Origin of the sequence: Mycolicibacter sinensis, assembly GCF_001667375.1 — a bacterium.
GTDB classification, from domain to species: Bacteria; Actinomycetota; Actinomycetes; order Mycobacteriales; family Mycobacteriaceae; genus Mycobacterium; species Mycobacterium sinense_A.
This window is the reverse complement of record NZ_LZIN01000033.1, coordinates 169,610-225,583: the sequence shown is the minus strand read 5'-3', so window position 1 is coordinate 225,583 and position 55,974 is coordinate 169,610. Positions and strand designations below refer to the sequence as shown.

General features: G+C 67.4%; 54 protein-coding genes (1 of these 54 running past the window's edge). 15 read left to right on the top strand and 39 right to left on the bottom strand.

Translation table 11 applies throughout. The annotated features are described in order from the left end of the window. Window positions 1-189 precede the first annotated feature (189 nt). Together A5771_RS06645 and A5771_RS06640 are read right to left on the bottom strand one after the other, a co-directional pair. The gene (locus A5771_RS06645) at window positions 190-1,380 is read right to left on the bottom strand and encodes an amidohydrolase family protein (protein ID WP_064854396.1); all 1,191 of its coding nucleotides are present in this window, start codon (window positions 1,378-1,380) and stop codon (window positions 190-192) included. Between the two features lie 35 nt (window positions 1,381-1,415). Beyond that, window positions 1,416-3,029 (bottom strand): AMP-binding protein, encoded by a 1,614-nt coding sequence (locus A5771_RS06640; RefSeq protein ID WP_064854395.1) that lies wholly within the window; start codon window positions 3,027-3,029, stop codon window positions 1,416-1,418. Between the two features lie 57 nt (window positions 3,030-3,086). Between A5771_RS06640 and A5771_RS06635 the strand changes: the two genes are divergently transcribed. Continuing rightward, window positions 3,087-3,809 (top strand): enoyl-CoA hydratase/isomerase family protein, encoded by a 723-nt coding sequence (locus A5771_RS06635; protein ID WP_064854394.1) that lies wholly within the window; start codon window positions 3,087-3,089, stop codon window positions 3,807-3,809. On the opposite strand, the gene A5771_RS06630 is transcribed toward A5771_RS06635, so the two are convergent. Then, window positions 3,806-4,450, bottom strand: a complete 645-nt coding sequence (locus A5771_RS06630) for a TetR/AcrR family transcriptional regulator (protein WP_064854393.1) — start codon at window positions 4,448-4,450, stop codon at window positions 3,806-3,808. The two genes, A5771_RS06635 and A5771_RS06630, sit on opposite strands and share 4 nt — an antisense overlap. A gap of 140 nt (window positions 4,451-4,590) precedes the next feature. On the opposite strand from A5771_RS06630, the gene A5771_RS06625 reads away from it, so the two are divergent. From A5771_RS06625 to A5771_RS06610, 4 genes are read left to right on the top strand one after another with little or no spacing between them, the layout of a single operon-like run. Continuing rightward, entirely contained in the window at window positions 4,591-5,889 is a 1,299-nt protein-coding gene (locus tag A5771_RS06625; RefSeq protein WP_064854392.1) for a cytochrome P450, read from the top strand. A 33-nt stretch (window positions 5,890-5,922) separates the two neighbouring features. Continuing rightward, window positions 5,923-7,128 carry a cytochrome P450 gene (locus A5771_RS06620; protein ID WP_064854391.1) on the top strand — a complete coding sequence of 402 codons (1,206 nt, stop codon included), beginning with the start codon at window positions 5,923-5,925 and terminating at the stop codon, window positions 7,126-7,128. Window positions 7,129-7,177: 49 nt separating this feature from the next. Next, window positions 7,178-8,017 (top strand): mycofactocin-coupled SDR family oxidoreductase, encoded by an 840-nt coding sequence (locus A5771_RS06615; protein WP_064854390.1) that lies wholly within the window; start codon window positions 7,178-7,180, stop codon window positions 8,015-8,017. A 47-nt stretch (window positions 8,018-8,064) separates the two neighbouring features. After that, entirely contained in the window at window positions 8,065-9,081 is a 1,017-nt protein-coding gene (locus tag A5771_RS06610) for a phosphotransferase (protein ID WP_082947080.1), read from the top strand. A 20-nt stretch (window positions 9,082-9,101) separates the two neighbouring features. Here A5771_RS06610 and A5771_RS06605 read toward each other — a convergent pair whose 3' ends face one another. From A5771_RS06605 to A5771_RS06545, 13 genes are all read right to left on the bottom strand, one after another. Beyond that, a complete protein-coding gene (locus A5771_RS06605; protein WP_064854388.1) occupies window positions 9,102-11,498 on the bottom strand; it encodes a CaiB/BaiF CoA-transferase family protein in 2,397 nt (798 codons plus the stop codon). Between the two features lie 4 nt (window positions 11,499-11,502). Further along, window positions 11,503-12,477, bottom strand: a complete 975-nt coding sequence (locus A5771_RS06600) for an enoyl-CoA hydratase/isomerase family protein (protein ID WP_064854387.1) — start codon at window positions 12,475-12,477, stop codon at window positions 11,503-11,505. A gap of 8 nt (window positions 12,478-12,485) precedes the next feature. Further along, window positions 12,486-13,604, bottom strand: coding sequence for a M24 family metallopeptidase (locus tag A5771_RS06595; protein ID WP_064854423.1), 1,119 nt, complete (start codon window positions 13,602-13,604; stop codon window positions 12,486-12,488). 5 nt (window positions 13,605-13,609) lie between these two features. After that, a complete protein-coding gene (locus tag A5771_RS06590) occupies window positions 13,610-14,803 on the bottom strand; it encodes a M24 family metallopeptidase (RefSeq protein ID WP_234782971.1) in 1,194 nt (397 codons plus the stop codon). A gap of 47 nt (window positions 14,804-14,850) precedes the next feature. Further along, window positions 14,851-16,032, bottom strand: a complete 1,182-nt coding sequence (locus A5771_RS06585; RefSeq protein ID WP_064854385.1) for an amidohydrolase family protein — start codon at window positions 16,030-16,032, stop codon at window positions 14,851-14,853. A 24-nt stretch (window positions 16,033-16,056) separates the two neighbouring features. Then, window positions 16,057-17,247, bottom strand: coding sequence for a cytochrome P450 (locus A5771_RS06580; protein ID WP_109401050.1), 1,191 nt, complete (start codon window positions 17,245-17,247; stop codon window positions 16,057-16,059). Window positions 17,248-17,300: 53 nt separating this feature from the next. Continuing rightward, window positions 17,301-17,498, bottom strand: coding sequence for a ferredoxin (locus tag A5771_RS06575; protein ID WP_064854422.1), 198 nt, complete (start codon window positions 17,496-17,498; stop codon window positions 17,301-17,303). After that, window positions 17,495-18,151: a TetR/AcrR family transcriptional regulator gene (locus tag A5771_RS06570; protein ID WP_064854383.1), complete on the bottom strand. Its 657-nt coding sequence runs from the start codon at window positions 18,149-18,151 to the stop codon at window positions 17,495-17,497. The genes A5771_RS06575 and A5771_RS06570 overlap by 4 nt, the downstream gene beginning before the upstream one ends. A 45-nt stretch (window positions 18,152-18,196) precedes the next feature. Then, the gene (locus A5771_RS06565; RefSeq protein WP_064854382.1) at window positions 18,197-19,015 is read right to left on the bottom strand and encodes an SDR family NAD(P)-dependent oxidoreductase; all 819 of its coding nucleotides are present in this window, start codon (window positions 19,013-19,015) and stop codon (window positions 18,197-18,199) included. A gap of 106 nt (window positions 19,016-19,121) precedes the next feature. Then, complete coding sequence (locus tag A5771_RS06560) at window positions 19,122-20,405, bottom strand: cytochrome P450 (RefSeq protein WP_064854381.1); 1,284 nt, start codon at window positions 20,403-20,405, stop codon at window positions 19,122-19,124. Further along, on the bottom strand, window positions 20,402-20,866 hold the full coding sequence (locus tag A5771_RS06555; protein ID WP_064854380.1) for a hypothetical protein: 465 nt from the start codon (window positions 20,864-20,866) through the stop codon (window positions 20,402-20,404). The genes A5771_RS06560 and A5771_RS06555 overlap by 4 nt, the downstream gene beginning before the upstream one ends. Window positions 20,867-20,895: 29 nt before the next feature. Beyond that, the gene (locus A5771_RS06550) at window positions 20,896-21,417 is read right to left on the bottom strand and encodes a hypothetical protein (RefSeq protein WP_064854421.1); all 522 of its coding nucleotides are present in this window, start codon (window positions 21,415-21,417) and stop codon (window positions 20,896-20,898) included. 5 nt (window positions 21,418-21,422) lie between these two features. Then, a complete protein-coding gene (locus A5771_RS06545; protein ID WP_064854379.1) occupies window positions 21,423-22,799 on the bottom strand; it encodes an aromatic ring-hydroxylating oxygenase subunit alpha in 1,377 nt (458 codons plus the stop codon). A gap of 124 nt (window positions 22,800-22,923) precedes the next feature. On the opposite strand from A5771_RS06545, the gene A5771_RS06540 reads away from it, so the two are divergent. Next, on the top strand, window positions 22,924-23,535 hold the full coding sequence (locus A5771_RS06540) for a TetR/AcrR family transcriptional regulator (protein ID WP_064854378.1): 612 nt from the start codon (window positions 22,924-22,926) through the stop codon (window positions 23,533-23,535). A gap of 12 nt (window positions 23,536-23,547) precedes the next feature. On the opposite strand, the gene A5771_RS06535 is transcribed toward A5771_RS06540, so the two are convergent. Continuing rightward, window positions 23,548-24,468, bottom strand: coding sequence for a TIGR03619 family F420-dependent LLM class oxidoreductase (locus tag A5771_RS06535; protein WP_064854377.1), 921 nt, complete (start codon window positions 24,466-24,468; stop codon window positions 23,548-23,550). Between the two features lie 54 nt (window positions 24,469-24,522). Between A5771_RS06535 and A5771_RS06530 the strand changes: the two genes are divergently transcribed. The 3 genes from A5771_RS06530 to A5771_RS06520 are packed head-to-tail and all read left to right on the top strand — an operon-like array spanning window position 24,523 to window position 27,080. Next, window positions 24,523-25,137 carry a TetR/AcrR family transcriptional regulator gene (locus A5771_RS06530; RefSeq protein ID WP_064854376.1) on the top strand — a complete coding sequence of 205 codons (615 nt, stop codon included), beginning with the start codon at window positions 24,523-24,525 and terminating at the stop codon, window positions 25,135-25,137. Window positions 25,138-25,173: 36 nt separating this feature from the next. Then, entirely contained in the window at window positions 25,174-26,658 is a 1,485-nt protein-coding gene (locus A5771_RS06525) for an aldehyde dehydrogenase family protein (RefSeq protein WP_064854375.1), read from the top strand. Next, window positions 26,655-27,080, top strand: coding sequence for a nuclear transport factor 2 family protein (locus A5771_RS06520; protein ID WP_064854374.1), 426 nt, complete (start codon window positions 26,655-26,657; stop codon window positions 27,078-27,080). The genes A5771_RS06525 and A5771_RS06520 overlap by 4 nt, the downstream gene beginning before the upstream one ends. A gap of 1 nt (window position 27,081) precedes the next feature. Here A5771_RS06520 and A5771_RS06515 read toward each other — a convergent pair whose 3' ends face one another. The 9 genes from A5771_RS06515 to A5771_RS06475 are packed head-to-tail and all read right to left on the bottom strand — an operon-like array spanning window position 27,082 to window position 36,984. Then, entirely contained in the window at window positions 27,082-27,903 is an 822-nt protein-coding gene (locus tag A5771_RS06515; RefSeq protein WP_064854373.1) for an alpha/beta fold hydrolase, read from the bottom strand. A gap of 11 nt (window positions 27,904-27,914) precedes the next feature. Beyond that, entirely contained in the window at window positions 27,915-28,673 is a 759-nt protein-coding gene (locus tag A5771_RS06510; protein ID WP_064854372.1) for an alpha/beta fold hydrolase, read from the bottom strand. 18 nt (window positions 28,674-28,691) lie between these two features. Then, window positions 28,692-29,681 carry a cyclase family protein gene (locus tag A5771_RS06505; protein ID WP_064854371.1) on the bottom strand — a complete coding sequence of 330 codons (990 nt, stop codon included), beginning with the start codon at window positions 29,679-29,681 and terminating at the stop codon, window positions 28,692-28,694. After that, a complete protein-coding gene (locus tag A5771_RS06500) occupies window positions 29,669-30,499 on the bottom strand; it encodes a coniferyl-alcohol dehydrogenase (protein WP_064854370.1) in 831 nt (276 codons plus the stop codon). The genes A5771_RS06505 and A5771_RS06500 overlap by 13 nt, the downstream gene beginning before the upstream one ends. Then, entirely contained in the window at window positions 30,496-31,806 is a 1,311-nt protein-coding gene (locus A5771_RS06495; protein WP_064854369.1) for an LLM class flavin-dependent oxidoreductase, read from the bottom strand. Before A5771_RS06495 ends, A5771_RS06500 begins: the two co-directional genes overlap by 4 nt. Next, on the bottom strand, window positions 31,803-33,545 hold the full coding sequence (locus A5771_RS06490) for an FAD-binding protein (protein WP_064854368.1): 1,743 nt from the start codon (window positions 33,543-33,545) through the stop codon (window positions 31,803-31,805). Before A5771_RS06490 ends, A5771_RS06495 begins: the two co-directional genes overlap by 4 nt. Further along, window positions 33,542-34,471, bottom strand: a complete 930-nt coding sequence (locus tag A5771_RS06485) for a 3-carboxyethylcatechol 2,3-dioxygenase (RefSeq protein WP_064854367.1) — start codon at window positions 34,469-34,471, stop codon at window positions 33,542-33,544. The genes A5771_RS06490 and A5771_RS06485 overlap by 4 nt, the downstream gene beginning before the upstream one ends. Further along, entirely contained in the window at window positions 34,428-36,119 is a 1,692-nt protein-coding gene (locus A5771_RS06480) for a bifunctional 3-(3-hydroxy-phenyl)propionate/3-hydroxycinnamic acid hydroxylase (RefSeq protein ID WP_064854366.1), read from the bottom strand. The genes A5771_RS06485 and A5771_RS06480 overlap by 44 nt, the downstream gene beginning before the upstream one ends. A 1-nt stretch (window position 36,120) precedes the next feature. Beyond that, the gene (locus tag A5771_RS06475; RefSeq protein ID WP_064854365.1) at window positions 36,121-36,984 is read right to left on the bottom strand and encodes an alpha/beta fold hydrolase; all 864 of its coding nucleotides are present in this window, start codon (window positions 36,982-36,984) and stop codon (window positions 36,121-36,123) included. A gap of 139 nt (window positions 36,985-37,123) precedes the next feature. Here A5771_RS06475 and A5771_RS06470 point away from each other — a divergent pair, with 139 nt between their 5' ends. From A5771_RS06470 to A5771_RS06450, 5 genes are all read left to right on the top strand, one after another. Next, entirely contained in the window at window positions 37,124-37,825 is a 702-nt protein-coding gene (locus A5771_RS06470) for an IclR family transcriptional regulator (protein ID WP_165606177.1), read from the top strand. A 29-nt stretch (window positions 37,826-37,854) separates the two neighbouring features. Continuing rightward, the gene (locus A5771_RS06465) at window positions 37,855-39,471 is read left to right on the top strand and encodes an FAD-dependent oxidoreductase (protein WP_064854363.1); all 1,617 of its coding nucleotides are present in this window, start codon (window positions 37,855-37,857) and stop codon (window positions 39,469-39,471) included. Window positions 39,472-39,577: 106 nt separating this feature from the next. Beyond that, on the top strand, window positions 39,578-40,012 hold the full coding sequence (locus A5771_RS06460) for a hypothetical protein (RefSeq protein WP_428844389.1): 435 nt from the start codon (window positions 39,578-39,580) through the stop codon (window positions 40,010-40,012). A 51-nt stretch (window positions 40,013-40,063) separates the two neighbouring features. Beyond that, complete coding sequence (locus A5771_RS06455) at window positions 40,064-40,852, top strand: VirB8/TrbF family protein (RefSeq protein WP_064854362.1); 789 nt, start codon at window positions 40,064-40,066, stop codon at window positions 40,850-40,852. Continuing rightward, window positions 40,849-41,451 carry a hypothetical protein gene (locus A5771_RS06450; RefSeq protein WP_064854361.1) on the top strand — a complete coding sequence of 201 codons (603 nt, stop codon included), beginning with the start codon at window positions 40,849-40,851 and terminating at the stop codon, window positions 41,449-41,451. Before A5771_RS06455 ends, A5771_RS06450 begins: the two co-directional genes overlap by 4 nt. 16 nt (window positions 41,452-41,467) lie before the next feature. On the opposite strand, the gene A5771_RS06445 is transcribed toward A5771_RS06450, so the two are convergent. From A5771_RS06445 to A5771_RS06385, 13 genes are read right to left on the bottom strand one after another with little or no spacing between them, the layout of a single operon-like run. After that, window positions 41,468-41,926 carry a hypothetical protein gene (locus A5771_RS06445; RefSeq protein ID WP_064854360.1) on the bottom strand — a complete coding sequence of 153 codons (459 nt, stop codon included), beginning with the start codon at window positions 41,924-41,926 and terminating at the stop codon, window positions 41,468-41,470. 38 nt (window positions 41,927-41,964) lie between these two features. Further along, on the bottom strand, window positions 41,965-42,384 hold the full coding sequence (locus tag A5771_RS06440) for a hypothetical protein (RefSeq protein ID WP_234782967.1): 420 nt from the start codon (window positions 42,382-42,384) through the stop codon (window positions 41,965-41,967). A 15-nt stretch (window positions 42,385-42,399) separates the two neighbouring features. Then, window positions 42,400-42,906, bottom strand: a complete 507-nt coding sequence (locus A5771_RS06435; protein WP_064854359.1) for a hypothetical protein — start codon at window positions 42,904-42,906, stop codon at window positions 42,400-42,402. Between the two features lie 17 nt (window positions 42,907-42,923). Then, window positions 42,924-44,474 carry an MCE family protein gene (locus A5771_RS06430; protein WP_064854358.1) on the bottom strand — a complete coding sequence of 517 codons (1,551 nt, stop codon included), beginning with the start codon at window positions 44,472-44,474 and terminating at the stop codon, window positions 42,924-42,926. Then, the gene (locus tag A5771_RS06425) at window positions 44,475-45,638 is read right to left on the bottom strand and encodes an MCE family protein (protein ID WP_064854357.1); all 1,164 of its coding nucleotides are present in this window, start codon (window positions 45,636-45,638) and stop codon (window positions 44,475-44,477) included. Next, window positions 45,635-47,083: an MCE family protein gene (locus A5771_RS06420; RefSeq protein WP_064854356.1), complete on the bottom strand. Its 1,449-nt coding sequence runs from the start codon at window positions 47,081-47,083 to the stop codon at window positions 45,635-45,637. Before A5771_RS06420 ends, A5771_RS06425 begins: the two co-directional genes overlap by 4 nt. Further along, window positions 47,080-48,174 carry an MCE family protein gene (locus A5771_RS06415; protein WP_064854355.1) on the bottom strand — a complete coding sequence of 365 codons (1,095 nt, stop codon included), beginning with the start codon at window positions 48,172-48,174 and terminating at the stop codon, window positions 47,080-47,082. The genes A5771_RS06420 and A5771_RS06415 overlap by 4 nt, the downstream gene beginning before the upstream one ends. Window positions 48,175-48,220: 46 nt before the next feature. Beyond that, entirely contained in the window at window positions 48,221-49,249 is a 1,029-nt protein-coding gene (locus A5771_RS06410) for an MCE family protein (protein WP_064854354.1), read from the bottom strand. Next, a complete protein-coding gene (locus tag A5771_RS06405) occupies window positions 49,246-50,547 on the bottom strand; it encodes an MCE family protein (RefSeq protein WP_234782966.1) in 1,302 nt (433 codons plus the stop codon). The genes A5771_RS06410 and A5771_RS06405 overlap by 4 nt, the downstream gene beginning before the upstream one ends. A 21-nt stretch (window positions 50,548-50,568) precedes the next feature. Continuing rightward, window positions 50,569-51,741 (bottom strand): thiolase C-terminal domain-containing protein, encoded by a 1,173-nt coding sequence (locus A5771_RS06400; protein WP_064854353.1) that lies wholly within the window; start codon window positions 51,739-51,741, stop codon window positions 50,569-50,571. Continuing rightward, the gene (locus A5771_RS06395) at window positions 51,729-52,931 is read right to left on the bottom strand and encodes a Zn-ribbon domain-containing OB-fold protein (protein ID WP_064854352.1); all 1,203 of its coding nucleotides are present in this window, start codon (window positions 52,929-52,931) and stop codon (window positions 51,729-51,731) included. The genes A5771_RS06400 and A5771_RS06395 overlap by 13 nt, the downstream gene beginning before the upstream one ends. 16 nt (window positions 52,932-52,947) lie before the next feature. Then, window positions 52,948-54,153, bottom strand: coding sequence for a CaiB/BaiF CoA transferase family protein (locus A5771_RS06390; RefSeq protein ID WP_064854351.1), 1,206 nt, complete (start codon window positions 54,151-54,153; stop codon window positions 52,948-52,950). Continuing rightward, entirely contained in the window at window positions 54,150-55,658 is a 1,509-nt protein-coding gene (locus A5771_RS06385; protein ID WP_064854350.1) for an aldehyde dehydrogenase family protein, read from the bottom strand. The genes A5771_RS06390 and A5771_RS06385 overlap by 4 nt, the downstream gene beginning before the upstream one ends. 236 nt (window positions 55,659-55,894) lie before the next feature. Between A5771_RS06385 and A5771_RS06380 the strand changes: the two genes are divergently transcribed. After that, a protein-coding gene (locus tag A5771_RS06380) for an SDR family NAD(P)-dependent oxidoreductase (RefSeq protein WP_064854417.1) crosses the window boundary here: on the top strand, window positions 55,895-55,974 show its 5' end (the start). Its footprint extends 625 nt past the window's final position; only the first 80 of its 705 coding nucleotides appear in the window; its start codon is at window positions 55,895-55,897; the stop codon falls past the right edge of the window.

Here is a 55,974-nt window from a genome sequence, read left to right as displayed (position 1 = left end):
CCCCCCCCCCCCCCCCCCCCCCCCCCCCCCCCCCGCCCCGCCCCCCCCCCCCCCCCCCCGCCCCGCCCCCCCCCCCCCCCCCCCCCCCCCCCGCCCCCCCCCGCCCCCCCCGCCCCCCCCCCCCCCCCCCCCCCCCCCCCCCCCCGACGCTCAAGACCATCTCGGGAATGGTCTGCCAGCGGGGCACCTCTAAACGGTGACGAGGCGACCGAGGTTACCGCCCATGATCTTGGCCTGGTCCTCGACGGAAAGGTGCGACAGCGCCGTCACGTAGTGGGTCGGCTCGGCCAGGCCCTCCGGGTGCGGCCAGTCGGAGCCGTAGAGCACCTGGTCCACACCGATCAGGTTGATCAGGTCGTCGATGCCCTCTTCGTAGAACGGGCTGACGTAGATGCGGTTCTTGATCTCTTCCATCGGGTTGCCCAGGAAGGCTTCGGGAGCCTTCTTGTACACCTCGGTCATGGACTCCATCAGCGGGAACATCCACTTGGAGCCGGCCTCGACGATGCCCACCTTGAGCTTCGGGTGGCGGAACAGCGCACCGTGGATCACCCAGGACGCCACCGCATCCTGGATCGGGCGCCACTCGTTGAGGATCTGCATGGCGTTGGTCTGGAACGGCAGCATCTCCTGGGCGGCGCCGTCCCACTCGGAGGTGTAGCGGGAGTAGCCGCTGTCCGACGAGTGCATCCCGACGAAGACGTCGTATTCGACGCACTTCTCCCAGAACGGGTCGAACTCGGGCAGCGCGAAGGACCGCGGCCCGCGGAAGCCGGGCACCGGCGCCGGGCGGATCAGGATGGCGCGAGCGCCACGCTTGACGGCCCAATCCAGTTCTTCGATGGCCTTCTCGACGATCGGCAGGGTGATCACCGGCGTGGTGAAGATCCGGCCCTTGTAGTTGAAGCCCCAGACCTCGTCGAGCCACTGGTTGAGCGAGTGGATGATGACGTGGATCGCGACCGGGTCGTCGCGCAGCCGTTCCTCGATCAGGCTGGCCAGGGTCGGGAACATCAGCGAGCGGTCGACGCCGAGTTCGTCCATCAGTTCCAGACGCGGCCCCGGCTCGAAGAACGCCGGAATCGACTTCATCGGCTCACCGAACAGCTCCCGCTTGCTCTTGCCGTCGGGGTTGCCGTACTTGAAGTACTCCTCCCAGGCGCCCGGCTTGGCCACCACGGAGAACGTCGGGTTGGGAATGTACTCGCTGATCTGACCGCGGATGGCGATCTTGGTACGCCCGTTGATCTCGACGTACTGGACGATGTCCTTGTACTCCTTGGGCAAGTACTTGGTCATCGCCTCCGGCGGCTCGTAGAGGTGGTTGTCGGCGTCGAACAGCGGGAAAGGAATCTCGACGCGGTGTGACAGTTGACCCATGAAATGCTCCTTTTCGGCTCGTGAGAATCATATTCTCACAAAGGTGTCGGTGCAACCTCGCCGGCGAGCTGCTGGCGCACCACGTACTTCTGCACCTTGCCGCTGGCGGTACGCGGGAAGTCGTCGACCTCGTGCAGCTGCTCCGGCCACTTTTGGCGAGCCACGCCGAGGCGCTCGAAATGGGCCTGCAGTTCCGGCATCGTCGGTAACGCGGACCCGGGCTTGAGGCGCACGACCGCCGCCGCCCGCTCCCCCAGGCGGGCGTCGGGCACCGCGACCACCACCGCCTCGGTGACGGCGGGCAGCGCCAACAAGACCTCTTCGACCTCGACGGCGCTGATGTTCTCGCCGCCGCGGATGATGACATCGGCCTTGCGGTCGGTGATGGTCAGATAGCCGTCGGCATCGAGCACCCCGACGTCCCCAGTGTGGTACCAGCCGTCGGCGTCGAAGGCCGCCTCGGTCAGGGCGTCGTCGGTATAGCCGAGGCACAGGTCGGGCCCGCGGCTCAGGATCTCCCCGTCGGGAGCCAGCCTGATCTCTACGCCGGGCCGCGCATTGCCGTCGGTGAACAGTCGCTTGTCCTCGGCAGCGCTGGGGGTGGAGCCGGTGATCGACGGGTGTTCGGTGCTGCCGTAAGACCGGTACACGAAGATGCCCAGATCCGCCAGCCGGCGGGTGACCGCCGCGGGCACCGTCGACCCACCCAGGCCGACGTGGCGGATGTGCCGTAGGTGTTCGGGAGCGAAATCCGGATGGTCGAGCAGGCTGGTGACGAAATACGGTGGGCCGCCGCCGATCGACACGCCCTGCTCGGCCATCAACGCCAGCGCCTTCGCGGGATCCCAGACGTCGGCGAGGTCGATCGGCGTGCCCTCCAGCACCGGGATCAAAAACGCCCCGATCATCCCGATGAAGTGCCCGACCGGGGTTGCGGTCAGTTGCCGGCCGCGGTCCTTGGGGTAGTTGGCGAGCAGCTGGCGCGTCTCGAAGCACAGCGTCTGGTGACTGTGGATGACGCCCTTGGGGTTTCGCGTGGTTCCGGACGTGAAGGCGATCAGCGCCGGCGCGCCGGGGTCGGTGGCCAGTGTGCCGGGCATCGGCTCGACGTCCAGCAGGTCCTCGAAGTGCTGTGCGGCACCACTCCCGCCCACCACGCTCGCACCGCTCCCGCCCACCACGCTCGCACCGCTCCCGCCCACCACCCCGACGATCGGGACATCCGCCACAAGTTCGGGCACAAACGTCATCCGCCCGAACTTCTCGGCGGTGATGAATACCCGCGGCTTGCTGGCGGACAGGATGTAGCCCAGCTCCTTGGCCCCGTAGAAGTGCACGACCGGCACCACCACCGCCCCCAGGAACGCCGCGGCCCAGAAGGTTGCGGCGGCCTCCATCCAGTTGGGCAGTTGAAACGCCACCACGTCGCCGGGTCCGACACCGCGGGCGGAGAGCCCGGCCGCGAGCCGGCGCGCGGTCTGCTCGACATCGCCGAAGCTGCCCCGCCATGGGCGGACCTCGGAGTGCACCTCGAAGCGGCAGTCCGCCGCCTCGGACAAGCACTGCGTGAGCAGGTCACCGAGGGTCTCGTGGGTCCACCACCCGTTGGCTTCGTAGTGCCGCGCCAGGTCGTCCGGAATCTTTCGCATGACGCCCGTGATGTTATTCTCCTAATCCGAGAATGCCAATATCTTCATTGGAGAGTCATGGTTGATGTCGAGTTGGATGAAGGATTGGCGGTCATCACGATCGATCGTCCCCAAGCGCGCAACGCGATCGCCCCGGAGACGATGGATCAGCTCGATCGCGCGCTGGACGCGGTCGCCGCGGCCCGGGCAGTGGTCATCACCGGCGGTGGCGATCGGGCCTTCGTCTCCGGCGGAGATCTCAAGCAACTCGCCGCCATCCGCACCGAGTCCGACGCGCAAGCCATGGCGTGGCGGATGCGGTTGTTGTGCGACCGGATCGCCGCCTTTCCGGCGCCGGTGATCGCCGCGCTCAACGGGCACGCGCTCGGAGGCGGCGCTGAGGTGGCCGTTGCCGCCGACATCCGCATCGCCGCCGCCGACGTCAAGATCGCCTTCAACCAGGTGTCGCTGGCGATCATGCCGGCCTGGGGCGGCGCCGAGCGACTGGCCGCCCTGGTCGGACACAGTCAGGCGCTGCTGCTGGCCGGCACCGGAACCATGCTGGACGCCCCGGCCGCCGAACGGATCGGCCTGGTCAACCGGGTGGTGCCCCGCGAGTCGTTCGAGGCCGAATGGCGTGGCCTGGCACGGTCGTTGGCCAACCCGTCAGCCGCCGAGATCAAGCGTGTGCTCGCCGGCGCGTCGGCCGACGAAGCGGTGGCGGCGTTCGCTCGGCTGTGGGTCTCCGACGAGCATTGGGCGGCAGCGGATCGCTTGCAGCAGGGCCGGGCGCAACGCTAATGCGCCGCGTGTCCCGAGGTCAGTGCGGCGCCGGGGGCAGGTTCCCCCGGCTCGCCCTCGAGTCGGCGCAGCCAGCGCTCGACGAACTCGACGGTCTCGGCGTGGCCGAGGGTCATGCCCAGCGCCTCTTGTTCGATGATCAGCATCCGCGACGCGCTGGTCATCAGCACCATCAACACCGTCGCCGGAAACTCTTGCGCGTCGATGCCGTAGCGCGCCAGCAGTCCGGCCACCGCCTCGATCTGTTCGGCGCGAAGCCGTTCGGCATAGGTCGCGATCTCCGTCCGCAACGCCTCCCGCTGGTTGGCCAGCGCCATGAACTGCATCGTCAGCGCGGTCCATGCCGGGTCGGTGTTGAAGCGCCACAGCGCCCACAACGGCTGCGGCGAGGCGAGCACCTCGGCCTGTTCGGCCAAACCCTGGTCCCCGCGCCGGCGGAACATCGCCAGGAACAGCTCGTCCATGGTGCGGAAGTAATAGTGCACGAGTTGGTGCTTGAGGCCGGCCTGCTCGGCTACCCGGCGCGAGCTCACCGCACCGTGACCGGCGGTCAGCAGCAGCTGTTCTGCGGCATCGAGCAGCAACGTCCGGTTCTTGGCGTCCGGGGCCCCAATTCTGCGCTGCCCCTTAGGTTCGGGCATATCGTCCGCTTTGCATCGTCGTCGTCCACCTTTACATGTCCGGCGGCCATCGTAATGCCGCCTCAACCCTTGACCCCCGGTGCCACCCATGCTAAGCAGATGCTCAGCACCTGTCAGCCCATTCTGCAGAGAGGTCCACGTTGACCGACTTCGACACCATCGACTTCTTCACCGATCAGTCCCTGGTACCCGATCCGCACCCGTACTTCGACTACTTGCGCGCCCAGGGCCCGGTCGCCCCGCTGAACGTCTACGGCGTGTTCGCCGTGACGGGTCACGAAGAAGCGAACGAGATCTACCGCGACTCCGACACCTACTCCAATCTCGTCGCGGTCGGTGGGCCCTTCCCGCCGCTGCCGTTCACCCCTGAGGGCGACGACATCAGCGAGCAGATCGAGGCGCACCGCCACCTGATGCCGATGACCGAGCACATGGTCACCATGGACCCGCCGATGCACACCAAGGCCCGGTCACTGCTGAGCCGGCTGCTCACCCCCAAGCGGCTCAAGGAGAACCAGGACTTCATGTGGCAGCTGGCCGACCGGCAGCTGGACTACTTCATCGACAGCGGCAAGTGCGAGTTCCTCTCCGAGTACGCCCGGCCGTTCGCGCTGCTGGTGATCGCCGACCTGCTCGGTGTGCCCGAGGAGGACCGCCCGACGTTCCAGGAGGTGCTGGGCGCACCGCAGCCGGGCGCTCGGATCGGCTCGCTCGATCACGAAGAACTGGCCCACGACCCGCTGGCCTGGTTGGACGGCAAATTCAGCAGCTACCTCAGTGAGCGGCGCGAGAATCCGCGCGCCGACGTGCTGACCGACCTGGCCACCGCCACCTACGAGGACGGGTCGATTCCCGAGATCGGCGACGTGGTCAAAAGCGCCACGTTCCTCTTCGGAGCCGGGCAGGAGACCACCACCAAACTGCTCAGTGCCGCACTGCGTTTCCTTGCCGAGGACCCGAGCCTCGTCGCGCAGCTGCGCGAGGACCGCAGCAAGATCCCGAACTTCCTCGAGGAGACGCTGCGGATGGAGAGCCCAGTGAAGACCGACCCACGGCTGGTGCGCAAGACCACCACGCTCGGCGGGGTCGAACTGAAAGCCGGCACCGTGGTTGTGATGTTCCCCGGCGCGGTCAACCGCGACCCTCGCAAATTCGACGACCCACACGAGTTCCGCATCGACCGGCCCAACGTGCGCGAGCATCTGGCCTTCGCTCGCGGCACGCACACCTGCCCCGGCTCACCGTTGGCGCGCGCCGAGAGCCGGATCTCGCTGGAACGCATCCTGGATCGCATGACCGACATCCGGCTCGACGAGTCGCAGCATGGCCAAGCAGGCGAGCGACGGTTCACCTTCGAACCGACGTTCATCCTGCGCGGCCTGACCGAGCTGCACCTGGAATTCACCCCGGTGGCGGCTCCCGTCCCCGCCGGCCTGTAGATCGCAGCTCTGCCGAAGGGACGGACACACACCATGACGGTCACCACCACCAGCGCAGCGCGCTACGACCCGTACGACATCGAACTCAACAACGATCCGTACCCGATGTTTCGCCGGCTGCGCGAAGAGTCGCCGCTGTACTACAACGAAGAGCACGACTTCTACGCGCTGAGCCGGTTCGACGACGTGCACGCCGCGTTCGCCGACTACCAGACATTCAGCTCGGCCAGGGGCGCCGTTCTCGAGATCATCAAGTCCGGCATGGAGATTCCGCCGGGGATCCTGATCTTCGAGGATCCGCCGATCCACGACATCCACCGCAACCTGATGGCCGGGATGTTCAGCCCACGCCGGATGAACGCGCTGGAAGCGCAGATCCGGGAGTACTGCGCGCGCTGCCTGGACCCGCTGGTGGGCACCGGGCGGTTCGACTTCGTCAACGACCTCGGCGCCCAGATGCCGATGCGGGTGATCGGGATGCTGCTGGGTATTCCCGAAGATCAGCAGGAGCATGTCACCGAACACGGTGACGCCACCATTCGCACCGAGCCGGGCCAGAAGATGACCGACAACCCGGACGGGCCGATCGCCACCGGTGACGTGTTCGCCGACATCATCGACTGGCGGGCCAAGAACCCCTCGGACGACTTGATCACCGAGCTGATGAACGCCGAGTTCGAGGACGAAACCGGCACCCGACGCCGGATGGGACGCGAAGAACTGCACCTGTTTCTGACCGTGCTGGCCACCGCCGGCAGTGAGACCACCACCCGGTTGATCGGGTGGAGCGGCAAGGTGCTGGCCGAACACCCCGACCAGCGGGCGGAAATGGCGGCCAACCCGGCACTGATCCCGCGGGCGGTCGAGGAGCTGGTCCGGTTCGAGCCGCCGGCGCCGCACGCGGCCCGCTACGTCACCCGGGATGTGGAGTACTACGGCCAGAGCGTGCCCGAAGGCTCGGCGATGCTGTTGCTGATTGGCGCCGCCAACCGTGATCACCGCCGGTTCCCGCCGGACGGCGACGTGTTCGACATCCACCGGGAACGGCGCCCGCACCTGGGTTTCGGCCACGGCACGCATTTCTGCGTGGGCAACGCGCTGGCCCGGTTGGAGTCGAGGATCGCCATCGAGGAGATCCTCAAGCGCTTCCCCGAGTGGGAGGTCGACCTGTCCGCGACGCAGCTCTCCCCGACATCGACGGTGCGGGGCTGGGTCTCCATGCCGGCGATAATCCCCTGATTCCACTGTCCCCCAGGCTTTTCCCCTAACTGACAGAATTGAGGTTTCCATGACTGGACGTGTTGAAGGCAAGGTCGCGTTCATCACCGGCGCGGCGCACGGGCAGGGCCGCAGCCACGCGGTCCGGTTGGCCGAGGAGGGCGCCGACATCATCGCGATCGACGTCTGCAAGCCGATCGTCGAGAACTCGCCCATTCCACCGGCCACCCCGGAGGAACTGGCCGAGACCGCCGAGCTGGTCAAGGCCCGCAACCGCCGGATCTTCACCGCGGAAGTCGATGTGCGCGACTATGACGCACTCAAGGCTGCAGTGGACGCCGGCGTGGAGGAGCTGGGCCGCCTGGACATCATCGTTGCCAACGCCGGCATCGGCAACGGCGGCGACACCCTGGACCAGTGCAGCGAACACGACTGGCAGGAGATGATCGACATCAACCTGTCGGGCGTGTGGAAGACGGTCAAGGCCGGTGTGCCGCACCTGATCTCCGGTGGCAATGGCGGGTCGATCATTCTGACCAGCTCGGTCGGCGGGTTGAAGGCCTACCCGCACTGCGGCAACTACGTCGCCGCCAAGCACGGCGTGGTGGGCATCATGCGCTCGTTCGCCGTCGAGTTGGGCCAGCACATGATCCGGGTCAACACGGTGCACCCCACCCATGTCAGCACCGGAATGATCATGAACGAGGGCACCTGGAAGATGTTCCGGCCCGACCTGGAGAACCCGGGCCCGGACGACATGGCCCCGATCTGCCAGCTTTTCCACACCCTGCCGATTCCGTGGGTGGACGCGGTGGACATCAGCAACGCGGTGCTGTTCTTGGCCTCTGACGAAGCCCGGTACGTCACTGGCGTCACCTTGCCGGTCGACGCGGGAAGCTGCCTGAAATAGCCGCGCCGACGATTCCCGATGACTGGGAGACGATCTCACCGGAGTGGATGACCGCGGCGATCAGCGGTCACCACCCCGGTGCGGTGGTGGAGGCGGTTTCGGTCGCCTCCCGGGACGACGGCACCAACCGGCGTGCGCGCCTGGCGCTGCGTTACGCGGCAGGCAGTGGACCGGCCACCGTCTTCGTCAAGGCGATCGACCCCGAGCACGCCGACCTGGTCGAGCTGACCAGCGGCCTCTACCATGAGCCGCGGCTGTTCCTCTCCGAGATCGCTCTGCCACTTGATCATCCCCGGGTCTACCGGGCCGTGATCGACGAGGAACGCCGGGATTTCCTGTTGCTGATGGAGGACGTGGTGGCACGCGGGGCAGACCCCCGCGACGCGACCCGGCCACTCAGCCTCGACGAAGCGGCTGCGGGGGTACGCGGGCTGGCCCGACTGCACGGCGCCTTCTGGGGGGAGCGCATCACCGGCAACCCCGCCCTGGGTTGGGTGGAGCCGTTCGTGCCGTTCGCCGGCTTGGAGCTTGCGCCGCTGGAGATCGCCTACCAGCGGCTGGGCAGCTCCGTACCCGCCGAGATCACCGCGATGAGCGGCGCGGAACTCTTCGGCGACATCTGGGCCCGCTACATCCGCAGCCTGACCCTGGGTCCGCAGACGCTGCTGCACGGCGATCCGCACATCGGCAACACCTATGTGCTTCCCGACGGTGAGGTCGGTTTCCTGGACTGGCAGATGGTGCGGCACGGCAACTTCTCCCTCGACCTGGGCTACTTCCTGCAGGGCGCGCTGAGCGTCGCCGACCGGCGTGCCGGCGAACGGGAGCTGCTGGAGGAATACCGTGGCGCCCTGGGTCTTCCGGAAACGGAGTTGCCCGCGGCAGAGCAGATCTGGTTGCACTACCGGGCCTCGGCAGCGCACGGGCTGGCGATCTGGATCGCCACGCTGTCCGGTGGCGACAGCTGGCAGCGACCCGATATCAGCCTGGCCTTCGCGCAGCGCTACGCCGCGGCGTTTACCGACCTCGACACCCGCGCGGCGCTGGATACCCTGGAAAGCTAAGGCTCGTCTCCGGGCCTCGGCTAGCCCAGTGCGCTGCCGATCACCCCGTCGGCCGCCAACGCGGCGATCTCGGCGTCGTGCAGGCCCAACTCGCGCAGCAGTTCGTGATTGTGCTGGCCCAACAGCGGCGCGTGGCTGGTGTGAACCGGGCCGGGCGACATCCGGGCCGGCAGCGTGCTGTAGGCGGCCCGGCCGTTGACCGGGTGTTCTACCTGCTCGAAGAATTCCCGGTCGCTCAGCTGCGCCAGTTCGGTCTGGCGGTGCGGTTGCATCACCTTGGCCACCGGAACCCCTGCGCCCCAAAGCGTTTCGACGACATCGTCTGCGCTGTGGGCCGCACACCAGGTCGCCAGCTGATCGTCGATGAAATCATGGTGGGCGCGTCGGCCAGCCACCGTGGACAGTGCCGGATCGGCGGCCCAGGACGGCTCGCCCAGCGCGGTGCACAGGCTCGTCCACTGCGCATCGGTGGCCACAGCCACCGCCACCCAACAGTCCTCGCGCCCGAACTCGTCGATACCGGCGGTGCGGTAGAGGTTCTGCGGGGCCGCGGCCGGGCCCCGATTGCCGTCGCGTTGCAGCAGTGCACTGTACGCCGAATACTCGATCACCTGCTCGGCGGCGATGTTGAGCGCGGCATCGATCATCGGCGCTTCCACCAGCACGCCCTCGCCGGTGCGCCGGCGATGCTCCAGGGCCAACAGCAGGCCGGTCAAGGCGTGCACGCCGGCGTTCGGGTCACCGATCGAGTACGGCTCGTACGGGTTGCGGTCCGGGAAGCCGGTGAGCCAGGCCAGCCCCGAGGCATCCTCGATGACGTAGGCGAAGGCCGGGTTGTCGCGCCACGGGCCGTCGAGGCCGAACCCGGGCATCCGCAACATGATGATGTCGCTGCGCAGTGACTGCACGAATCCGAAGTCCAGGCCGAGATTGTCGATCACTCGCGGGGTGAAGTTCTCCACGACCACGTCGCAGGTCGCGATCAGCCGGTGCAGGACGTCGCGGCCGGCCTCGGTCTGGAAGTCCAGGGTGAGGCTTTTCTTGTTGGTGTTGAGCGCAGCGAAGATCGGTGACTTCTCCCACCACTGCTCCTCGGTGGCCGGTATTCCGGCGATCAGCCTCGTGCCGTCGGGGTGGCGAGTCGATTCCAGGTGGATCACCTCGGCGCCGAGCATGGCCAGCAGATGGGTGCAGGACGGCCCCGCCCAGAAGGTGGTCATGTCCAGGACGCGTAAGCCGCCGAGCGGCAACGATTCCGACGTCGCGACCACCGGCGGGGCATCGCGCTGCGGCGGCGGTGACTGCCGGTAGTGCTGCGTGTGTTCACCCAGGCGCGGCGCCGGCGCCGGCGCCGGCAGCGGAACCCCGCTCAGCCGGTACGGGGGAAGCGGCTGGATGAACCCGTCCCGCGGGTTGCGGGTGAACACCTGGCGGTGCTGGAAGTGGTCCAGCGTCGGCACGTTTTCGCCGTTGCCGACCGGCGAATTGGGTATCCGGAACGCCGACGCCAGGTCACGGACATCGTCGACCTTGTGATTGCGGACCCATTCGTACAGGGCCGGTGCGTGCAGGTTGGCCTGCTCGGTGATCGACAGCGGCGAATTCTCGTCGATCCACTCGTCATGACCGGTCATCGCGCACAAGTCGAACCACTGCTGCGCGGTGCCGCATCCCAGCGCGACCAGCCCGTCGGCGGCTTGGGCCACCCCCGGCACCGTGGGCCTGCGTTCCGAGCGCCACGGGCGGTCGAGCACCTGGAAGTAGGTCACGGGATAGTAAGTGAGACCAAGGATCTGGACTTCCAGCTTGGACAGGTCGATCAGTTCGCCGCGGCCGTCGCGCTGGGCGCGGGCACGTGCGGCCAGCGTCAACGCCGCCGCATAGGCGCCGGCCAGCCAGTCCCCGACCTGCCCGCCGATGTGTACCGGCGCGCGATCCTGCGATCCGCGCCCGAGACCGACCGCTCCCCCCGACCACGCCTGCAGGGTGAACTCGGTGGCCGCGCGATCCCGCCACGGCCCGGCCAATCCGAACGGTGTTATCACGGTGACCACCAGATGCGGGTGGCGGCGGTGGATCTCGGCCGGCGCGAAGGACGGGTGAGAACCCAAGCCGCCCTCCGGTGACCACACCACTGCGTCGGCCGAGGCCAGCAACCGGTGGACGAACTCGATATCGGAGGGCGCGGCTGGGTCGCTGATGACGCTGCGCTTGGAGCACCCCAGGAAGCTGAACAGCGCACCCCCGAGGCCGACATCGACCTCGGCTCCCGATGCGGACCAGCTCCGCAACGAATCGCCTTCGGGCGCCTCGACATTGATCACCGTCGCTCCGCCGTCGGCAAGCATCTTGGTGGCGTAGGCGCCGGCGATACCGTCGGACAGATCGACGACGGTATAGCCGTGCAGCGGCGCCACGGCGTCACGAATCCTTGTTGCGGCTGGACTTGCTCAGCCGGAAGTCGGGCGGGAACCTCGCGTCGTTGTCCTTGACCGCGCCGGACAGGCCCGATTCGATGGCGTCGTCGAGCATCAGGTCGTCGGCGTCCGGCGCCACCCCCGAACCCATCGACTCGAAGAACGCCGACAGCAGGCTGCCCATGTACTCGCCCTGGTGCTGCTTGTAGACCTCGAAGAACATCTTCTGCATGAAGACGGTGTCGACTGGACGGTTACGCGCACAGGCCAGCGCGTACTTGTCGACTTCGGCTTCGAGCTCATCGCGCGACACCACCTTGTTGAGGAAGTTGCATTTCTCCATATCGGCGGCGGTGAAGGGCCGCCCGGTGAACACCATCTCGGAGAACTTGCGCAGCCCCATCATCTGCACCCAGGTCCACATCCGCGGTCCCCACCCGTAGTAGCGGAACGACGGGTGACCGAAGAGTGCGTCGTCGGACGAGATCACCAGGTCGGCATCGGCGGCCTGGTAGAAGTGCCAGCCGTAGCAGTAGCCCTTGGCCTCCACGATGCTGATCTTCTTGAGCTCCTGCAGCGGTCGGTTGCCGGCCTGCACATTGGCGTACCACGCACTGATGGTGGCGCCGTTGCGGAAGGTGCCCTTGGGCGGATAGGTGACGTCAGCACCCAGGTCGCCTTCCAAACGCAGTTCGGCCAGCCGCATTTCGGGCGCCTCGACGCCCTCCATGAACTCCGGCAGATCGGCCCCGCTGCCCAGGTTGTCCCCGACACCGCGGATCACCACCACCTTGACGTCATTATCGACACTGGCTCCGCGCAGCAGGTCCGCGTAGCGCAGCCGCGCCGCCGAGGTCGGCGCGTTGAGGTACTCCGGTCGGTCGAAGGTGATCGTGGCGATCTTGGTGGCCGGATCCTTGTGGTATCGGATGATCTCCTCGGCTGAGGGCCGTTCGGAAGCGCCTGGCGTACCCGACATTCTGCTCCTTATTTGGACGGACTGGTGGTCAACACTTCGTGGCCTTCATCGGTGATCAGCACCGCTTCGCGCTCGAACACCGCACCCACACCGGGCTCGAACACGTAGCCGGTGACGGCCAGCACCATGCCCGGCTCCAATCGTTCGGTGGCCGCGGTCTGGGGAAGGTGAGCCGATACTACCGGCAGATCGAAGCCCATTCCGAGGCCGTGGGCCACCGGTACCGGCGGCAACGGCTCCCCGGCCCGGGCGTAGGCGGTCAGCAGATCACTGCCCGGAGCGCCCGGTCGACAGGCTCCGGATAGCCGCTGCCACAGCGCTTCTGACCTGTCGTACAGCGCTGCGGCGTTGCGGTCCGGCGCTTCGCCGACCTGGTGAGTTCGCCCCACTTCGCCGACATAGCCGCCGGCCAGCACCCCGGCCGAGAACCCCACCAGGTCACCCGGGCGCGCCCGGCGATCGCCGCCGGCGCGACGCCAGGGGTGGCCCCGCGACGTCACCCAGGCGATGTCCTGGTTCGCCGGGCTGCTGACCCCGGCGGCGATCATCGCCTCCATCAGCACCCCGGCCAGGAACTGCTCGCTGACACCGGGTTCCAGTGCGGCCACGGTCGCCGCCAGCGCCGACTCGGCCACTCGGATCGCGCCCCGCAGCGCCGCCACCTCGTCGGAGGTCTTGATCCGCCGGGCCGAGCGCATGACCAGTTCGCCGTCAATGAGGTCGGCTTTGGGGAAGGCCAGCGGGAGCAGCTGCGCGAACATCGGTGACATCGCGTCGGTTCCGACCCGGCGCGCGGTGAACGCTCCCTCGATGTGCGCCAGCGCCGCGGTGATATTGGTCGGATTCCACGAGTTCTCGTAGATGTTCTCGTGCGGAATGTCCTCGGGCACACCGTCATCGGTGGTGTTCAGCAGGTGGATGGCCCCGGTCGCCCGCACCAGCACGCAGCTGGGGCCGAACGGGTGGGTTCCCGCCGCCCAGCGCTGCGGCGCCCCGGTGACATAGCGGATGTTGGCCTGCCGCCCCAGCACCAGTACGTCGAGATCGTGGGCTTCCATCTCGGCCAGCGCGCGCTCACGTCGTCTCCGGCGCAGCGCGAGGCCGTCCGGCAGCACCTCGGTGGTCATGGTCATCAGCACTCGCTGTAAGGGCTGTACGGGTAATCGGTCAGCGAGAGGAAACCGTCCTCGGTGATCACTACGACCTCTTTACCGCGGAATCCGCCGGTGCCGTCGGCCCACACCATCGGCTCCAGCACCAGCACCATGCCCCGCTCGAAGACGAAGTTCTCGTCGAACTCCGCACCCAGGTCGGTGCCGATCATCGGTGTCTCGGCGGGACTTACGCCCAGGCCGTGGCCCAGGTAGCCGTGCGGCAGCCAGGGCCGCTGCCGCCCGTTCGCGGCGGTGGCCGCGCGGGCCAGATCACCGGCGGTGGCGCCGGCGCGGGTCCGGTCCAGCATCGCCGACAGGATCTCGAGCCATCGGTGGAACTGCGCCTGCTGACGAGACGTCGGGGCGGCCCCGACGATCCAGGTCCGGCCGAAAGCCGAGCAGTAGCCGCCGTGGCTGATCGAGACGTCGGTCCACAAGACTTCACCCGCGGTCAACTCGCGACCGGTGGCCAGCAGCGGCAACGCGAGATCGCCGTAAGTGGTCCACACACCGGAGTTCCTGCTGCCGGGCATCACCTGCCAGATCGGCTCCACCATGCTGGCGTCGGCGCCCGATTCGAAAGCCGCCCGCAGAAAGTGCGCCGACAGCTCCATCTGACGGACGCCGGGTGCCAATACCTCCTGCACCCCGGCCATCGCCCGCTCGGTGATCCGGCAGGCGGCACGGATGTGGGACAGTTCGTCGGCGGTCTTGATCAGCTTGGCTGCGCTGACCAACTGAGCCGCATCGACCGGCCGCCGGCCCGGAAACAGCTGCTGGTGGGCACGTCGCATCGCGCCGGTGCACTCGTCGATCCCGAGCACGGCGGTACGCGGAACCAGATCGGCGAGCTCCCGGGCGAAATGGTCGACGCCCTCGTCGAATTCGAGATACAGCGGTCCGTGCACATGATCGGCGGGCAGTTCCGAATCACAACCGTCGGGAAACGGCGGGAACACGTGCGGCCACGGGTCGTCGGCGAGCACCACCGCGACCGGTCGTTCGACGTGGGACAGTCCAGCGTCGCCGAGGCGCCAACTGGTTCCGGTGGCGTAGGTGACCGCGTCGTTTCCCAACAGCACCAGGGCATCGACACCCCGGTCGGCCATCGCCGCCCGCAGCCGGGCGCCGGTCTCCCGACGCATCCGGCCCCGGTCGACAACATCCGAGATCTCGACGCTGCCGGCCTCGGTGGCCGGCGCGGTCGCCGACGCCACTGTCACAGTCCCAAAAACGCCTTGACGTTGCCGCTCACCACTTTCGTGGCGGCCTCCGGACCAAGCGCGTTCACCACACTGGCCAGCGACTTCTCCGAATAGCCGAAGGTGCTTTCGTTGTGCGGGTAATCCGACGACCACATCACGTGATCGACCCCGATCTGGTCGATCAGTCGCAATCCCAGCGGGTCGACCATGAACGACGCACTCATGTGGGTGTCCCAATAGTGCCGGATCGGGTGTTCCAACTGGTGGTTGAACATGTGCTGGTAGGAGGCCAGCAGGTGCTCGGCGTCCTGCAGCGCTGACGGCACCCAGGCGATTCCGCCCTCGAACCAACCGACCCGCAGCTTCGGGTGACGGTCCAGGATGGCCCCGAAGATGTACTTGGAGAACATCTCCCGGAACGAGTCGACATTGATCATCATGCCCACGACGACACTGTTGACCTCACAGGGAGTCTTCGGCGGGGTCTCACCGATGTGATGGGTCACCGGTAACCCGGCGTCCTCGATCTCGTCCCATACCGGGCGCATCGCCTCGCTGGAGTAGTCGATGATGGCGCCGTCGTCGCCCTTGCCGGGATTGAGCGGCAGCAGGAACGTTTTGAGCCCCAAAGATTTCAGCTCGGACAGCGTGCGCCGGGTGCCGGCGGGATCCCACCAGTTGATCAGGCCGACCCCGTGGAAGTGGCCACCGGAGCGCTCCTGCAACTCCGCCATGTACTCGTTGTAGATGCGAAAGACCCTCTCCCGCAGCTCTTTGTCGGGGAAGTGGAACAGCGCGAGCACGGCGTTGGGGAAGGCCAGCTCCTTGTCGACGCCGTCTTCAGCCAGCTCGGCGATGCGCGCCTCGATGTTGGTGCTGGCGGCGCCGGCCAGGTCGTCGTACTGCATCAGCACCGCGGAGAAGTCGCCGGGCAGGAAGGTCTGCCCCTTGCGCCCGACCATGTAGGCGCCGTCCTCGTACCAGATCCGCGGCGCCTTGTCGCGCAGTTCCTCGGGGAAGCGCTGGTAGAAGATGTCGTCGGCCAGCGAGATGTGGTTGTCGGCGGAGAAGATCTCGGTGCCGGCGGGTAGGCCGACCTTGCCGGCGACGCCTCGGGCCTGGCCGCGACGATCTTTGGGTGCCCCGTATCCGCCCGGCGGATAAAATTCAGCGGTCTGCGTTGCGCTACTTGACATCTCAATCCACTCCAATCGGGCGGGTTACCAGGTGACGGGGAGCTCGTAGACGCCGTAGGCGAGCCGGTCGTTCTTGAACGGGATCTCGTCGACGTCCACCGCGAGCTTCAGCGTCGGGATGCGGCGGAACAGGGTGCGGAAGGCGATCACCATCTCGGCGCGGGCCAGCTGCTGGCCCACACACTGGTGCGGGCCGAACCCGAACGCCATGTGCTGGCGGGCCGGCCGCGCCAGGTCGAGGACCTCGGGCTCGGGGAAGACGGTGCCGTCCCAGTTGGCCGGGGCCAAGTCGATGATGATGCCGTCGCCGGCCGGGATCGTCTGGCCACCGATCTCGATGTCGTCCAGGGCGACCCGGCGCTGGCCGGTGTGGATGATCGACAGGTAGCGCAGTAGTTCCTCGACCGCGTTGGCGATCGCGGCGTCGTCGTCACCGCGGAACACCGCGGTACGTTCGGCGATCTTGTCGGGCTCGTGCAGCAACGCCACGATGCCCAGGCCGATCATGTTGGCGGTGGTCTCATGGCCGGCGATGAGCATCCCGGTGCCCAGCTGGGTGGCCTCGCGCACCGACAGCTCGCCGTTTTTCACCCGCTTGCCCAAGTCGGAGACCATGTCGTCGGCCGGTTCGGCCATCCGGGCCTCCAGCAGCCGGACCAGATACTTGGACAGTTCGGTGGCGCCCTCGGCGAGGTCGTCGGAGGTGGCGTTGCGATCCACGCCCATGGTGGCGTGCTGCTGGAAGAACTCGTGGTCCTCGTAGGGCACGCCGAGCAGTTCGCTGATCACCAGGGAGGGAATCGGTAGCGCGAATCCCTCGATCAGGTCGGCCGGTTGCGGGCCGGCCAGGATCGCATCGAGGTGCTCGTCGGTGATCCGTTGCGCCACCGGGGTCAGCGCGTCGACTCGCTTCATGGTCAATGACGGGGACAGGATCCGCCGGTAGCGGATGTGCTCGGCGCCGTCGGTGGTGAACACCGACTTGGGCCGGTGATCGACGCTGGCGCGCATCATCTCGTTCCAGTGCGGGAAGCCGGGCTGGTGGTCGTCGACGCTGACCCGGGGGTCGGAGAACAGCGTGCGTACCGCCTCGTAGCCGGTGATCAGCCAGGGGGTGCTGCCGTCCCAGATCCGCACCCGGCTCAGCGGAGCCTGCGCGGCGAGCGCCATGGTCTCCGGCGGCGGGGCGAACGGGCACCGGCCGTCCCGGCTCATCGGGTACTCCGGTGTTTCGGTGGCCGCAATGGTGGTTGCGTCGGTCACGCTTGTCACTCCTCCACGATCTTGATGGCTCCGGATGGACAGACGCGTTCTGCCTGCCGAAGGGCTTCGGCCAGTTCTTCGGGTGGGTTCTCGTCAAGCACGACGACGACGCCGTCCTCGTCGCGCTGGTCGAATACCCGGGGCGCGAGGGCCACGCACTGCCCCGACGACGCGCAGATGTTCTGGTCGGCGGTGACTTTCATGCGGTTCCTCCCGTGACCGGGGCGCGCCACAATCCCACGATCGCGTCGATGAGGTTGGAGCTTGCCTCTTGCCAGCTGGTTTTCGGTTTGCTGCCGGCGGCCAGCCCGCGTTCCCAGTCCGCGCAGGTGTGCATCAACAGATTGCGGGCCATCACGTTGCGGGCCTGGCGGACCGGCGCCGGCAGGTCCGGCAGGCAGCGGTTGATCCCCTCGATGACTTCCACCAGTGACGGTGAACTCAGCGCGTCCTTGACGACGATGTCGTGGTAGGCGGGATCTGCCATCACTTGTGCGGCGAAGCGCGCATACCAGGTCGGATTACCCAATGCGGCAAGGTGATCGGTGAGTGGCCGGACCAGACACGACACCCAGTCCCGCAGTTCCGCCGAGCCCGCGGCGGTGGCGACCATCTGCTCGCGCAACCGCTCGACGGGCGCCCGGTGGCTGCGCTCGATCTCGCGCACCAGGTCGGTTTTGGTGCCGAAGTGGTAGCCGACCGCGGCGTTGTTGCCCTGGCCGGCAGCCTCGCTGACCTGGCGGTTGGACACCGCGAACACCCCGTGCTCGGCGAACAACTGCTCCGCGGCGGTCAGAATCGCTTCCCGAGTGGAGTTCGCCCGCTCGGCCCGCACTGCCCTATCAGCGGTGGTCACGGCCGCCAGTCAACCCCGTTCCGCGAATTAAGTCAAGCGCTTGATTTAACGGGCTTGGTCGCTGCGCCGGCGGATGGCCTTGCCGGCCACAGTCCCGCCGTCGACCGGTAGCACCACCCCGGTGACATACCGGGATCGGTCACCGGCGAGGTAGAGCGCGGCCTCGGCGACATCGTCGGCGCTGCCCTCGCGCTTGAGCGGCCGGTCTGCGCGCATCGTCTCGCGGATCGCCGCTTCGTAGCGCACGATGGCCTCTTCGTCCAGATTCGCCGCCGCCGACGACGCCACAAACGGTGTCGGAATGTTGCCGGGGGCGATGGCATTGACCCGGATCTCATAGTGGGCCAATTCGATTGCGGCGGATTTGGTGAACTGGATGACCGCGGCCTTGGACGCGCGATACGTCATCACCCCGCCACCGGCCTGAATCCCACCGATCGAGGTCAGGTTGATGATCGCCCCGCCGCCGGTCTTGGACATCTGCCGGGCGGCGTCGCGGGTGCCGGCCATCACGCCGAGCACGTTGACCGCCATGATGCGGTGAAAGTCGGCCAGGTCGTCGTCGAGGAAGCGTTTGTGCATGGTGCCCGAGACGCCGGCGTTGTTGACCATGATGTCCAGGCTGCCGAACTTCTCGACGGCGGCCTCGACCAACGCGCCGACTTGGGCCGGGTCGGCGACATCGACGACCCGGAACGACGCCTCGTCGCCGAGCTCGCGCGCCAGGTCCTCGCCGCGCTCGGGATCCAGGTCGGCGATGACCACCCGGGCGCCCTCGGCGAGAAACCGCTCGGCGATGCCACGGCCGAGACCCGATGCTCCCCCGGTGATGATCGCCGTTCGACCCGCCAGCTCGTTGACCATCGACACCCTTCGTTTCGGAGAACACCGCAGCGGTTCGACTCAACCCGCTTCGTGTCGATCAGTCAAGCAACTGATTTAACTGGGCCGGGGCGTTCGCTGTCGGCGGTCAGGGCGCGAACCGGATGTGCAGTCTGGTCAGCCCGCGCAGGATGAAGGTCGGCAGGTACCGGTACCTGCGCTGCCCGTGCGGACCGTGAACATCCTCGTCGATCCAGATCTGCGAGGTTCGGTCGAAGAGTCGCTGAAGGCTGACGACCGCCTCGGTGCGGGCCAGCGGGGCGCCGGGGCAGCTGTGCGGGCCGCGGCCGAAGGCGACGTGACTGCGTGCATTGACCCGCTCGGCGTCAAAGACATCCGGGTCGTCGAACTTGTCCGGGTCCCGGTTCATCGCCGCATTGACCAGCATCACGATGGTGCCCGCCGGGATATCCACGCCGCCGACGGTGACCGGCACCCTGGCCATCCGGAAATCGCCGCGCACCGGGCTCTCATAGCGCAGGCATTCCTCGATGAATCGCGGCAGCAGATCGCGGTTGGCCCGCAGCCGCCGTTGCAGCGCCTGGTCTTCGGCGATGATCATGACCGCCGTGGACAGCAGGCGCACGGTGGTCTCCTGGCCGGCGGCGAACAGGTTGGCCGCCACCCGGACGGCGTCGATCACCTCCGGCGTGCTGCCGTCCGGAAAGGTGGCCGAGGCGACCGAGGTGAGCACGTCGCCGCGCGGGTTGGACCGCCGGTCGGAGATGTACTCGGTGAACTTGCCGTAGAGGTACTCCAGCGGCGTATGAGCCATGGCGTCTCCGGTGCTGCTGCCGATTGTCCCGGCACTGCCCCGCAGTAGTGCGGAGCGGAACTCGCCATGGTCGGCCTCCGGGACACCGAGCAGGTCGGCGATCACCAGCATCGCGAACGGGTTGGCGAAATCATCGATGAATTCACATGATCCGCCGACCAGCACCTCATCGTAGCGTTGATTAGCTAGTCGCCAGATGAATTCTTCGTTCTCCTTCAGCCGTTTCGGGGTGATGATCCGTGACAGCAGGGACCGGTGGGCGGTGTGCTTCGGAGGGTCGAAGGTGGGCAGTTGGTCGCTGAACGGCAGTTCGTCCCGATATTTCTCGATCAGCGGCGAGACGTCTTCTCCCTCCAGCCGAACCGGGAAACCCGGGAAAGGACCGGTCACCGACACGCACGCCGAGAACCGCTCGGTGTCGTTGTAGATGGCCACGCCTTCGTCATAGCCCGTCACCATCACCACGCCGTGGTGCGGCTCCCGGCGTAGCGGGCCTTCGTCACGCAACTGCGCGAGGTAAGCGTACGGGTCATGCAGCACCGCGTTGTCGGTGAAGAAGTCGACCGCGTCGATGTCGGTTCGGCCGGTGATGGTCACTCGGATATCTCCACTCCCTGGTAACTGTCCAGCATCTCCATGTTCGGCAGCGCCATCTGCAGATAGAGGTCGATGTGGGAGATCTTTCCGTCATCGGCGAACTCGTAGACCGACAGCGAATTCACCACCGACGTGAACTCACCGACCTCGCTGCGCTCCTCGAGTTCGAGAAAAACCACACCGTCGACCTCGCTCACCCGCTTGAACGACGCCTCCCAGCTCGACGACGGCGCCCAGTTCGACAGAAACCCCAGATACTGCGTCCAATTCATCACCTCCTTGAAATTGCCGACGCGCTCGAACTCGCCGGTGTCGACCAGTGCCGCCAGCGGGGCCCAGTCGTCGGCGGTGAAACCGGGCCGCTTGGCGGCATCGGCCAGCCGCTTGACCATCTGGGTGTACAACAGCACGGTGTACGCGCGTCCGCTATAGCCATCGATGACCTCGTCAACGCCCTTCATCGCAACCCTTTTCTCGCAACGGTATTCGGTCAGATGGAGACTCCGGCCTTCTCCAGGCAGCGGTGCAACGCGTCCACATACTCGGTGGTGCCCTGGAACGGACCGCTGACTCCGATCGCGACCTCCAGGAACGGGCTGTACTCGTCGTTGACGTGGGTCTCCCAGCGCGACACCTCGCCCTTGTCGTTGGTCTCGACGAAGCTGTAGGAGTAGAAGCCCATGGTCTTGCCGTCTTTGGTAGTGCCCTGCCACCGGGTCTTCATCACGAATCCGTTGTCGGCGGACCAGTAGTCGAAGCTGGCCGGTTTCCAGTCGGGAAAGGTCAGCGAGTAGGCCTTGGCCTCCATCGTGGCGGCCTGCGCGGTGTCGGCGGGAAACTCCTTGAGTAAGAAGACCTGATCACCGGTAAAGTACGGCGAGACGTACACACCGTCGTCGGCGAAGGTCCACACCTCGTAGGTCTCACCATCCTGAACCCCTTGGCGCAGATAGGCGTTGCGGTATGCCTCGGCCATCCGGCGGTGGTGTTCGATACGTTCCCGGATATCCATGCTGTTCACCCTTCGCTTCGGTGGTTTGAGTTCCCGGACATGGCCGCGATGCAGTTGTCGACGACCGAGTGGAAGTGCGCTATCACGACTTCCTCCTTGACCAGTGCCATATAGCTGAGCATGCTGTTGCGCAACCCGGCCTGCTGGCGCGGCATCTGGTCGTAGTCCTGTTGCAGGGCCTCGAAGTACTTGTAGCTTCCGGGCTCGTCGACCACGATGGGTTCTGCGACGAACGACGCTTTGTACTCCTCGGGCAGGTACATGTAGCTGGCCACGTGCCAGACGCAGCAATGGGGATCGCCGTCCGGGTCCGGCAGCGCCATGATGATGTGGCATTCGCCGGCACGAATCGTCATGAAGAAGTTGGGGAACAATACCCAGCCGTGACTGTCGCTCATCTGGGCGTCGGTCAGTCCGCTGACGTCGAGCCCCATACCGGTCAACGTGTCACGCGTCGCCTGCTGCAGCAGGGTCCGGGCGGTCACCCCTTCGGGGAAGGTCAGTGCACCGTCCGGCGATTCGTACTGCGCCACCAGCTCTTTGAACCGCGGCAGCACAGCGGCCGTCGACGGGAAGGTGTCGGACAGCGCCATGGTTCCTTCGACCTGATCCACCGGGGTGGCACCCACGACGTCGAATGGGGCGACGGCGACACTGTGCCGGTCGAAGAACCGATACCGGGTGGTTGCCGGGTCGATGTTGATGACCCGCAGGAGCTGCGGGTGGATGCCGTTGATGTGGTAACCCTCCTGAAAGGCGTCCATGACCACCTTCCAGTTGCAGTCGATGCGCTCGGTCACGTCCATCACGGTGACCATCTCGTCGACGTGGTACGGGGCGAGCATCGTGGCGATCTCGTCACCGATGAACTCCGACAGCGGCGCGGCATCCGGGTCCGGGTTGAGGAAGATGAAGCCGGCGAAGGTGTCCACCGGGACCTCGATCAGGCCGTGGGTGTCCTTGTCGATCGGTCCGGCCAGATCTTCACGCAGCATTCCGGTGAGCTTGCCCTGCAGGTCGTAGGACCACAGGTGGTAGTTGCACAAGAAGTTGCGCTTGGTATTGCCGCGCGCCTCCGGGCAGAGCAGGTTGCCGCGATGACGGCAGGCATTGACAAAGCCGCGAATCTTGTCGTCCTTGCCGCGCACCACGATGAACGACTGGTCCAGAATCCGGTACTGCTTCCAATCGCCGGCCATGGCGAGTTCGTCGACCCGCCCGGCCACCTGCCAGGTCTTCATCCAGATCGACTCACGTTCGACCGCAGCGAATTCCGCGCTGGTGTAGCGCTCGGTCGGGATCTGCATCCGGTACCGGTCGGGGCCGATGTCGTCGAGGGACGTCGCGTTGTCGACCCAGGTCCCGGGGAGCGTTGTCTGCACGGCGTGCCCCCTCTGTTGTGACTGGCATCACGACTATACATCTCTGTATATTAAATACAAGGGTGTTTGTCAGTGGGCCGGCGATGGGCCGACCGTTCTCCGTCGTCCGTGGAAGGATCGACAGATGGCCGAACGCTGGACGATGCAACGACGCCTCGAACACACCCGAAACCTGCTGTTAGACGCGGCCGAGGAGGTCTTCGCGCGCCGAGGGTTCGACGGCGCCGCGCTGGAGGACATCGCGGACGCGGCCGGCTACACCCGGGGCGCCATCTACTCGCACTTCGGCAGCAAGGCCGAGTTGTTCCTCGCGGTGATCGAACGGCAGCGCCAGCAGTTTCTCGATGGGTTCGCCGACGTCATCGCCACCTTCCACCGGCTCGACGAACTCGACATCGACGAACTCGCCGAACGTTGGCGCCAGCTCATCACCAAAGAGGGCCCCGACCGTTCGGTGCTGGGGTACGAGTTCACGTTGTTCCTGCTGCGCAATCCCGATGCCCGCGAGCGTGTCGCGGCCCAGCGCGAGCAGACCGCGCAGGCCCTGGCCGACTACATCACCAAAGGCGCCGCGCGGCTGGGCGGTGAGCTCGCCATGCCCGCGCTGGAACTCGCCCGCGTCATCCTGGCGGCCAACGACGGCGTCACGCTGAACAGCCTGCTCGACGACCAAGCGGTGTTCCGGCCGTTTCTGCGCATGGTGGTCGCCAATATCGTTGCGCCGCGTGGTGGCTGAGCGCCGTTACGATCAGGGGACTTTCGGCTTGATCTCCTCGATCACCCACTGCGCGTAATCGAGGTACTCATCAACGTCGCGCACCGAGGGCAGTGGCACGGCACTGACCGTCACGCCCTGCTCGCCCAGCCAGCTCAGCCGATCAATGATCTGCTGACCGCTCATCCCTGATCGCGCGTTCGGGTCGTTGCGCGCAACGTGGCCCTCCCCGACCCGCGTGGTCGCCATGCCGTGCACCACCTCGAAGGGACGCCCGTCGTATTCCGGCTGGGACTTGATGAAATCCACGCGCTGCGCGATCTGCTCCGGCGGCGTCAGGAAACTCCACCACCCCGAGGCGTACTTCGCCGCACGCCGCAGCGCCGCGTCCGCGTCGCCGCCGATCCAGACCGGCAGATGCGGTTTGCGCACCGGCTTCGGCTCGAACGCCACCTCGTCGAAGGAGACATAGCGGCCCTCGAATCGCGGCGACTCGCTGGTCCACAGTTCGATGATCGCCGCCAGATACTCATCGGCGATGCGGCCGCGTTCAGCGAAAGGCACACCCAGCGCATCGAACTCACCCTGGAGCCAGCCCACCCCGAAGGTGACCATCATGCGGCCGCCGCTGAGCCAGTCCGCGGTGGCGAGCGCCTTGGCGAGCACGATCGGTTGGTGCAGCGGCAGCACGGTGACGCACGAGTTCAGCATGATCCGGTTGGTCGCACCGGCGAGATAGGCCTGGGCGGCCGTCGACTGGAAATAGTGCGGCCCGGACAGTTCCACGTGCTCGGTGGGGATCACGAAGTGCTCGGGGACGGCGATCATGTCGTAGCCCCACTCGTCGGCGCACTTGGCCATCCGGGTTTGGTCGGCTCCGGTGACGTCGGCCTCCCACGGTTGCATCATCGCTTTGAGCCGCAGCATGTGGGGAAGGTTGAATACCAGCTTCATCTCGCCGCTGACTCTACAACAGTAGAGACATTGCGGACTAGACTCGGCAGCACCATGCGACGCAAGCCCAATCCAGATCAGCGCCGGCGCGAGCTCTGCGATACCGCCATCCGGCTACTCGCCGATGACGGGATCAAGGGGGTCAGCCATCTCAAGGTGGACCGCAAAGCCGGTGTCCCCGATGGAACCACATCGTTCTACTTCCGCACCCGGTCGGCGCTGCTGCAAGCGGTGGCGGTCCGGGTCTCCGAGCTGGATCTCAAGGACCTGATCGCGGCGACTAGAGCGCAAACGCCGGCCGAACTCACCGCGTACGAACCGTCCGGGTTGGCCACCCTGGTGATGCGCACGGCGACCGGCGCGAGGCTGGCCCGCACCAAGGCCCGCTACGAACTCGCGCTGCAGGCCGGCCGGGACCCACTGCTCGACGAGGCACTCCGTAGCTACGGTGACCGGTTCCGCGCCCTGATCGTCGACGTGGTGCTGCGGCTCCAGGACAAGCCGGACCGAGCACTGGCCGACCGGCAGGCCTACGTGGTGATGATGTTCATCAGCGGCGTGATGCAGGCGTTCGCCAGCGGCGACCGCAGTATTCGCAGCGCCGCGGAACTGGACGCGCTCATTTCGGGGATCGTCGCCGGCGTCGGCTCTTCCTTCGCTCTACGTTAATAGAGTAGCGTTACCGCGCAGACGGAAGGATCTGCGATGACTGCGGTACAAGATGATTCGGGCGTGTTGGCCGGCGAGGCCCGGATGCTCGTCGACGGCGAGTTGGTGGAGACCAGCAGCGGGGCGACGTTCGACGTCGTGCACCCCGCCAGCGAACAGGTCGCCGGGACGGCCACCGACGGCACGGTCGACGATATGGAACGCGCGGTTGGCGCGGCCCGGCGCGCGTTCGACACCAGCGACTGGGCCCACGATGTGGAATTCCGCTACCACTGCCTGATGCAGCTGCACGCCGCGCTGGAGGCCGACAAGGAACGGCTGCGCCGCATCTTGATCACCGAGGTGGGATGCCCGGTCACGGTCACCGGCAGCCAGATCGAGTCCCCGATCGCGGAGGTGAAGCACTGGGCCGATCATGCCCGGGGGTTCGACTACCTGGTGGACACCGGACTGCACGACACACCGCTGGGCCCGGCGCGGCGCAAGCTGCACTACGAACCGCAGGGCGTGGTCGGTGCGATCACGCCGTGGAATGTGCCGCTGTACCTCAACATCGCCGAAACCGTGCCGGCGTTGCTGGCCGGTAACACGGTGGTGCTCAAGCCGGCGCAGCTCACACCGTGGTCCGGGAGCGAGCTGGGCCGGATCGTCGCCGAGAAGACCGACATCCCGGCCGGAGTGTTCAACGTCGTCACGTCGAACGCCAACGAGGTCGGCGCGGCGTTGTCGGCCGACCCGCGGGTCGACATGATCACCTTCACCGGTTCCACGGCCACCGGCCGGGCCATCCTGGCGGCCGCGGCACCCACGGTGAAGAAGACGCTGCTGGAGCTCGGCGGCAAGTCGGCCCACATCGTGCTCGACGACGCCGACTTCAACTCCGCCCTGCCTATGGCGGCGATGATGGCCTGTGTGATGTCGGGCCAGAGCTGTGTGCTGCCGTCGCGGATCCTGTTGCCCCGCAGCCGCTACGACGAAGGCCTTGCAGTTCTCAAGGCGTCGATGGAGAACTTCCCGATGGGCGATCCGTGGACCCCGGGCAACATGCAGGGCCCGCAGATCAGCGAGACCCAGCGACGCAAGGTGCTGGGCCTGATCGCCTCCGGCCTGGACTCGGGCGCGCGGCTGATCACCGGCGGCGGCGTCCCGGAGCACCTGCCCACCGGGTACTACGTGCAGCCGACCCTGCTGGCCGACGTCGATCCGGACAGCCAGATCGCCCAGGAGGAGATCTTCGGCCCGGTGCTCACCGTCACCCCCTACGACACCGACGACGAGGCGGTCGCGATCGCCAACAACTCGATCTACGGCCTGTCCGGCGAGGTCAGCAGCGCCGACGTGGACCGGGCCGTGGCGGTGGCGACCCGGATGCGCACCGGCAACGTCAGCATCAACGGCAAGAGCCACTTCGGCATCGACAGCCCGTTCGGCGGCACCCGGCAGAGCGGCCTGGGGTATCGCAACGGCGCCCAGGGCTTCACCGAATACCTGCACATCAAGACGATCGGGATGCCGGAATGACGCCGGTGGTCGCGACCGACGACCGGCTGGAGATCTCCGCGCTGTTGTACCGCTACGCACGCGCGGTCGATACCAAGGACTGGGCGCTGTACCGGACGGTGTTCACCGATGAAGCCGTGATCGATTATTCGTCGGCCGGGGCCATCTGCGGCACCCGCGATGAAGTGGCCGACTGGCTGGCCGCCGGCTTCACCGCGATACCGATGTCGATGCATTACATCACCAACATCGAGATCCTGGACTACGCCGGGGATTCCGCGCAGGTGCGGGCGATGTTCTACAACCCGATGCAGCTACCGGGCATGGCCGAGCTCAGCTACTGCGGCGGCTACTACCATCACGACCTGGTCCGCGCCGCCGACGGCTGGCGCAGCCGGAGCCTGCGCGAGGAGAATCTCTGGTTCACAAATCCGCCGGGCTAAATCAGCGCAGGAAGTCCAGCAGTAGCCGGTTGACCTGCTCGGCCTGCTCGATCTGCGGGCAGTGCCCGGCGCCGTCGACGACGACCGCCCGGCCACCCGGGATCTGATCGGCGATCTGTTTTGCCCAGCCGGGTGGTAGCAGCTTGTCACAGCCGCCCTCGATCACCAGCGCCGGCACCGAGATCCGTTCGTAGCGGCGATCACTGGATGCCGGCGGGGGCGGTTCGGCGCCGGGCCGGCGAAACCGGGCGGCCGCGATCGCCTCCCAGGCGCCGGGCGCGGTGCTGGAGGTATAGCGGCGCTGCACGTAGTCCTCGTCGGCGGGATAGGCCGGATCATGAAACAGCGCCTCGACGATCCGGCGCATCGCGGGCAGGGTGCCGTCGTAGTCGTAGAGCGCGGCCATGTGCTGGTTCTGCTGGATCTCGCCGCCGCCGCAGATGGCGACCATTCGGCGCACCGGCAACAGCGGTGCCTCCGAGGTGGTGTCGACGAGCAGCATGATCGCCCCCATCGAGTTGCCCACGAAATCGGCTGACTCGACACCCAGCTGGGCGCAGAACCGCGCGACGTGGCGGATCCGCATGCCGCGGCCGTCGTTGAAGTCGATGACCTTGGCCGACTCCCCGAACCCGAGCAGGTCGGGTGCCAGCACCCGGTGCTGCTGCGCCAGGGCGGTGATGTTGTGTTCCCAGCCGATTTCGGCGCCCGCGCCGAACTCCCCGCCGTGCAGCAGCACCACGGCCGGCGCGGCCGGATCCCCGGCTACGAGGTAGGAGGTGCTCAGGCCGTCTACGGCGACGGTCTTACGCTCGATCGGCAACGTCGGCTCCTTTAATCCGGGATCAGCGGGCCGACCGGGCGCGTCGTGGTGGCGTGCACCAGCAGTTCGGCCAGTTCGGCGGGTCGGCTCAAGAACGGCGAGTGTGAGGCGTCGATGGTCAGCGGTTCCACACCGAGTCGCTTGCAGACCAACTCGGCCAGCCAGCGCGGGTAGGCGCGATCCTGTTCGCAGCGAATGAAGCTGCGGCCGATATCGGCCGCCCAAAAGTTCGGTACCGACACCGGCGCCACCGTGGTCTCGCCGAAACGTTCCGGACCGAGCCGTTCAAAGGCCCACCGCACGGTTTCGTCATCGCAATCGTGGTAGAAGTACTGCCGCGCACCGTCGATGTCGGCGAAGGTCATGGCTCCGTCGTCGGCGAAGTGCAGATGCGACAGCATGTCAGCGGCGGCGGTGTCGAAGAACTCGGCTCCCTCACTGCCCATCGTCATCGCATCGGTGTAGCTGCGGCCCTCCCGGGGCAATGCCGCTGCCAGATAGACGATGTGGCTCACCAGCTCTGGGGCGCTGTCGGCCCCCAGCGTCGCGTCAAAACCACCGCCGGAGTGGCCGACCAGGACATCGCCGGGCTGCAGCACAGCCGCGACGGCCTTCCGCCGGTTCGTCAGCGTCGACTCCTCATCGAGCCGGGTGCCATGGCCGGGGAGGTCGATCGCGATACCGGTATGGCCGATCTTCTCCAGCTCCGCGAGGGTGTGGCTCCAGCACCAGCCGGCGTGAAACCCACCGTGGACAAAGACGAATCGCATGACGGTTCCTCTCGCCGGCTACTTGATCGCGATAGGGTTCACCGGCGACCCCACCCCGCCGGTCACCCGCAACGGCGGCGCCACCAATTGGAATTCGTACACGCCGTCAGCGGCGCAATCGGCGGCCAGCGCGCCGAGATCCCAGTACTCCCCCAGCATCATCCCCATGTCGCGCAGGCACAGCATGTGCATGGGCAGGAAGGTTCCCTCGACGCCGGACACCGGGTCCTCGACCATCAGGTTGTCGGCGGCCACTGCGGCGACGTCATGTTGGTGCAGCCACACAGCACACCGCCAGTCCAGCCCGGCGCCGGGCGCCGCGCCGTCACCGGTTTGCAGAAACCTTGTCCACCAACCTGTTCGGACCAGCACGATGTCGCCGGGGGCGACCGTGACCTGCTGGGCGCGGGCGACGTCGTCGAGTTCGTCGGGGGTGATCGGGGTGCCCAGCGGCAGGTAGGTGTCCGCCCCGCGGTGGGCGACCACATCGAGCAGCACGCCGCGGGAGGTGATGCCCTTGGAGTCGACCTTGTCGATACCGCAGTGATAGGCGCCCTGGCTGGTCACCGAGTTCGCCGGGAAGCCGTTGTAGAGCTGGTCGTCGTAGTAGACGTGTGACAGGGCGTCCCATTGGGTTGCCGCCTGCAGCGGCATGACGATCATGTCGTCGTTGAACCGGAACGGGTTGTCGACGAAGAACTTGCTCAACTGCTGGGCAACGATGTTGCGGTGCCATTCCGGCCCGTACTGCGCCAGCGTGCTCACGTCGCCGCCGTCGACGGTCATGGTGTGAATCGGGTTGTGCCGGAAGGCGAACGCGCCCTGCGGGCCTGACGAGCCGAAGTCCACCCCGAGTGCGAAGACCTTGCCGTGCCGCACCAGGGCGGCGGCTTCGGCGACCTTCTCACGCGTGATCAGGTTCAGCGTGCCCAGTTCGTCGTCGTCGCCCCAGCGCCCCCAGTTGCGCACCGCATCGCCGACTCGGCGGAACTCGCTCAGGCCGGCCACGGACGCGATCCGTTCGCAAGCGCGGCGGCGGTTCGTCCGGCGATGTTGCCTCCGTCGACCCAGAGCACCTGGCCGGTGATGTAACCGGCTGCCGGGCTGTTGAGGAACACCAGCGGAGCGGCCTGTTCGCCCGCATCGGCCACCCGCCCCAGCGGTTTGGGGATGTCGTCGAGATAGTCCTGGCCGTAGCTGCTGCGTAACTGGTCGAGGATCGGGGTTTCGGTGACGCCGGGTGCGGTGCAGTTGATCCGGATACCGCGACTCGCCAGCCGCTCGGCGTTGACCATGCTGTAGAGGATGACCGCTTCCTTGGCGAGCCGGTATCCGCCGTCGGCGAGCGCCTCGGGATGCGCTCGGCACCACCGCAAGCCGTCGGCCAGGTCTACGGAACTCAGCAGGCCGGCTGTGGTCTCGGAATTCTCCCGATAGGCGGCGGCGGCCAGCGATGAGACATTGGCGATCGCCGCTCCGGTCGGCATCGCCGGCAACAATGCCTCGGTGAGGTGACGGGTGCCCAGGAAGTTGATCGCGACCACCCGTTCGGGGTTCCCGATGCCCGACGACACCCCGGCGACGTTGAACAGCGCATCCACAGGTGCCCGAATCGCCTCGGCCGCCTGCTCGATCGAGGCCGGGTCAGCCAGATCCAGCCGGTGGAACTCGTCGACGGGCCCCGCGGGCTCGGCCCGGTCCAGGCCGATGACGGTCGCCCCGAGCTGACCGAGCTGGCCCACCAGCTCCGCGCCGATTCCCGACGCGCAGCCGGTGACCACGGCCCGTCGACCGTCATAGCGCCACAGCCCCCCGGGTGCGGTCATTGCTGGCCGCGTTCCCGCTCTTCCTTTGCGCGCTGCGCAGCCTGAACCCGCCCCTCGTTGATCTCGGCCATGGCCTCGGGAATCTCGGTGGCGGTGAACTTGTCCCGCCCGGTCGGCAGACCGCCGAACGAGTAGTCCTCGTCGAACTCCGGTGCGCTGGACTTCGGCCGGCGCGCCTCCAGCTTCTCGAGCACCGGCGCGAGCCGCTTGGCCTTGTCGGCCACCGCCTTCTCGTCACGTTCGATGAACTCCGGCAAGACCTGCGTACCCATCAGTTCGATGGCCTCCATGGTCGCTTCGTGGCTGCGGGGGTTGAGCAGCAGGATAATCTCGTCGACGCCGCTTTCCTCGTAGCCGCGCAGGAATTCTCGCACCATCGCCGGGGTGCCGATCGCGCCGCGGCCCGGACCGTAGGCCAGCGTCGGGTCTTTCTCGACCTCTTGGAGATAGCGCTCCCACACCCCGGTTCGGCCCGGTGTGTGCTGACCGGTCATGTAGTAGTGCATGATCCCGAAAGAGAAGAAGCCGCCGCCCACCCCGAGGCGGTCGAGGGCCTGCTCCTCGGTGGGGGCCACCATCATCGACAGGTCGCCGCCGATCGCCAGGATGTTCGGGTTCATCTGCGGGGTGGCCGGGACACCGATTTCTTCGAGTTGCTTGTAGTAGCCGTTGACCCGCTCGGCCAGCGGTCCGGGTCCGGTGTAGGCGAAACTCAGGGCGCCGATGCACTTTTCGGCGGCCATCTGGATCGATGCCGGTCGGGTGCAGGCAACCCAGACCGGCGGGTGTGGCCGCTGCAGCGGCTTGGGGACGACGTTACGGGCCGGCATCTGTACGTGCTCGCCGCTGAAGCCGGTGAACGGCTCCTCGGTCATGCAGCGGATCGATACCTCTAGGGCTTCCTCCCACTGGGCGCGCTTGTCGGCCGGGTCGATGCCGAAGCCACCCAGCTCGGCGATCGAGGAACCCTCCCCCGTGCCGAACTCGACACGACCGCCCGACAGCAGGTCCAAGGTGGCGACCCGCTCGGCTACCCGAGCCGGATGGTTCACCACCGGCGGCAGATGCATGATCCCGAAGCCGAGCCGGATGTCCTTGGTCCGCTGACTGGCCGCGGCCAGGAACATCTCGGGGGCGGTAGCGTGGCAGTACTCCTCGAGGAAGTGGTGCTCGGTGACCCACACCGTCGAGAACCCGGCCTTGTCGGCGGCCTCCACCTCGTCGAGGCCGTCTTGGAAGAGCTTGTGCTCGTCGTCATCCGACCACGGCCGGGGCAGCGCGAATTCGTAGAACAGTGAGATCTTCACGGGTTACCTCCTGATTGGTTGGGAGTCTGGGTGCCGAGGAGTCGACGGCCAACGGAAAGATGTTGGGCTGCAACGTAGCCGAATGTCATCGCCGGGCCGATGGTCGCTCCGGCGCCGGCGTAGCTGCGGCCCATCACCGGCGAGGCGGTGTTGCCCACCGCATACAGGCCGTCGATCACCGAGCCGTCGGCGCGCAGCACCCGGGCGTGCTCATCGGTGCGCAGGCCACCGGAGGTGCCGAGGTCGCCGAGGATGATCTGGAACGCGTAGTAGGGCGGCTTGCCCAGCGGGTGCAGGTTGGGATTGGGCAGGGTGGGATCGCCGTAGTAGTTGTCGTAGACACTGTCGCCGCGGTTGAAGTCGTCGTCGTGGCCGGCGGCCGCGAGCTCGTTGAACCGGTTCGCAGTGCGCCGTAGCATCTCGGGCGGCACACCGATCGCGGCAGCTAGCTCCTCGAAGGAGTTGGCCGCCTTGACCACCCCGGAGTCCAGCCAGGCCTGGGGAATTCGGCGCCCGGTGGGCACCGGCGCACCGGGTACCTTCGGGATCGGCAGGTGCCCGGCCACCACATAACGGTGGAAGGATCGCTGGTCGGTGATCAGCCAGCACGGGATGTGGGTGATGCCGGATTGCTGGCCGGCGATCATGGCGTGCGCGAAGTCCATGTAGGGCGCCGCCTCGTTGATGAATCGCTCCCCGTTGCCGTTGACGATGAACTGGGACGGCATCATGCGCTCGTTGAGCATGAACTGCAGGCGGCCGTCGGGCCAGCACAGCGCGGGGAACCACCATGCCTCGTCGAGCAGTTCGGTGGCGGCCCCGACGCGCTCCCCCGCCCGGATGCCGTCACCGGTGGCCAGCGGGTTGCCGAAGCTCCAATCCTGTTCCAGCACCGGCTGATACTGCTTGCGCCACGCCATGTCGTGGTCGAAGCCGCCGCTTGCCAGGATGACGCCGCGACGCGCGGTGATGCGCTGTGCTGCACCGTCGCGGTGCACCACGGCGCCGGTGACCGCACCCGAGCCGTCGGTGATGAGCTCGGTCATCGGTGTGTCGAGCCACAGCGGGATGTCGCGTTCGAGCATGGCCAGGCGCAGCCGCGCCGCCAGCGACTGGCCGATGGCGGCCATCCGGTCCCCGAACACCCGGGCGCGGAACATCCGCCACAGCAGTTTGACCAGCACGGCTTTGCCGCGCCATGACTGGCGCACCTGGTAGAACAGCCGAAGGTCTTTGGGCCCCAGCCAGATTCCCTTGGGCGCCAGCGCCAGTGGCGCCAGCAGGTGCTGCTCCTCGTCGCCGAGTTCGCGCAGGTCGATGGCCGGAACATTGATGGTGCTGCCCAGCTCCGACCCACCCGGCAGTTCCGGGTAGTAGTCGGCGTAGCCGGGTTTCCAGACGAATTCGAACCAGGTGCTGGTCTGCTCCAGAAACTCCATCATCCGCGGGGCGGCAGCGACGTATTGCCGTAGGCGTGCCTCGTCGACCAAGCCCTCGGTGATGGCACGCAGGTAGGTGACGACGTCGTCGGGGTCGGGGGCATAGCCCTCCCGGCGCTGCGCCGGCGCACCGGGCACCCAGATACCGCCGCCGGACAGCGCGGTGGATCCGCCGAAGTACGCCGACTTCTCCACAACCAGGGTGTCCAGCCCGCTGGCATCGGCGGCCAGCGCTGCGGTCATACCGCCGCCGCCGGAGCCGATCACCAGCACGTCGACGACATGCTCTGTCTCGGTCATCCGCTCACCTCCGTGCGTTCTGCGGTGCGGATGGCGAACCCGGCGATCAGTTCCGGGGCGGGGCGGTAGTAGCGGTCGACGGTGCGGTAGCCGCCCTGGGCCGCCAGGGCGGCGAACGCCGCGGCCCAGGTGCGGATCTCGTGTGCGGATCCACCGCCGGCCTCGGTGATGAACGCATTCGACCAGTCGGCGAGCTCGTCGAGCCGCTCGCTGTCGAGGAGGGCCAGGAACCGTCGGTCGAAGTCCGGGTTCAGCGGCGCGAGGTCGTTTGTTCCGGCCGCGAAATCGCGGGCCGCCGCGATGACCGCCTCCTGGCGGGCCTGCCGCTGCTCGGCGCTCATCGCGGTGCCGTGCAGCAGCCGGTCGCGGGTGACCGGCGGCGCGGTCGCCAGGGTGGGGATCGGCGGATCATGCGAGAGCCCACCGGATCCCAGAATCAGCACCCGCAGATCCAGGGTGGCCAGATAGTCGCCGACCGCGGCGCCCAGGGCGCGGGCACGGTGGATCGGCCCGAGCGGGGCGGCGACGGCGTTGATGAAGATCGGGATCACCGGGCATGCGGTGGCGTCACCGAACAGCCGCTGCAGGGGCTGCACCATCGCGTGGTCGACGTCCATGCCGGCCGAAACGGCCACATCCACACCGCGGTCCAGCACCGCCGCGGCGCAGTCAGCGGCCAGATCCGCGGCGACGTTCAGCGGACCGGCATAGGTGCCGTAGTCACCGATGCCCTGCGCGGAGGTGCCGATGCAGAACGGCGGCATCAGCCGCAGGAAGAAGCCGTTGTAGTGATCCGGCGCGAACACCACCGTCAGCTGCGGGTCGAAGTCGGCGACGAACGCCGCGGCCTGATCGATCGCGGTCTCGATGTCGTGCATCAGCTCAGGGGGCGGTCCTGGCAGATTCAGCAGCGGGCTGTGGGACATGCAGCACAGGGCCAGTGCCATCGGGGCGATCACCCCCTTCGGCGGTCAGCGCCAACACATCAAACAGTCGCGCGCTCACCTCGGCGGCGCGCTGGGCGATACAAGCCGCGGCGATGCAGCGATCCGGGCGCAGGAACAACACCGACTCGGCGTGGCGGTCGAACCAGGACTTCAACGTCCCGCTGCGATCACCGACGATGGTGATCGCCGGGTCTTCTTCGGCGCCCGGCGGGGTCCAGTGCAGCTGAGTCGAGGGCCGAACCGCGATGAAGCTGGCCCCCAGGGCTTTCCATCGCGCGAAGGCTTCTTCCCCGAGCAGGATGCGGGGATTGTTGTTCCAGGCCAGCACCGCGAAGCCGGTGCCGATCACGTCGTCGAGCCGGAGATCCGTTGCGGTGCGGGTGTCGACGCGGGGCTGAATGAACAGGGTGCCGGCCGGCGAGTCGGGGCGGCGGGGCTGGTCGTGGACGACCGCACCCTGTTCGTAGCGCGGCATCGGTTTGAACCGCATCTCCAGCACGTAGCGCTTGAGCGTCGGCACCGCCGAGGCGGCGCGGATCACCCGGTCCCGCACGGCGGCGACCCGGCGGTTGGTCGGGGAGATCACCTTGCCCACCATCGTGGACAGGTCGATCATCGCCCGGGCGTGCTTGCGGCGTTCGGTGTCGTAGCTGTCCAGCAGGCTCGGCTGCGCCTGCCCGCGAACCACGGCGGCCAGCTTCCAGCCCAGGTTCATCGCATCGCGGATCCCGCTGTTGTAGCCCTGGCCCTGCCAGACCGGCATGAGATGCGCGGCATCACCGGCCAGCAGCAGCCGGCCGCGCCGGAACGCCCCGGCGATCCGGGAGTGGTGGGTGTACACCCGGTGCCGGATCACGTCGACGTCGTGCGGATGCGGTAGGAACGGCGCCAGCATCGCCGCGACGAATTCGGGGTCTTCGGCCTGTTCGTCGGTTTCGTCGGCGTGGATCATGAACTCGAAGCGCCGGATGCCGTGGGCGATCGAGATGGAGGCGTAGGGCCGCGCGGGGTCGGCGCCGACCTCGCTGTTGGGGTGGCCCAACGGGTCGTTGGCGAGGTCGATGACCAGCCAGCGGGTCGAGGATGTGGTGCCGTCGAAGGACACCCCCATCAGTCGGCGGGTGGCGCTGCGGCCGCCGTCGCAGCCGACGACGTAGCGGGCGGTCACCTCGGCCGGCTCGCTACCACCCAGCTGCACCGTGACCCCGTCGGGTTTCTCAGCGCATCCAATCATCGGACGGCCCCACAGCACCTGGACGTGCTCGAAGCGCTCCAGGCCGCGCAGCAGCTCGGCGTCGACCAGCGGCTGCACGAAACCGTTGCGTTTGGGCCAGCCGAAACAGGCATCGGCGGGCGCCATCTCGGCCAGCAACCGTCGCCGCCCGTCGAAGAACCGCAGGATCTGGTTCGGAACGGTATGCGGCAGAACGGCATCGACCAGGCCGATCGCCTGGAACGTGCGCAAGGACTCGTCGTCGAGCCCGACCCCCCGGGGATAATCGATGAGCGTGTCACGGTCCTCGACCACCAGGGTGCGAACCCCTTGCAGTCCAAGGATATTGGCCAGGGTGAGGCCGACCGGGCCGGCACCGACCACTACGACGTCGACATCACTGCGTGCGGTCACCTCAGCGCCCCAGCAGGAAGTCCAGGTGAAGGCGGTCGAAGGTCTCGGCGTCCTCGTATTGGGGCCAGTGGCCGCAGCCGGGCATCAGCTCGAAGCGGGCGCCCGGGATCATCGACGCGATCCGCTGGCCCTCCGCGACGTCGGCGGTCGGATCGTCGCTGGTCCAGACCACCAGCGTGGGCGCGGTGATCTTGCCATACTCGCCGGGCCCCAGCAGGTTGCGGTCCCGAATGTCCGGATCCTGCAGCGCCATGATGTCGCGCATCGCGTCGACGAATCCGGGCAGCCGGTAGATCCGCTGCCGGCTGGCCACGATGTCGTCGTAGTCCTTGGACTTGTCGGCCATCAGCCACTTGATGCGAGCCTGGACGGTTTCCCAGTCGGGGTTCTCGACGGCGGCCATCGACAGGGTGATGATCCGCTTCATCACCTCGGGATCGGCCTGGGAGCCGCCGGCGGTGTTGAGCACCAGGCGGGCGACCCGGTCGGGGTGGTCGATGGCGGCGCGCGCGGCCACCCAGCCGCCCAGCGATTCACCGCTGATGCTGGCCTGCGCGGCGCCGATGGCGTCCAGCACCGCGATCAGGTGCGCGACGTAGTGGGGGATCTCCAGAAGATGGCCGGGTTTGTCGGTGTAGCCGTGACCGAGCATGTCGATGGACCAGGTCCAGAAATGCTCGGCGTGGGCGGCCAGATTGCGGACGTAGGCCTCGGCGTGCCCGCCGGAGCCGTGCAGCAGCATCAGAACCGGTTTGGTGGGATCGCCGGCCCGAAGATAGCGGGTGCGAACACCACCCGCATCCAGATAGCCCTGCTCGAACGCGACGCCCTGAAGATCGCTCCAGATGCTCTCAAACCCCGGCACCGGCCACCTCTTCCCCTGCACTGCGCGGAAACGTTATTCTCTTTTCCGTCATAGTTTGCGTGCTTTTATCGCACATGAACGTACGTTATATTGAAGAGCATCACTCTCGAATGGGGGGATGTCAAGGAGGCCGCTGCTGATGACCACGCTGAAGTCCGGCGCGGCCCCCGACACCGCTCCCGGGTCGCAGACCCTGGCCCGTGGGCTGGCCGCATTGCAGGCGGTGGCCACCACACCCGACGGGCTGACCATCCAGCAGGTCGCCGACCGGATCGGCGTCCACCGGACCATCGCCTACCGGCTGCTGAACACGCTGACGAGTCACCGATTGGTGGCCAAGGGCGAAGACGGCCGGTTCCGCTCGGCAGCGGCCCTGGCCGTCCTCGGTGCGTCGTTCGACAACAACGTCCGCCAGCTGAGCCTGCCGACGCTGCGCGCACTCGCCGACGAGCTCGGCACCACCGTGTCGCTACTGGTGGCAGAGGGGGACCAACAAGTTGCCGTCGCCGTCATCGTGCCCACCCAGGTCGGCTATCAGTTGGCGTTCCACGAGGGCAGTCGCCATCCGCTCAGCCTGGGCGCGGCCGGGATCGCGCTGTTGGCCGCGATGCCGCGGCGCCCGGACGAACGGGAGATCGTCCCGCAGACCCGAGAACGGGGCTGGGTGGTCACCCACGGCGAGATCGAGCCCGGCACGTTCGGGTTGGCGGTTCCGGTCCGTCGTCGCCCTCCGTCGCCGCCCACCTGTATCAACCTGATCTCGCACCGCGAGGACGTCGTGTTGCGCGGCCGGGACGCCGTACTCGCGGCGGCCGACAAACTGTCTGAGATCCTCAGCTGAAACCCGCTGTGCCCGAAAGGAAAACGTCATTGACAGTCGGTGATTGGGATGACGCAGTCGACGTGGTGGTGCTGGGTACCGGCGGCGCCGGGCTCACCGCCGCGCTCACCGCGGCGGTGAACGGCGCATCGGTCGCCATCTACGAGAAAGCCGCGACCGTGGGAGGCACCACCGCGGTCTCCGGTGGTATTGCCTGGATCCCCGCGCATAACCGGGTTCCCGGATTGACCGTCGAGGCCGCCTTGGACTACCTGCGGGCACAGTCGTTCGGCGCGATGGACGAGGAGTTGGTCGCGACCTTCGTACAGACCGGCCAGGAGATGGTCGACTTCGTCGAGAAGCACAGCGACGTCTGCTTCGAGGTCGCCTCCGGGTTCCCGGACTACAAGCCGGAGCTGCCCGGCGGGCGCCCGGGCGGTGGGCGTTCGCTGAGCCCACTGCCCTACGACATGTCCCGGCTGGGCCCCTGGCAGGACCGCATCACCGCGTTCCCGGCCGACTACAGCAACGTCGGGTTCGACGCCGAGACCCGCGCCCGGCTGCACGCCGACATCGACAACGGGGCCGACGATCGGTGCGTGGCGGGCACCGCGCTGATCGCCGGACTGCTCAAGGGCGTGCTGGATGCCGGCGTGACGCCGGCGACCACCTGTCGCGGCGTCGAACTCATCGCCGGAGCCGATCACGGCATCGCGGGCGTGCGGGTCGAGCACGACGGCACGTCGCGTCGGGTGCGCGCCCGGCGGGGCGTGATCCTGGCCAACGGCGGATTCGAATGGGACACCGCCCTGGTGGAGGCATTCCTGCGGGGACCGATGCGGGGCGCGGTATCACCGCCGGCCAACACCGGCGACGCACTGCGCATGGCGATGGCGCACGGCGCCGACCTGGCCAACATGGGCGAGGCGTGGTGGGTTCCGATCGTCCGGATCCCCGGCGACACCATCGGCGGCAAGCAGCGCAGCCGCAGTGTTCGACTGGAGCGCACCCGCCCGCGCAGCATCATCGTCAACCGGTCCGGACGCCGGTTCGTCAACGAGGCCTGCGACTACAACTCGATGGCCGGCGCCTTCCACTATCTGGATCCGCGCGGCGGCTACGTCAATGACCCGGCGTGGATCGTGTTCGACGCCGAGCACCTGCGCCGCTACGGCTTCCTCGGCGTCGCGCCCGCCGGCACCCCACCGGACTGGTTTTGCGAATCCCCCGACCTGGCCGGCCTGGCCGCCAAGACCGGCATCGACTCGGAGGGTCTGCACAGCACGGTCGCCGCCTGGAATCGCGGCGTCACGGCGGGGGTGGATTCCGAGTTCGGGCGGGGCGCCAGCGCCTACGACGGCTACTGGGGCGACGACAAGGCGGACACCCCGGCCGGTCGCACCCTCGGCCCGATCGACACCGCGCCGTACTACGCCGTACCGCTGTCGGTGGGGGCGATGGGCACCAAGGGCGGACCGCGCACCGACCGTGACGGCCGGGTCCTGCACGTCACCGGGCGGCCGATCCCGGGTCTGTTCGCCGCGGGCAATGCGATGGCCGGGGTGACCGGCCGGGCATACGGTGGGGCGGGCGGCACCATCGGCCCGGCGATGGTGTTCGGCTTCCGCGCCGGACGTGCGGCGGCCGCCGGCGATGCGGCGACGTGAGCGTAATTCGCTCGGCACCAGCCGAGCGGAAATGCTATTCTTCCGCGCAAAGAATTTGAATCTTTGGCAGTGCCGCTCCGGCTGGCGCCCAGCAGTGGAGGAGCCCGTGAGAACCCGGTTGAACCTCGGCGCGCCGCTGCTGGCGGGGGGCGTGGCGATCGCGGCCACGCTGACGGCCGCCGCGCCGGCGAGCGCCGACGATTCGGCACCGCACCGGGTCCGCTACCTGGTCAGCGCCACCCAAACCGCGCAGGCGTACGTCTACTACCGCGAGGTCCAGCCGCCCAACTTCGGCGAGTACAGCCACAACCCCTACCAGTACAGCCCGCGCGCGGACGTCACGGTCGGGCCCAACCAGCCCTGGATCTTCGAAACCACCCTGGCCGATCCGCAGGACTGGGCCATGGTGGTGGTGTCGCTGCCCGGGATGCATCCCGAGTTGGCCTCGCCCGGGTTCGTCTGCGAACTGCGCATCGACGACGTCGTGGTCGCCACCGACGCCGGTACCAAGGGGGCGCTCTGCTCGCTCCGCACCTGGTGAGAGCCCCGGTGCTACCGTTTCGGGCTGGGCGGACAACGGACAGGAGGGCGTATGCCGTCGCGTGATCCGGCGAAACCGGGCGGTCATGGAAAGCATGCCGCCGAGGGCGCCTCGAAGGATGCACTGAAGCTGGCGGAAGCCGAGGCGAAGGCCGCCGAGGCGGCAGCGGAGTTGGCCCGCGCCCGCGCGGAGCTGCTCAAGGCGCAGCAGGGGTCCGAGCCGGAATCGACCCGAACGGTGGAGCTGGAGACCACACCGGACGTCGAGGTGTCCGAGGCTGCCGAGCCGGACTCCGGCGCCGACGAGGGTGCCGACGAGGAACCGGCTGAGCAGCCGCGCAAGTCCATCGGCATCTGGAGACGACTGCGGTGGGTGGCGGCGACGCTGGCCGTGCTCGCCATCGGCGGGTTCCTCGCCGTTGATGTGCTGATGTTGTCCCACCATCGCGATGTCGCGCAGCGCCAGCATCAGTTGGGCGAGTACGCCGCGGCCGCTCGGCAGGGCGTGGTGACGCTGATGTCGTTGAACTACGAGACCGTCGACGACGACATCAAGGCGATTCTGGACAACGCGACCGGTGAGTTCAAGAAGGACTTCGAAGCCCACGCCGGCGACTTCACCAAGGTGGCCCGCGAGTCCAAAACCGTCACCACGATCGACACGGCGGTCGCGGGCGTGGAGTCGATGTCGGACAACGAGGCGGTAGTGCTGGTGGCGGCCACCACCAAGGTCACCAATACCGCCGGAGCGAAAGAGGAACCGCGCAGCTGGCGCCTCACCGTGCACCTGGCCCGCGAAGGCGACCAGGTCAAGATGTCGAAGGTGGACTTCGCGGCATGAGCGAACCCGACGAGGACGACGTGACACTCGAGGCGGCCGTCGACGAGTCCGCGACCGTTGAGGCCGACGATGCCTCGGAGCCTGCCGAGCAATCCCAAGCCGGCCCGACCGTCTCAACGGCGCGCTGGATCGCGGCCGCGCTGGGCGGGCTGCTGTTGGCGTCGGCGGGGCTGGCCGGCTGGCTGTACTTCGGTGTGCTGCGGGCAGATCAACAACTCGGCCCCGCGGGCGAACAGGCCGTGATGGCCGCTGCCGCCGACGGCGCGGTCGCGGTGTTGACCTACGCGCCGAAAACGATGGAGCAGGATTTCGCCGCCGCCGAGAGCCACCTCACCGGTGACTTCCTCTCGCATTACACCGATTTCACCCAGAAGGTCGTCACCCCAGCGGTCAAAGAGAAGGAAGTGCAGACGATCGCCGCTGTGGTTCGCAAGGGCATCGTGTCGTTGCGTCCCGGCTCCGCCGAGGTGCTGATCTATCTCAACCAGACGACGATCAGCAAGACGAACCCCGACGGCTCCTACTCGATGAGCAGCGTCAAGGTCGGCTTGGAGAAGCACGGCGGTCGGTGGCTGATCTCATCCTTTGATCCGGTGTAGCGGCGTCGCCCACCGTCTACATCCGCACCAGAGCGAACGTCCAGGTGTTCACTCCGGCGGGACCGTTCATACAGCCCACGTCGAAATGTGATTCGACGACGCCGGCCAGCGTGTTGGCATCCCAGATGTAGGTGTCGCGGGTCGGCATCGAGGGCCCGAACGGACAGTTCAGGCCGTTCGGGTAATCCGAGGTGAACGAGTACTGCCCGTTCACCAGCCGGGCGGTGCCGCCGTAGTATCCGCGGCCGAAGAAATGCGGCCGGTCAATCGCGCTGATCTGAACGCACCCGGCCGGCAGGTCATCGAATTTACCCATCGTCTCGCACGGGTAGGCCGCCCACACCCAGGTGGCATCGGTCCACCGATTGCTCAGCACGTCATAGTTGCCGTAGCGCATATCGGCCGCGGCGGGCGGCGCCACGGCCGTGGCAACCGCCAGCGCGCCGAGCGCTGCACCGACAGTGATTCGTTTCATGGACCGAACTCCCTCGACTTGCCAGAACTGGTGTGCCGCTACAGGTCTCCGCGACGCCACAACGACTCGCCATCGGCGACACAGGTCAAGAAAAGCCCATCGGGCGCCTGCGCCACCTCGCCGGAATATTCGTCGCACCTGCTGTTCTCCTCCTTGACGCCGTGCATCTCCGGGGAGCGGAACCAGCGCGGCTCATAGCGGCGCGGCGACGCGCAGTACACCAGCCTGCCCGGCAGGGTCGAGGGCCCCGCGACAGCTGACCCGAAGACGAAGTAAGTGGTGTTGGAGCACGGCGCACCCAGCACGACATCCGGCATGATTCCGGGTGTGCACGCCGGGACGTCGCACATCGGCACGTACGGGTCGGCAACCGACGGCGCCGCAGGCGCCACGGCGGCGACCGCCCCGGCGGCAAGTACCGCCGCGGCGAGCGATTTCATCACGTGGGTGGTCTGCATGGCTTCTCCTACCGCCTAGAGCCGCTGCACGCTCAGCGGCATGAGGATCACCGTGGGCTGGTTGCGTCCACATGCCCCCGAGACGCCGATCGTCCGGTCGTAGCCGACGAGCTGGTCGACGTTGCGTTTGTCGTACTGGCCGTTGAGGTCGCTGCCCTGGAACTGGTAGCGCTGCCGGCCCGGCGAGGTGGTGCCGTCCGGGCAGGTCTGCCAGTTCTCATGGAAGCGGTCGACGATCCACCGCGAGGTGCGAAATTCCAGCGGCGCGGTCCAGCCCTGGTCGCTGCTCACCTGGCCGGAACAGACGTGCGCGTTCTCGCAACTGGAACTGAACGTCCACACCGATGAGACGGTGACTTCGTTCATGAAAACCTCGTTGGTCTTGGCCCAGTCCCCGTTCGAGGTGACCCGGTAGGGGCCGTTGAGCTCGAAGCCCAGGGCGGCCTGCGCCGGCAGCGCCGGTGTCGACGCCAGGACGAGGCCGAAAGCCGCTGCGGCGACGGTCAACTCAAGTGGGCGCATGTTATGTCCTCCTCCGGCTAGGACGGCATCAGGTCGGTCCACGTCTTGGGGCCCGAACCGGGCACCAGGTTCGTCTGTTGCTCGTAGCGCCCGTCGGGAGTCATGTACTTGCCCGTGTTCGGGTCGTAGGGCAGCACCGCGACCGACGGTCCCGGGCCGGCGTTCGCCGAGGGAGCCGCACCCGGTGCTTCCGGGGGCGGCGCCGGCACCACCGGCCGCGGGGAATCCGGTGATGTCCCCGACGGCGTGGCCCACGGCGGCAACGGGGTGCCTCCGGTCGGGGCGAAGATCCGGTCGTTGAAATCGACCCGGTCATCGACCGGGATGCCTTGCTTGACCAGGTTCGGGTCGAACGGTCCGGGGCCGGTGAGGTGCTGACGCATCGCGATGGGCACGAACCCCTTTGGGTCGTCGCAGAGTTCGACGGTGGGCGCGCGCTTGCCCGGATGCTCGATACACGGGAAGTTGCGGGCGCCACGCACCGATACCGGGGAGTCCTGCGGCAGTTTGCAGTACAGGCCGTCGGGGGTGTCGATCGTGGTTGTGTCGGCCGGCGAACGCCAGGATGACGGCGGCAGGAACCCGACGGTGCACGGGTTGGGGTCACCGAAAGTGAGGGTGAAGTCGCCCTGCGGCAGACCGGTCGGGTTGTTCTTGGGGAGACCGAAAGACTGCTGGACGGCAATGTATCCGGGCAGCAGCACCATCAACTGTTCGAGCGACGGGTTGTAGACCATCAGCACTTGCCCGAGGGTGTTCAGGTTCGCCAGCAGGATCGGCAGGGTGGGCTTGAGATCCTGCATCAGACCGGACACTTCGTCGGCGAATCCGGGGCCTCGTTGCAGGATGGCGCGCAACTGCGGGTCGTTGACGGCGACCTGTTCGGAGATCCCGGCCACGCTGCGCGCCCAGGTCCGGATCGCGTCAGTGCTTTGTTCCTGGGAGTCCAGCAGTGGCGCAGCGTCATCGACCAGCCTGCGTACCTTGTCCGAGACCCGGTTGGCGTCACCGCTGATGGTGGTCGCCGAATCCAGCAGTGATTGGAAGTCGTAGCCGGCGCCGTCGAAGGCTTGGAAGGTCTCGTCGAGCAGGCCGCTGAGCCGGTCCTTGGGGATACTGTCGACCAGGGCACTGACCTGATCGAGCATCGGCCCGACCTGTTGGGGCACTTGCGCGTTGGACGCCGCGATCACCGAACCGTTCTGCAGGTAGGGGCCGTCATCGCTGCGCGGCAGCAGGTCGACGTACTGCTCTCCGATCGCCGACACGCTGCGCACCGCGGCCACCAGGTCGGCGGGGATCTTCGGCGATCGGTCCAGGGACAGCGTGGCACGCACACCGTTGCCGGTCAGCGTGACGTCGGTGACTGTGCCGATCTGCACGCCGTTGTAGGTGACGTTGGAGAATCGGTAGATCCCGCCGGTCTCCGGCAGGTCCAGCTTGACCGTGACCCGGCCGATCCCGAGCAGAGTCGGGACCTGCATGTAGCCGAAGAGCATGGCTCCGACGCCGATCACCGAGGCCACCAGGAACAGGATCAGCTGAATCCGCACAAAGCGTGTCAGCATCTAGCCACCGCCTTCCGAACCGAGCGCGCCCGGCGGTAGGCCTTGGCTCGACGACCGCAGAATCGGTTCTTGCAACGGGTCGTAGGAATAGTTCAGATACCACGGGTCGCCGGGCGCCGGAACGAGTTTCGCGTTTTCGTCACCCCATTGCGTGCCGGGGAACAGGGAGCGCTTGAGTCGCGGTTTGGTGAGGTCGAAGACGGCGAACAGGTTCAGGAAGTCGCCCCGCACGGCGCGCTCGATCGCATTGGGTCCGTAGGGGAAGGCCGAGGCGTAGGCCACTGCCGAGTTGAGCTCCGGGCCGATATCGGCCAGCGAACGCAACGCCGGCTCGATGTGGATGAGGTCGGAGACCAGTTGGTGCCCGGAGTCGTTGACCAGGCCGGCCGACAGGTCGCCGAACTGGCCCAGCTTGGTCATCGCGGTGATGAACTTGGGACGCTCCTTGATCAAGACGTCGATGGCCGGAGGAATCTTGTCCAGCGCACGGTGAATGGTGTCGCGCTGGCCGGCGAAAGTCGTGGCCGTCCGGTTCATCTCACCGATGGCGTCGACGATGTTGTTCCGCTGCCGGTCCAGCGCACCGGTGAAGTTGTCCAGCCGAACGATCAGATCGCGAATATCGGCTTCCCGTCCCGCCATGGACGCGCTGAAGTTGTGGATGATGTCACCGATCTGGCCGAGCCCGCCCCCGTTGACGATTACCGCCAGCGACGACAGGGTCTGCTCGGTAGACGGGTAGGTCGAGGAGTCGCTCAGCGGGATGGTCGCACCGGGTGCCAGCCGCCCCATCGGCGCCTGTCCCACCGGCGGATTCAGCGCCAGGTGCATCGAACCGAGCAGGCTGGTCTGCCCGACCGTCGCGACGGCATTGGCCGGTACCTCGACGCCGGGGTTGACCGCGATGTCGACGTTGGCATGCCAGTTGCTGACGGTCATCTTGCCGACGCTGCCGATCACCACGTCGGAGAGCAGCACCGGCGAATTAGATTCCAGTGTACCGACATTGGCCAGCTGCACGGTGAAATGCTGCGCCCCGGAACCGCGGCCCTGAACACCGGGCAGCGCCACCGAGTTCAGCCCACCGAAGGCGCAGCCGGTCGTGGTGACGGCGACCAAAGCTGCGACCGCCACGCCGCGCCGCAGGGAACGAAGACCGATCATGGCGTGGGCCCCCCTTCCGCGGGCAACGGGCCGGGCGGCGGCCCGGGCGGCGGCGGACCGCCCGGCAGCAGCATCCCGTCGAAGGTGGTGGGACTCGGCAGCGGCGCGCCGGGGATCAGCGGCGGCGTCGCCGCGGCCGGCAGCCCGTCGGGCGCAAGGGAACCGCGCGGTTGCAACGGATCCGTCCATCCCGGCGGGGGTGGGACATCGCCATGCAATCCGGTATAGGCCGAGACCGACGGCTTCTGTTCCGGCAGGTTTCCCGGGTGCTCGGCGTGCGGCATCAACGCCGGGTCGGTGTAGATCAATTTGTCCGGGCTGGCCGCTTTGGTCAGATACGGAGATATCGGCAACGGCAACCCGTTGAAATTCAGCAGCCGCATGGCCGGCCCGAGGTAGCCCTCGCACAGCTTGCCGGTCTCCGTCGACGTCACGTTGCCGACCGCGCCGGTCATCGTGCAGATCGCCTGAACCGGGTTGCTGAAGTTGGCGAACGCAAACGAACCCACCGGGGTCCCGGTGGTCACGTTGTACATGTTGAGCGTGTTGGCGATCGCGTTCGGGGTGATATGCAGAATATTGCGGAGCGCATTCTTCGAATCGACCAGCGTTTGACTGACATTGGCCACGCCCTGCAGCGCCTCGACGGTTTCGGCGCGGCTCCCCGCCACAAAATCCCGCACCGTGTCGATCGCGCCGGCGAAGTCGGTCAGAGCGGCATCCAAGTTGGATCGGCTGTCGTTGACCACGCTCGTCAACGTGGCGAGCCGCGACTCGAACACCACGATCTGCTGATCGCTGTCACGTAGCGCCGTCACGAACGTCTGCAGGCCCGAGATGATGTCGACGATGTTGCCGCTGCCCTCGGCGAAGATCCGGGCCATGCCGGAGAGTTGCGCCAAAGTCTCGCGCAGCTTGGCGCCGTTACCGTCCATCGCATTGGCCGCGCTGTCGATGAAGCGCGACGCCGACGTTCCCGAAACACCGCTGCGCGGGCCCAGTTCCGCGGCAAGCCGGTTCAACTGGGTCTTGACCTCATCCCACTCGACCGGGACCGCGGTGTGCTCGCGCGGGATCACCGCGCCGTCCGCCATCCTCGGCCCGTCGCCACGGTGGTAGGCGGGGGTCAGTTGGACGAAGCGCGCCGCCACCAGGTTGGGCGCGACGATGACCGCTTTGGCCGCCGCCGGGATCGGCACCTTACGGTCGACGCGCAGAGTGAGCTTGGCCTGCGTGCCCTGCGGTTCGATGCGGTCGATAGTGCCGACCTTCACCCCGGCGACCCGAACCTCGTCACCGGGATAGATCGCGGTGGCGGTGGAGAAGTACGCGGTGATCCGAGTCGGTTTCAAGACGGTGTGGCGGACCAGGATGCCCGCGCCCGCCAGCAGCAGCAGCGCCGCCAGGGCCGCCGCCGCGATCTGCAGTGGTTTACGAGTCTTCATCGGGGCGGCAGGTCTCCTGGTTGCGGAATCCCATTGATCGGGAACGGCAGTTCGGCACGCGGCCCGGCATTGTCCGGCGGCTGCCCGGCGTCGACGCCGCGCCGGAAGCCGAAGATGTAATCGAGGAACGGCTGGAGCAGCTGCGGCAGGAACAGGTTCGGCACATAGGCGCTGTAGTAGGCCCCGTTGGACACCGTCTCGCCTTGGGTGAGTTCGTATTTCGCCAGGCCTGGCAGCGCTTTGGCGAGGTTGTCCCGGTTTTTCTCCAGGATCTTGTTCAGCTCGATAATTTTCGCCAGCGTCGGTTTGAGCTGTTCGTTGTTCTGGGCGACGAGCTCGGTCAGCTGCCGCGACACCGCCGACGTGCTGACCAGCAGGTTGACGATCGCCTGCCGCCGGGTGTTGAGTACGTCGACGAGACTGTCGGCGTCCAGGATCAGCGAGTTGATCTGCTGGCTCCGTTCGGAGAGCACACCGGTGAGCTCGGCGGCCGACTTCAGCAGGTCGGCAAGTCCCTCGTTGCGACTGTTCACCGCGCGGGACAGCCTGCTCAGGCCGTCGAACGTCGGCCCCAGCTGCGGGGCGATCTGGTCGATGGTGTCCGAAAGGGTGTCCAACGACCGGTTCAGCGACTCGGTGTCGGTGCCGGCGGTATTGGAGCTCAGTTCGCCGACCACGTCGACCAGCGAATACGGCGATGACGTGCGGGTGAGCGGGATGACCTCGAGCGGACGCAACTTGCCGCTGCCCGCCGGCTCCACCGTCAGCACCCGCTCGCCGAGCAACGACCCGGTGCGGATGTGCGCGGTGGTCTGTGAGCCCAGCGGGTATTTGCCGGCCAGGGTGAACGTCACCAGGGCGTCGCCGTTGTCGAGTGCGACATCGGTGACCGAGCCGACCTTGATCCCCGACAGCGTGACGTCGGCACCAGTGCTCAGGCCACCGGCTTCGGCGAACCGGGCCTGGTAACGCACGCAGGTGGCCCATTGGATCAGTTGCTCGGGCTGCAGCCCGATCGCGACGACAAAGGCCACGACCACAATGCCGATCAGGCCCATCCTGCTCAGCTGGCTGCCGCGGTATTTCAGCATCAGCGCGCCCCCCGCGGTACCGGCGCGGCACCGGGCAACATGCTGCTCAGTCGATGTCGGTGCATCGGCCCTCCTCCGCTTTGATCCAGGGGAACACCGCCGTACGGCCCTGGGTGTCGCTGACCCGGATCTGCACAGCGCAGAGGTAGTACTGGATGAACCCGCCGTAGGCGCCGAGGCGGATGGCCTTGCGGTAGTTCTCCGGCGCTTTCTGCAACGACATGTCCAGGCCGGCCAGGTCGGCGTTGATGGCGGTGGTCAACCGATCGACCTGAGTGATGGTTTTGGTCAACGGATCCCGCGCGTTGCCGAGCAGATCGGCCAGCGATGCGGTGCCGCGGTCCAAGGCCGTCACCGCGGTCCCGATCGGGTCGCGGTCGGCCGCCAAGCCGGCGACCAGTTTGTTGAGTCGATCGATCGCCCCGGCAAATCGCTTGTCGCCGTTGGACAGGGTGGCCAGCGTGGTGCGCAGTTGGTCGATCAGGGACTCGATCACCTGGTTGTTGTCGGCCAGGGAGCTGGAGAACGACGACGTCCGAGACATCAGTGATTCGATGGTGCCGCCTTGGCCCTGCATGATCTGGATCAGCGAGGCGGTGAGCGAGTTGACGTCCTGGGGATTCAGTCCGCGGATCACCGGCTTGAGGCCGTTGAGCAGCAGGTCCAGATCCAGTGCGGGCGCGGTCCGCTCCAGTGGGATCTCCGAGCCGGCCGGCAACAGCCGGGTCGAGCCCGGTCCGTCCGTCAGTTCCAGGTAGCGGTCGCCGACCAGATTCAAGTAGCGCACCGAGGCCTGCGTCCCGGTGGTGAGCGAAATGTTGCGGTCGGCCTGGAATTTCACCAGCACCGTGCCGTCTTTGCGCAGGGACACGCCTCCCACCGTGCCGACGCGAACGCCGGCCACCCGCACGCTGTCCCCGGATTTCAGCCGGGAGGCGTCGGAGAACACCGCCTGGTAGCCCACGGTCGGACCGGTGCGGACCTCGGCGAAGATCGCGAACAGAAATATCGTCGCCAGCACCATCACCGCGGCGTAGATGCCGAACTTGACCAGGGGTCCCAAGGAGCGTGTCATCCCGGCATCCCCACCTGGGCGCTGTTGCGCGGCGGCCCGCCGATCGGTCCGAACAGCGCCTGCTTGAGGCCATCGGAGTTGAGCAGGATGCCTTGGTTGCCGTATTCATACGGGTTGGCTCCGGTGTCGGCGACCAACACCGGCGGACTGAACTCCGGCGGCACGTCGGGCAGGCCCAGTTCCGTGCAGTAGGAGCGGTCGGAGCGGGCCGCCACCTTCGGTAGGTGGTCGGGGTAGCGGTAGCGTTCCTTGGCCAACGTGAAGCTGGCGGTGATGATGATGCCGGGGACGGTGAACGGCGGGGATTTGGCGAAGGGCACCAAGCCGCCGATCGAACAGCCGAGTTCCTCGTGATATTTGTCCAGCAGCTCAGCGGTCGGCTCCAGCACGTGCGTCAGGTCGGTCAGGGCCTGCCGGTTGTCGCCCAGCACCTCGTTGCCGGTATCGGCCAGCCCGATGGCGCTGAGCAAGAAGGTGTCCAAGCTGTTCTGCTCGGCCACGATGCTCTCACTCATGGTGCTGGTGGCGTTGAGCGCAGCGATGAGGTCCGGTGCCGCGTCGGCGTAAGACCGGAACACCGGCGGCATGGTGGCGGCCTCGTGTTCGAGCGTGTTCAGGCTGGGCTCGATCTCGGCCAGCAGCTTGTCGAAGTCGGTGAGCGCCTGACCGATCTTCTGCCCGCGACCGTTGAAGGCCGTCGAGACCGCGCTCAGCGTCTCGTTCAGCTTCTTCGGGTCGATCTTGTCCAAGACCCGGACGAGCTGCTGGAACACCGTGTTGATCTCGACGGTGACATGTTCGCCCGCCAGCACCTGACCGGCATGCAGCCGGGTGGCCTCCGGATCCGGCGGGGCCACCAACTCGACGGACTTGGCCCCGAAGACCGTCGTGGAGGCGATCCGGGCGGTGACGTTCGCCGGAATCAACCGCAGTTGGTCGGGTTGCATCTCCAGCCGCAGCACCGCGGTGCCGTCCGGTCGAGGATCGATGGCCCCGACCTTGCCCACCTGAACCCCGCGCAGCTTGACCTTGGCGTCGGGATACATCACCAGACCGGCCCGCTGCGACACCACGCTGACCGGGACCGTGCGGGTGAAGCTGCCCCGGAACAAGCCGATCGCCAGCCCGACGACAGCCGCGATCGTCACGATGGTCACCAGCCCGATCAGTGGCCGCAGGTAGGCCGGTTGCTTCCCTAGCTGCGAGCCGGGCCGCCGTCGTCCCGCGGCGGAGCCCCGGTGAATCCCCTCGTCGGATTCCCGGTCCATCGGTGGATCTGCGGTCGCCCCGAGAACCATTAGGCCGCCGCCACCGCGACGTCAGCGTGATCCATCGCCGCCGCCCCTTTCCACGATGGTGACCGCCGATACCGCAGTCGGCCCCCCGATGTTGTGCGCCAAGCCAATCCGGGCGCCATCGACTTGATTGACCGCTGTACCGCGCAACTGCTCGAAGAGTTCTACGCACTGTCCCACACCGGTGGCACCCGGCGGGTGGCCTTTGCACTTCAAGCCTCCGCTGGGGTTCACCGGCAGCGCGCCCCCGGCGCTGGTCGCCTCGGTTTCCAGCAGCTTGTAAGCCTCGAACCGGTCGGCGAAGCCGAGATCTTCGTAGCTGATCAGCTCCACCCCGGTGAAGTAGTCGTGCACCTCGGCGACGTCGATGTCGGCCGGCGTCAATCCGGCCATGGCGAACGCCTGCTTGGCGGCGCGCACCGTCGCTGGAAACGTGGTCATGTCGCGCTTGTGCTGATGCATCACCGAGTCCAGCCCCAGGCCGACGCCGCGGATCCACACCGGCCGATCGGTGAAGCGGTCGACCACGTCCTCGGCGGCCAGCACCAGCGCCGCGGCGCCGTCGCTCTGCGGCGCGCAGTCAAAGACACCGAACGGCGACACCACCGTGGGCGCATCGAGGGCTTGTTCCAGGGTGATCTCGAAGCGCAGCCGGGCCTTGGGGTTGGCCACCCCGTGCCGGTGGTTCTTCACCGCCACCATCGCCAGATGTTCCCGGGTGGCGGGCGATTCGTGCAGGTAACGCTGCAGATGCAGGGCGAAGCCGGCGGGGGCGACCAGGCCGAGCGGGTAATCCCACGCCATGTCGCGCACCGCCCCCTCCCAGGCCCACAGCATGTCCTTGGTGGCGATCTCGCGTAGCTTGTCCGCGCCGATGACCAGCGCGACGTCGATCGCCCCGGAGGCGACCGCGAACAGTGCGTTGCGGACCGCGTCGTTGCCGGTGGCGCAGGAGTTCTCCACCCGGGTCACCGGCAGCTCCGGCAGCCCGAGGGTGTCGGCCAGGATCCCGGACGGAAACCCGTCGGTGGTGCCCAGCGCCCCGAACCAGGCCGCCTGCACATCGGTCTTTTGCAGGCCCTTGTCGACGGTGGCGGCGCACTCGGCGAAGGCCATCGGCAACAGGTCCTTGATGCCCAGCGCGAAATGCTCCCGAAATGGCGTCATACCGGCGCCGACGATTCCTACGCGCCGCATGCGACCGCCTCGGGTTGATCCGCCGGGTCGAAGGGTTCGAAGGCGTAGCCGTAGTCGGGCACCCCGGAGCGCACCGCGATCCGGCGCAGCACCAGCCGGCCGCGGTCGCCGATCCAGGCGCTGCCGGCCGGGGCTCCGGTCACTTTCACCAGCGCACGGACCGCCACGTCGTCGAGTTCGACGATCACCAGCGAGTAGGGCGTCCGCAGGCCGGGCACCGGCAGGTGCACGCTGACCTCGGTGTAGACGGTGCCGGTGCGCGGTAGTTCCACCAGCTCGTAGTCGGTGCTCAGCGTGCTGTCGTCGCCGACCCGGTAGCGGGGCGGGAAGTCGAGTTCGTCGCTGTCGGGGTGCTTGCCCGCCTCCCAGCGCACCTTGGCCTCGAAGGCCCGCTCGTAGGCCGCCAGTGAGATCGGCAGGTCCGCTCCCGGCGTCATCACGCTCGGCGGTACCGGCCGGGCCACCGGTTCGTGACGGTGCACCGCGACCTCGCCGCCGGCCACATTGATACCGGACAGGTTGGCCTGCTCGACGGCGACCAGCGGTCCCTCGGTCTGGGTCTCGGCCAGCGCCGCCAACGCGAACAGCCCCGAGCTGGCGCCGGTCGTCGGCAGCGCTGCGGGCTCGCCGCTGCACAGGGCGACCGCGCGCTCGTGCTCGACACCGGCCAGCATCACCGGGGTGTCGGCCCAGGCCTGGGCCAGCGATGTCACCACCCCGCGCTCGTGCAGCAGCCGCGGGTCGCCATAGTCGTGCACCACCCCGACCGCATTGCGGGTACGCACCGGCAGGCTGCGCGCGATCCGGGCCGCGGTGCGGATGCGCAGGCCGTCGTCGGCGGTCAGGACCGCGACCGCGCCGCTCGGATCCAGATCCACGCCGATGACCAGGGTCCGCGGCCGGGCCGAGCTCAACGCATCGAGTGCGGCGGGCGCACCACCGAGTCGTTCGACCACTTCCAGTTCCGGATCCAGTCCCAGCCCCGCCAGCAGCACCGCGGCGTTGCTGCTCTCGGTCAGCGGAAGATCGCGGCTCACGACCACGAGCCGTTCAACCGCACCGCCGGCGGCCAGCGCGGCGCGGCCGGCCTCGACAGCCAAAGTGATGGCGTCCTCGTCGTCACCGGCCAGCCGCCGCAGGGGGGTTCCCCAGCACGGCAGGTAGGTGCCAATTGAAGCTACGTGCGGCATCGCGACCCCAGACTTCTCAGGTGACCGCGCCGACGGTCTTCAGCTCGATGATGCGGTCCCAGTCCAGCCCGAGGTCGGTCAGGATCTCGTCGGTCTGCTCGGCGAAGCCGGGGGCCGGGCCGGTTTCCGCGGCGGTGACGTCGAATTGGACCGGGTTGGCGACCAACTCGAGCTCGCCGGCCTGCACGATGTAGTCGTTGGCGCGGATCTGCGCGTCCTGGGCGGCCTGCAGGGTGTCCTGGACCGGCGCCCACGGGCCGGCCAGGGTGGCGAAGCGCTCACTCCACTCGGGCAGCGTCCGCTTGGCCATCGCCTGGCGCAGGATCTCCACGGCCGCCGGGGTGTGCTCGGCGAACGACTGCGCGGTGGCGAACCGCGGATCGTCGATGTAGGCGTCGAGTTCCATGTGTTGGCACACGTCGGCCCAGAACTTGGTGGGCTGCATCATGACAAACGAGATGTAGCGCTCGTCGGCGGTCGCGTAGACCCCGACCAGCGGGTTGATCGGCGAGCCGTGCACACCGGGCGGCTGTTGGACCAGACGCTCGCCCAGATGACTGGTCAAGGCGACGGTGTGGCCCATCGCCCACAGGCCGCTGCCCAGCAGTGAGACGTCGACGACCGAGGGCTCACCGGTGCGCTCACGCTTGAACAGTGCCGCCGCGATACCGCCGGCCAGGTTGGTGCCGGAGATGGTGTCGCCGTAGGCGGGCCCCGGCGGTGCGATCATGCCCTCGATACCGGGCGGGGTGATGGTGGCCGCGGTACCGGCGCGACACCAGAAGGCGGTCATGTCGTAGCCGCCCTTTTCCGATTCGAGGCCGCGGGGGCCCAGCGCGCTGCCGCGGGCGTAGATGATCTTCGGGTTGACCGCACGGATGTCCTCGACGTCCATGGCGAACTTCTTGCGGTGGCCGGGAAGGAAACTGGTCAGGAAAACGTCTGCCCGCTTTGCTAATTCGAGCAACACTTCGCGGCCTTGCGGTATCGACACGTCCAGGCCGATGCTGCGCTTGCCGCGGTTGGCGTGCTCGATGTTGGGGTTGGGGTCGCCCTCGACGCGCAGCATGCCGGTCTGGCGCAGCCCGCGCTGCGGATCCCCGGTGACCGCGTGCTCGACCTTGATGACCTCCGCGCCCCATTCGGCCAGCACCGCACCGGCCGACGGGACGAAGCCGTACATCGCGACCTCGAGCACCCGGATGCCCTCCAGCGGCCTCATTCGGCGGCTCCCACGGGCGCGGCGAAGGTCTTGCTCTCCAGGAATTCCTCCAGGCCGGCGACGCCCATCTCCCGGCCGATGCCGGACTGCTTGTATCCCCCGAACGGGGCGTCGGGACTGAAGTAGTTGCCGCCGTTGATGGAGAACGTTCCGGTGCGGATCCGCCGGGCCAGCGCCACCGCCCGGTCCTGGCTGCCGAAGACCGCGCCGGACAGCCCGTAGATCGAGTTGTTGGCGATCCGCACCGCGTCGTCGTCATCGTCGTAGCCGATCACCGTCAGCACCGGCCCGAAGACTTCTTCCTGGGCGATCTCGCTGTCCGGGTCGACTCCTGTGAGCAGCGTCGGGGTGTAGAAGAAGCCGGGGTCGACCTTTTCGCCACCTGTCACCAGGGTGGCTCCCGCGGCGACCGCGCGCTGCACCATGCCGTCGACCTTGTCGCGCTGCTTGGCACTGATCAGCGGGCCCATGTAGGTCTTCGGATCCGTCGGGTCGCCGTAGCGCACGTGGGAGAAGTTGGTCTTGATCAACTCGACGATCTCGTCGTGATGGGAGTTGGGCACCAGCAGCCGCGACGTCAGGGCACAGCCCTGGCCGGCGTGGGTGACCATCGAGAACGAGGCGAAGACCGCGGCCATGTTGAAGTCGGCGTCGTCGAGCACGATCGCCGCGGACTTGCCGCCGAGTTCGAGGAAGACCCGCTTGAGGGTCTCGCTGGCGGCGGCCATGATCGCCCGCCCGGTGGGGGTGGATCCGGTGAAGGTGACCATGTCGACGTCTGGGTCGGTGGTCAGCACCGCGCCGACCTGCGCGTCTGACGAGCTGAGCACATTGACGACGCCGGCCGGGATGTCGGTGTGGTTGGCGATGAGCTCCCCGAGCGCCAACGTCACCAGTGGGGTGTCGGGGGCGGCCTTGAGCACCAGGGTGCAGCCGGCGGCCAGCGCGGGGGCCAGCTTCGCCAGCGCCAGCTGGTTGGGGTAGTTGTAGGCGATGATCGCGGCGACGACGCCGGCGGCTTCTTTCTCCACCCAGCGGTGGTGCAGCATCCCGCGACTCTCGACGTTGCCGAGGTCTTCGGTCATCGGATAGTCGCGGAGCAGGTCGGCGTAGTAGCGCACGATCGCGATCGGCTGATCCAGCTGAGCGCCCTGGGTCAGCGCCGCCGTGGCTCCGACCTCGGCGATGGTGAGCGCGGCGAGTTCGTCGCGGTGCTCGACCAGAGCCTTGTGCAGTTGATCCAGGCAGCGGATCCGCAGCGCGGTGTCGGTGGCCCAGTCACCGGTGTCGAAGGCCCGCCGCGCCGCCGCGACGGCTGCGGTGGCCTGCGCCACCGCGGCGTCCGGCGCGTAGCCCAGGACCTCACCGGTAGCCGGGTTGAGCGATGCGAAGGTACGGTCGGCGCCCACCAGCTTGCCGTCGATCAGCAGTTGCCGGGCGGCAACCTGCTCGGTGGCCTGCGCACCGCCGTCGGCGATGGTCGCTGCCGTTTCCTGCGAACCCATGCAAGCCTCCCGCCGGATAACTACATTCTCATGTGCGGCGAATCATACATCTCGCCAGGGAGAACTCAAGCGGAGTCGGAATCCTGTCAGCCCTATCTCGGGGCGACACCTCAGCACCGCGATTCCGCATCATCCCTGCTGGGAGCCGGTTCGTCCGAGCCTTGCCAGAAACAGTTGTACGAGAGTACGATTCTCACATCTTGGAAAGGGGATTCTTTGTGGGCGAGACGGGCCTCGTGAGAACGGCCGTAGTGACCGGGGGCGCCTCGGGCATCGGCGCGGCCGTGGTGAGCCGCTTGCGCGCCGACGGGCACCG

Coding starts and splice junctions, on each gene's coding strand:
- A5771_RS06420 (WP_064854356.1), bottom strand. CDS start 47,083: ATGAAGACTCGTAAACCACTGCAGATCGCGGCGGCGGCCCTGGCGGCG.
- A5771_RS06620 (WP_064854391.1), top strand. CDS start 5,923: ATGACGGTCACCACCACCAGCGCAGCGCGCTACGACCCGTACGACATC.
- A5771_RS06575 (WP_064854422.1), bottom strand. CDS start 17,498: ATGAAAGTCACCGCCGACCAGAACATCTGCGCGTCGTCGGGGCAGTGC.
- A5771_RS06525 (WP_064854375.1), top strand. CDS start 25,174: ATGACTGCGGTACAAGATGATTCGGGCGTGTTGGCCGGCGAGGCCCGG.
- A5771_RS06470 (WP_165606177.1), top strand. CDS start 37,124: ATGACCACGCTGAAGTCCGGCGCGGCCCCCGACACCGCTCCCGGGTCG.
- A5771_RS06550 (WP_064854421.1), bottom strand. CDS start 21,417: ATGGATATCCGGGAACGTATCGAACACCACCGCCGGATGGCCGAGGCA.
- A5771_RS06390 (WP_064854351.1), bottom strand. CDS start 54,153: ATGAGGCCGCTGGAGGGCATCCGGGTGCTCGAGGTCGCGATGTACGGC.
- A5771_RS06595 (WP_064854423.1), bottom strand. CDS start 13,604: ATGACCACCGAGGTGCTGCCGGACGGCCTCGCGCTGCGCCGGAGACGA.
- A5771_RS06425 (WP_064854357.1), bottom strand. CDS start 45,638: ATGATCGGTCTTCGTTCCCTGCGGCGCGGCGTGGCGGTCGCAGCTTTG.
- A5771_RS06500 (WP_064854370.1), bottom strand. CDS start 30,499: ATGACCGCACCCGGGGGGCTGTGGCGCTATGACGGTCGACGGGCCGTG.
- A5771_RS06520 (WP_064854374.1), top strand. CDS start 26,655: ATGACGCCGGTGGTCGCGACCGACGACCGGCTGGAGATCTCCGCGCTG.
- A5771_RS06410 (WP_064854354.1), bottom strand. CDS start 49,249: ATGACACGCTCCTTGGGACCCCTGGTCAAGTTCGGCATCTACGCCGCG.
- A5771_RS06400 (WP_064854353.1), bottom strand. CDS start 51,741: ATGCGGCGCGTAGGAATCGTCGGCGCCGGTATGACGCCATTTCGGGAG.
- A5771_RS06600 (WP_064854387.1), bottom strand. CDS start 12,477: ATGTCGGGTACGCCAGGCGCTTCCGAACGGCCCTCAGCCGAGGAGATC.
- A5771_RS06530 (WP_064854376.1), top strand. CDS start 24,523: ATGCGACGCAAGCCCAATCCAGATCAGCGCCGGCGCGAGCTCTGCGAT.
- A5771_RS06440 (WP_234782967.1), bottom strand. CDS start 42,384: ATGCAGACCACCCACGTGATGAAATCGCTCGCCGCGGCGGTACTTGCC.
- A5771_RS06405 (WP_234782966.1), bottom strand. CDS start 50,547: ATGGTTCTCGGGGCGACCGCAGATCCACCGATGGACCGGGAATCCGAC.
- A5771_RS06630 (WP_064854393.1), bottom strand. CDS start 4,450: ATGCCCGAACCTAAGGGGCAGCGCAGAATTGGGGCCCCGGACGCCAAG.
- A5771_RS06645 (WP_064854396.1), bottom strand. CDS start 1,380: ATGGGTCAACTGTCACACCGCGTCGAGATTCCTTTCCCGCTGTTCGAC.
- A5771_RS06445 (WP_064854360.1), bottom strand. CDS start 41,926: ATGAAACGAATCACTGTCGGTGCAGCGCTCGGCGCGCTGGCGGTTGCC.
- A5771_RS06640 (WP_064854395.1), bottom strand. CDS start 3,029: ATGCGAAAGATTCCGGACGACCTGGCGCGGCACTACGAAGCCAACGGG.
- A5771_RS06585 (WP_064854385.1), bottom strand. CDS start 16,032: ATGTCAAGTAGCGCAACGCAGACCGCTGAATTTTATCCGCCGGGCGGA.
- A5771_RS06635 (WP_064854394.1), top strand. CDS start 3,087: ATGGTTGATGTCGAGTTGGATGAAGGATTGGCGGTCATCACGATCGAT.
- A5771_RS06395 (WP_064854352.1), bottom strand. CDS start 52,931: ATGCCGCACGTAGCTTCAATTGGCACCTACCTGCCGTGCTGGGGAACC.
- A5771_RS06565 (WP_064854382.1), bottom strand. CDS start 19,015: ATGGTCAACGAGCTGGCGGGTCGAACGGCGATCATCACCGGGGGAGCA.
- A5771_RS06385 (WP_064854350.1), bottom strand. CDS start 55,658: ATGGGTTCGCAGGAAACGGCAGCGACCATCGCCGACGGCGGTGCGCAG.
- A5771_RS06485 (WP_064854367.1), bottom strand. CDS start 34,471: ATGTCCCACAGCCCGCTGCTGAATCTGCCAGGACCGCCCCCTGAGCTG.
- A5771_RS06615 (WP_064854390.1), top strand. CDS start 7,178: ATGACTGGACGTGTTGAAGGCAAGGTCGCGTTCATCACCGGCGCGGCG.
- A5771_RS06415 (WP_064854355.1), bottom strand. CDS start 48,174: ATGCTGAAATACCGCGGCAGCCAGCTGAGCAGGATGGGCCTGATCGGC.
- A5771_RS06580 (WP_109401050.1), bottom strand. CDS start 17,247: ATGAGCCGGGACGGCCGGTGCCCGTTCGCCCCGCCGCCGGAGACCATG.
- A5771_RS06430 (WP_064854358.1), bottom strand. CDS start 44,474: ATGCTGACACGCTTTGTGCGGATTCAGCTGATCCTGTTCCTGGTGGCC.
- A5771_RS06540 (WP_064854378.1), top strand. CDS start 22,924: ATGGCCGAACGCTGGACGATGCAACGACGCCTCGAACACACCCGAAAC.
- A5771_RS06455 (WP_064854362.1), top strand. CDS start 40,064: ATGCCGTCGCGTGATCCGGCGAAACCGGGCGGTCATGGAAAGCATGCC.
- A5771_RS06450 (WP_064854361.1), top strand. CDS start 40,849: ATGAGCGAACCCGACGAGGACGACGTGACACTCGAGGCGGCCGTCGAC.
- A5771_RS06435 (WP_064854359.1), bottom strand. CDS start 42,906: ATGCGCCCACTTGAGTTGACCGTCGCCGCAGCGGCTTTCGGCCTCGTC.
- A5771_RS06535 (WP_064854377.1), bottom strand. CDS start 24,468: ATGAAGCTGGTATTCAACCTTCCCCACATGCTGCGGCTCAAAGCGATG.
- A5771_RS06610 (WP_082947080.1), top strand. CDS start 8,065: ATGACCGCGGCGATCAGCGGTCACCACCCCGGTGCGGTGGTGGAGGCG.
- A5771_RS06490 (WP_064854368.1), bottom strand. CDS start 33,545: ATGACCGAGACAGAGCATGTCGTCGACGTGCTGGTGATCGGCTCCGGC.
- A5771_RS06510 (WP_064854372.1), bottom strand. CDS start 28,673: ATGCGATTCGTCTTTGTCCACGGTGGGTTTCACGCCGGCTGGTGCTGG.
- A5771_RS06555 (WP_064854380.1), bottom strand. CDS start 20,866: ATGAAGGGCGTTGACGAGGTCATCGATGGCTATAGCGGACGCGCGTAC.